The organism is Paraburkholderia rhizosphaerae, assembly GCF_004366595.1.
GTDB classification, from domain to species: Bacteria; Pseudomonadota; Gammaproteobacteria; order Burkholderiales; family Burkholderiaceae; genus Paraburkholderia; species Paraburkholderia rhizosphaerae.
In genome coordinates, this window is the sequence record NZ_SORE01000007.1 from 173,015 (window position 1) to 230,685 (window position 57,671).

The 57,671-nt window shown below is 61.7% G+C and carries 50 protein-coding genes (1 of these 50 cut by a window edge); 22 read left to right on the top strand and 28 right to left on the bottom strand.

What is annotated here, in order from left to right:
* Positions 1-338: 338 nt before the first annotated feature.
* Positions 339-1,784, top strand: a complete 1,446-nt coding sequence (locus BX592_RS11540; protein ID WP_134191904.1) for an NAD-dependent succinate-semialdehyde dehydrogenase — start codon at positions 339-341, stop codon at positions 1,782-1,784.
* 83 nt (positions 1,785-1,867) lie between these two features.
* Here the strand turns inward: BX592_RS11540 and BX592_RS11545 are convergent, their stop codons facing one another.
* From BX592_RS11545 to pdxR, 10 genes are all read right to left on the bottom strand, one after another.
* Positions 1,868-2,989: a porin gene (locus BX592_RS11545; protein WP_134191905.1), complete on the bottom strand. Its 1,122-nt coding sequence runs from the start codon at positions 2,987-2,989 to the stop codon at positions 1,868-1,870.
* A 177-nt stretch (positions 2,990-3,166) separates the two neighbouring features.
* A complete protein-coding gene (gene speB, locus BX592_RS11550) occupies positions 3,167-4,141 on the bottom strand; it encodes an agmatinase (RefSeq protein WP_134191906.1) in 975 nt (324 codons plus the stop codon).
* A gap of 48 nt (positions 4,142-4,189) precedes the next feature.
* Positions 4,190-5,782 carry a gamma-glutamyltransferase family protein gene (locus BX592_RS11555; protein WP_134191907.1) on the bottom strand — a complete coding sequence of 531 codons (1,593 nt, stop codon included), beginning with the start codon at positions 5,780-5,782 and terminating at the stop codon, positions 4,190-4,192.
* 14 nt (positions 5,783-5,796) lie between these two features.
* On the bottom strand, positions 5,797-7,167 hold the full coding sequence (locus BX592_RS11560; protein ID WP_134191908.1) for an aspartate aminotransferase family protein: 1,371 nt from the start codon (positions 7,165-7,167) through the stop codon (positions 5,797-5,799).
* Positions 7,168-7,245: 78 nt separating this feature from the next.
* Positions 7,246-8,010 (bottom strand): ABC transporter ATP-binding protein, encoded by a 765-nt coding sequence (locus BX592_RS11565; RefSeq protein ID WP_134191909.1) that lies wholly within the window; start codon positions 8,008-8,010, stop codon positions 7,246-7,248.
* Between the two features lie 11 nt (positions 8,011-8,021).
* Positions 8,022-8,747 carry an ABC transporter permease gene (locus tag BX592_RS11570; RefSeq protein WP_134191910.1) on the bottom strand — a complete coding sequence of 242 codons (726 nt, stop codon included), beginning with the start codon at positions 8,745-8,747 and terminating at the stop codon, positions 8,022-8,024.
* Positions 8,744-9,442, bottom strand: coding sequence for an ABC transporter permease (locus tag BX592_RS11575; RefSeq protein WP_134191911.1), 699 nt, complete (start codon positions 9,440-9,442; stop codon positions 8,744-8,746). The genes BX592_RS11570 and BX592_RS11575 overlap by 4 nt, the downstream gene beginning before the upstream one ends.
* Positions 9,443-9,522: 80 nt before the next feature.
* Positions 9,523-10,320, bottom strand: coding sequence for an ABC transporter substrate-binding protein (locus BX592_RS11580; RefSeq protein WP_134191912.1), 798 nt, complete (start codon positions 10,318-10,320; stop codon positions 9,523-9,525).
* Positions 10,321-10,453: 133 nt separating this feature from the next.
* Positions 10,454-11,122 (bottom strand): GntR family transcriptional regulator, encoded by a 669-nt coding sequence (locus BX592_RS11585; protein WP_134191913.1) that lies wholly within the window; start codon positions 11,120-11,122, stop codon positions 10,454-10,456.
* Between the two features lie 306 nt (positions 11,123-11,428).
* Positions 11,429-13,147 carry a MocR-like pyridoxine biosynthesis transcription factor PdxR gene (pdxR, locus tag BX592_RS11590; protein ID WP_134191914.1) on the bottom strand — a complete coding sequence of 573 codons (1,719 nt, stop codon included), beginning with the start codon at positions 13,145-13,147 and terminating at the stop codon, positions 11,429-11,431.
* Between the two features lie 132 nt (positions 13,148-13,279).
* Here pdxR and BX592_RS11595 point away from each other — a divergent pair, with 132 nt between their 5' ends.
* Positions 13,280-14,572 (top strand): 4-aminobutyrate--2-oxoglutarate transaminase, encoded by a 1,293-nt coding sequence (locus BX592_RS11595; protein WP_134191915.1) that lies wholly within the window; start codon positions 13,280-13,282, stop codon positions 14,570-14,572.
* 48 nt (positions 14,573-14,620) lie between these two features.
* The gene (locus BX592_RS11600) at positions 14,621-16,081 is read left to right on the top strand and encodes an NAD-dependent succinate-semialdehyde dehydrogenase (RefSeq protein ID WP_134191916.1); all 1,461 of its coding nucleotides are present in this window, start codon (positions 14,621-14,623) and stop codon (positions 16,079-16,081) included.
* Positions 16,082-16,311: 230 nt separating this feature from the next.
* Here BX592_RS11600 and BX592_RS11605 read toward each other — a convergent pair whose 3' ends face one another.
* The 3 genes from BX592_RS11605 to BX592_RS11610 form a co-directional block, all read right to left on the bottom strand.
* Entirely contained in the window at positions 16,312-17,772 is a 1,461-nt protein-coding gene (locus BX592_RS11605; protein WP_166676338.1) for a Bd3614 family nucleic acid deaminase, read from the bottom strand.
* A 138-nt stretch (positions 17,773-17,910) separates the two neighbouring features.
* The gene (locus BX592_RS33760) at positions 17,911-18,066 is read right to left on the bottom strand and encodes an HD domain-containing protein (RefSeq protein ID WP_166676339.1); all 156 of its coding nucleotides are present in this window, start codon (positions 18,064-18,066) and stop codon (positions 17,911-17,913) included.
* Positions 18,067-18,072: 6 nt separating this feature from the next.
* Positions 18,073-19,086, bottom strand: a complete 1,014-nt coding sequence (locus tag BX592_RS11610) for an SGNH/GDSL hydrolase family protein (protein WP_134191918.1) — start codon at positions 19,084-19,086, stop codon at positions 18,073-18,075.
* A 296-nt stretch (positions 19,087-19,382) separates the two neighbouring features.
* On the opposite strand from BX592_RS11610, the gene BX592_RS11615 reads away from it, so the two are divergent.
* Complete coding sequence (locus BX592_RS11615) at positions 19,383-19,799, top strand: Rossmann-fold NAD(P)-binding domain-containing protein (protein ID WP_377681630.1); 417 nt, start codon at positions 19,383-19,385, stop codon at positions 19,797-19,799.
* A gap of 49 nt (positions 19,800-19,848) precedes the next feature.
* On the opposite strand, the gene BX592_RS11620 is transcribed toward BX592_RS11615, so the two are convergent.
* Both BX592_RS11620 and BX592_RS11625 read right to left on the bottom strand, forming a co-directional pair.
* A complete protein-coding gene (locus BX592_RS11620) occupies positions 19,849-20,292 on the bottom strand; it encodes a DMT family transporter (protein WP_134191919.1) in 444 nt (147 codons plus the stop codon).
* A complete protein-coding gene (locus BX592_RS11625; RefSeq protein ID WP_134192010.1) occupies positions 20,289-20,816 on the bottom strand; it encodes a GNAT family N-acetyltransferase in 528 nt (175 codons plus the stop codon). The genes BX592_RS11620 and BX592_RS11625 overlap by 4 nt, the downstream gene beginning before the upstream one ends.
* Positions 20,817-20,852: 36 nt before the next feature.
* Between BX592_RS11625 and BX592_RS11630 the strand changes: the two genes are divergently transcribed.
* Positions 20,853-21,419 (top strand): helix-turn-helix domain-containing protein, encoded by a 567-nt coding sequence (locus BX592_RS11630; protein WP_134191920.1) that lies wholly within the window; start codon positions 20,853-20,855, stop codon positions 21,417-21,419.
* Positions 21,420-21,465: 46 nt separating this feature from the next.
* Here the strand turns inward: BX592_RS11630 and argE are convergent, their stop codons facing one another.
* The 4 genes from argE to BX592_RS11650 are packed head-to-tail and all read right to left on the bottom strand — an operon-like array spanning position 21,466 to position 25,103.
* Positions 21,466-22,629, bottom strand: a complete 1,164-nt coding sequence (gene argE, locus BX592_RS11635) for an acetylornithine deacetylase (RefSeq protein WP_134191921.1) — start codon at positions 22,627-22,629, stop codon at positions 21,466-21,468.
* On the bottom strand, positions 22,622-23,299 hold the full coding sequence (locus tag BX592_RS11640; protein ID WP_134191922.1) for a DUF1028 domain-containing protein: 678 nt from the start codon (positions 23,297-23,299) through the stop codon (positions 22,622-22,624). Before BX592_RS11640 ends, argE begins: the two co-directional genes overlap by 8 nt.
* Positions 23,300-23,316: 17 nt before the next feature.
* Complete coding sequence (locus tag BX592_RS11645) at positions 23,317-23,748, bottom strand: RidA family protein (RefSeq protein WP_134191923.1); 432 nt, start codon at positions 23,746-23,748, stop codon at positions 23,317-23,319.
* Between the two features lie 14 nt (positions 23,749-23,762).
* The gene (locus tag BX592_RS11650; RefSeq protein ID WP_134191924.1) at positions 23,763-25,103 is read right to left on the bottom strand and encodes a flavin-containing monooxygenase; all 1,341 of its coding nucleotides are present in this window, start codon (positions 25,101-25,103) and stop codon (positions 23,763-23,765) included.
* Between the two features lie 152 nt (positions 25,104-25,255).
* On the opposite strand from BX592_RS11650, the gene BX592_RS11655 reads away from it, so the two are divergent.
* The 6 genes from BX592_RS11655 (at position 25,256) to BX592_RS11680 (ending at position 31,892) form a co-directional block, all read left to right on the top strand.
* Positions 25,256-26,188, top strand: coding sequence for a LysR family transcriptional regulator (locus BX592_RS11655; RefSeq protein WP_134192011.1), 933 nt, complete (start codon positions 25,256-25,258; stop codon positions 26,186-26,188).
* 147 nt (positions 26,189-26,335) lie between these two features.
* Positions 26,336-27,487, top strand: a complete 1,152-nt coding sequence (locus BX592_RS11660; protein WP_134191925.1) for an aromatic ring-hydroxylating oxygenase subunit alpha — start codon at positions 26,336-26,338, stop codon at positions 27,485-27,487.
* A gap of 34 nt (positions 27,488-27,521) precedes the next feature.
* Positions 27,522-28,721 carry an ABC transporter ATP-binding protein gene (locus BX592_RS11665; RefSeq protein ID WP_134191926.1) on the top strand — a complete coding sequence of 400 codons (1,200 nt, stop codon included), beginning with the start codon at positions 27,522-27,524 and terminating at the stop codon, positions 28,719-28,721.
* 1 nt (position 28,722) lies between these two features.
* A complete protein-coding gene (locus tag BX592_RS11670; RefSeq protein WP_134191927.1) occupies positions 28,723-29,784 on the top strand; it encodes an ABC transporter substrate-binding protein in 1,062 nt (353 codons plus the stop codon).
* Between the two features lie 29 nt (positions 29,785-29,813).
* Positions 29,814-31,058 carry an ABC transporter permease gene (locus BX592_RS11675; RefSeq protein ID WP_134192012.1) on the top strand — a complete coding sequence of 415 codons (1,245 nt, stop codon included), beginning with the start codon at positions 29,814-29,816 and terminating at the stop codon, positions 31,056-31,058.
* Between the two features lie 12 nt (positions 31,059-31,070).
* On the top strand, positions 31,071-31,892 hold the full coding sequence (locus BX592_RS11680) for an ABC transporter permease (protein WP_134191928.1): 822 nt from the start codon (positions 31,071-31,073) through the stop codon (positions 31,890-31,892).
* Here BX592_RS11680 and BX592_RS11685 read toward each other — a convergent pair.
* A complete protein-coding gene (locus BX592_RS11685) occupies positions 31,889-32,230 on the bottom strand; it encodes an ArsR/SmtB family transcription factor (RefSeq protein WP_134191929.1) in 342 nt (113 codons plus the stop codon). The genes BX592_RS11680 and BX592_RS11685 overlap by 4 nt on opposite strands.
* 14 nt (positions 32,231-32,244) lie before the next feature.
* A complete protein-coding gene (gene ilvB, locus BX592_RS11690) occupies positions 32,245-34,053 on the bottom strand; it encodes a biosynthetic-type acetolactate synthase large subunit (protein WP_134191930.1) in 1,809 nt (602 codons plus the stop codon).
* Between the two features lie 465 nt (positions 34,054-34,518).
* Here ilvB and BX592_RS11695 point away from each other — a divergent pair, with 465 nt between their 5' ends.
* Positions 34,519-35,553 (top strand): GlxA family transcriptional regulator, encoded by a 1,035-nt coding sequence (locus BX592_RS11695; RefSeq protein ID WP_134192013.1) that lies wholly within the window; start codon positions 34,519-34,521, stop codon positions 35,551-35,553.
* A gap of 59 nt (positions 35,554-35,612) precedes the next feature.
* The gene (mug, locus tag BX592_RS11700; RefSeq protein WP_134191931.1) at positions 35,613-36,176 is read left to right on the top strand and encodes a G/U mismatch-specific DNA glycosylase; all 564 of its coding nucleotides are present in this window, start codon (positions 35,613-35,615) and stop codon (positions 36,174-36,176) included.
* Here the strand turns inward: mug and BX592_RS11705 are convergent.
* Positions 36,163-37,167 (bottom strand): LysR family transcriptional regulator, encoded by a 1,005-nt coding sequence (locus BX592_RS11705; RefSeq protein ID WP_134191932.1) that lies wholly within the window; start codon positions 37,165-37,167, stop codon positions 36,163-36,165. The two genes, mug and BX592_RS11705, sit on opposite strands and share 14 nt — an antisense overlap.
* Positions 37,168-37,530: 363 nt before the next feature.
* On the opposite strand from BX592_RS11705, the gene BX592_RS11710 reads away from it, so the two are divergent.
* From BX592_RS11710 to BX592_RS11730, 5 genes are all read left to right on the top strand, one after another.
* Positions 37,531-38,205: an antibiotic biosynthesis monooxygenase family protein gene (locus tag BX592_RS11710; RefSeq protein WP_134191933.1), complete on the top strand. Its 675-nt coding sequence runs from the start codon at positions 37,531-37,533 to the stop codon at positions 38,203-38,205.
* A 50-nt stretch (positions 38,206-38,255) separates the two neighbouring features.
* Entirely contained in the window at positions 38,256-39,878 is a 1,623-nt protein-coding gene (locus BX592_RS11715; RefSeq protein ID WP_134191934.1) for an MFS transporter, read from the top strand.
* 61 nt (positions 39,879-39,939) lie between these two features.
* Positions 39,940-40,965: an HlyD family secretion protein gene (locus BX592_RS11720; protein WP_377681635.1), complete on the top strand. Its 1,026-nt coding sequence runs from the start codon at positions 39,940-39,942 to the stop codon at positions 40,963-40,965.
* Entirely contained in the window at positions 40,962-42,512 is a 1,551-nt protein-coding gene (locus BX592_RS11725) for an efflux transporter outer membrane subunit (RefSeq protein WP_134191936.1), read from the top strand. Before BX592_RS11720 ends, BX592_RS11725 begins: the two co-directional genes overlap by 4 nt.
* Before the next feature lie 196 nt (positions 42,513-42,708).
* Positions 42,709-44,520, top strand: coding sequence for an alkaline phosphatase D family protein (locus BX592_RS11730; RefSeq protein ID WP_134191937.1), 1,812 nt, complete (start codon positions 42,709-42,711; stop codon positions 44,518-44,520).
* Between the two features lie 57 nt (positions 44,521-44,577).
* Here the strand turns inward: BX592_RS11730 and BX592_RS11735 are convergent, their stop codons facing one another.
* Together BX592_RS11735 and BX592_RS11740 are read right to left on the bottom strand one after the other, a co-directional pair.
* Positions 44,578-45,780: a fumarylacetoacetate hydrolase family protein gene (locus tag BX592_RS11735; RefSeq protein ID WP_134191938.1), complete on the bottom strand. Its 1,203-nt coding sequence runs from the start codon at positions 45,778-45,780 to the stop codon at positions 44,578-44,580.
* A 92-nt stretch (positions 45,781-45,872) separates the two neighbouring features.
* The gene (locus BX592_RS11740; protein WP_134191939.1) at positions 45,873-47,105 is read right to left on the bottom strand and encodes a phytanoyl-CoA dioxygenase family protein; all 1,233 of its coding nucleotides are present in this window, start codon (positions 47,103-47,105) and stop codon (positions 45,873-45,875) included.
* Positions 47,106-47,803: 698 nt separating this feature from the next.
* Here BX592_RS11740 and BX592_RS11745 point away from each other — a divergent pair.
* The 3 genes from BX592_RS11745 to BX592_RS11755 all read left to right on the top strand — a co-directional run bounded on the left by BX592_RS11745 (position 47,804) and on the right by BX592_RS11755 (position 50,961).
* Entirely contained in the window at positions 47,804-49,198 is a 1,395-nt protein-coding gene (locus BX592_RS11745; protein ID WP_134191940.1) for an FAD-binding oxidoreductase, read from the top strand.
* Positions 49,199-49,271: 73 nt separating this feature from the next.
* Entirely contained in the window at positions 49,272-50,120 is an 849-nt protein-coding gene (locus BX592_RS11750) for a DMT family transporter (protein ID WP_134192014.1), read from the top strand.
* Between the two features lie 112 nt (positions 50,121-50,232).
* Positions 50,233-50,961, top strand: a complete 729-nt coding sequence (locus BX592_RS11755) for a YceH family protein (protein ID WP_134191941.1) — start codon at positions 50,233-50,235, stop codon at positions 50,959-50,961.
* A gap of 118 nt (positions 50,962-51,079) precedes the next feature.
* On the opposite strand, the gene yjfF is transcribed toward BX592_RS11755, so the two are convergent.
* The 4 genes from yjfF to BX592_RS11775 all read right to left on the bottom strand — a co-directional run bounded on the left by yjfF (position 51,080) and on the right by BX592_RS11775 (position 55,811).
* On the bottom strand, positions 51,080-52,201 hold the full coding sequence (gene yjfF / locus BX592_RS11760) for a galactofuranose ABC transporter, permease protein YjfF (RefSeq protein WP_134192015.1): 1,122 nt from the start codon (positions 52,199-52,201) through the stop codon (positions 51,080-51,082).
* A gap of 5 nt (positions 52,202-52,206) precedes the next feature.
* Complete coding sequence (locus BX592_RS11765) at positions 52,207-53,244, bottom strand: ABC transporter permease (RefSeq protein ID WP_134191942.1); 1,038 nt, start codon at positions 53,242-53,244, stop codon at positions 52,207-52,209.
* Positions 53,241-54,755, bottom strand: a complete 1,515-nt coding sequence (locus BX592_RS11770; protein ID WP_134191943.1) for a sugar ABC transporter ATP-binding protein — start codon at positions 54,753-54,755, stop codon at positions 53,241-53,243. The genes BX592_RS11765 and BX592_RS11770 overlap by 4 nt, the downstream gene beginning before the upstream one ends.
* Positions 54,756-54,842: 87 nt before the next feature.
* A complete protein-coding gene (locus BX592_RS11775) occupies positions 54,843-55,811 on the bottom strand; it encodes an ABC transporter substrate-binding protein (RefSeq protein WP_134191944.1) in 969 nt (322 codons plus the stop codon).
* 735 nt (positions 55,812-56,546) lie between these two features.
* On the opposite strand from BX592_RS11775, the gene BX592_RS11780 reads away from it, so the two are divergent.
* On the top strand, positions 56,547-57,671 hold the 5' portion of the coding sequence (locus tag BX592_RS11780) for an acid phosphatase (protein ID WP_134191945.1). 576 nt of this gene lie beyond the right edge of the window; the window shows 1,125 of its 1,701 coding nt (coding positions 1-1,125); it begins with the start codon at positions 56,547-56,549; the stop codon falls past the right edge of the window.

Genomic DNA, 57,671 nt, shown 5'->3' on the forward strand with positions numbered 1-57,671 from the left:
TGGCCGTGATGCGCGGCGTATCTCGACGCCAGGCGATACCCGCAGCAGTGCTTGCGGACTATGCGCATTTGCCGGACTCACTGCCTGGGCAAAAACCGCCTGATTGCCGCTCATCAACGCGGTACGCTCCGCGGCGCCGACGCCCTTGCCGCGCACGCATGCGTCGTCTGACGCGGAGTTCCCCAAATATCCGGCTCCGGGCAAAAAGCCCGATTCTCTTTATACTGTCGGGGTACGCAGATCGTGGTGCGCCCGTACGCGTAGCACCTCTCATCAAGCCCCGACCGTTCATGCAGCGGCCGCGTCCACATATTGAACACGCATAGATCCGGAGAAACATGGATACCGCAACCTATTTCGACACCCTATTGCTTATCGATGGCGAATGGTGTGCTAGCGCAAGCGGCAAAACCATCGACGTCGTCAATCCCGCGACCGGCAGCGTTATTGGCAAGGTCGCACACGCCGGTATCGCAGACCTGGAGCGCGCAGTCGCCGCCGCCCGGCGCGGTTTCGAGGTCTGGCGCAAGGTGCCCGCGTACGACCGCGCGGCCATGATGCGCAAAGCCGCGTCGCTGCTGCGCGAGCGCGCGGACTCGATCGCCCGGCTGATGACGCAGGAACAGGGCAAGCCGTTTGCCGAAGCGCGCATTGAAGTGATGTCGGGCGCCGACATCATCGACTGGTTCGCCGATGAAGGCCGCCGCGCATACGGACGCATCGTGCCGGCGCGCAATCCCGCCGCGCAACAGAGCGTGATCAAGGAGCCGGTCGGCCCGGTTGCCGCATTTACGCCGTGGAACTTCCCGGTCAATCAGGTCGTACGCAAGCTGTCCGCGGCGTTGACCACCGGTTGCTCGTTCCTCGTGAAAGCGCCAGAAGAAACGCCCGCGTCGCCCGCGGCGCTGCTTCGCGCATTCGTCGACGCAGGTGTGCCGGCGGGCGTGGTCGGCCTCGTTTACGGCAACCCCGCGGAAATCTCGAACTTCCTGATTTCGCATCCAGTCATCCGCAAGGTCACCTTCACCGGCTCCACCGTGGTCGGCAAGCAACTGGCCGCGCTCGCCGGTCAGCATATGAAACGCGCGACGATGGAGTTGGGCGGCCACGCGCCGGTGATCGTCGCCGAAGACGCCGATCTCGCACTTGCGGTGCGTGCGTCCGGTGGCGCCAAGTTCCGCAACGCGGGTCAGGTCTGCATCTCGCCGACGCGTTTCCTCGTTCATAACAGCGTGCGTGAAGAATTCGCGCGCGAGCTTGTCAAGCATGCAGAAGCACTGAAGCTCGGCGACGGTCTCGCCGAAGGCACGACGCTCGGGCCGCTCGCCAATCCGCGTCGCTTGACGGCCATGTCAAGCATTGTCGCGAATGCGCGCGAAAAGGGTGCAACGGTGGCAACGGGCGGCGAGCGCCTGTCCGGCGACGGCAACTTCTTTACGCCGACGGTGCTGACCAACGTGCCGCTCGACGCGGACGTGTTCAATGAAGAACCGTTTGGCCCGATCGCGGCGATTCGCGGTTTCGATACGCTCGAGGACGCGATTGCGGAAGCCAACCGCCTGCCCTACGGCCTGGCCAGTTACGCGTTTACGCGCTCGTTCCGCAACGTGCACCTGCTGTCGAATTCGCTCGAAGTCGGCATGCTGTGGATCAACCAGCCGGCCACGCCTTGGCCAGAAATGCCGTTCGGCGGCGTCAAGGATTCGGGCTACGGTTCCGAAGGCGGACCGGAAGCGCTCGAGCCGTACCTCGTGACGAAGTCCGTCACGGTGATGTCGGCGTAAAGCGTTTCGAAAGCCGATTCACGTCAAGCAACGCAATGAAGGCCGGGACATCGCGTCCCGGCTTTTTTTTCGCCACACAAAGGTCAGAACCGGTGCCTGATGCCGGCAATGACCAGTTCCTGCGTGGTCTTCCCGCCATCGACGAACGCGTCCGAGATCACCGCCTGCGCCGGGCCTAGACCGTTACTCCCCGATGCATGCCCGTAACTTGCGGTACCGTACAGGTCCGTGCGCCGGCTGAGCGTGTAATCCACCGCAAGCGTGACCTGCTGATACGTGGCGGACGAGTCGCCATGTGACTTCAGAATGTTGTAGCCCGTCTCAAACAGCCACACAGGCGTAGCCTGCCACGCCGCAAATACCGAGCCATTGTTGAACCGCTCGGCGTCCTGGAACGTCGAGTGACCATCCGGCAGATATTCGGAGTAGCTGTAATATCCGCCCAACGTTACCGGTCCCAGTGCATAAGTCGCACCGGCGCGCGCGATATTAATCGCGCTTGCCGTCGCATAGGCGTCGTTGACAGGCGAGAGAAAGATCGAGTCAACGCTACTCGTGCCGCGCATCGACACCGTCGGATTGCCGTTGTCGATATGCGCGTAGCCAGCGGCAAGGGTCAACGGGCCGTGGCTGTAGTTGACCGCTGCGTTGTACGACTGCCCCGAAGCAACCGAACCGGCTACACCGCCGAACCCGTACATCGCAGCCGCCTGCAGACCCCGCCACGACGGACTCGTCCATTTGACCGCGTTACTGGTGCGCACCGAGCCGTCTGCATTATCGATGTCGCCGGGCGCTGTGAAGTATTCGAGGAACGCGTCGCCCTGAACCGCCAGAACGAAATCCTGCAGCGTATCCTGCTGGCGGCCGATCGTCACCGTGCCGAAATGCCCTGCCAACCCCACATAGGCCTTGCGCCCGAACAGCAGCCCGGAGTTCATATTGCCATTGTTGACGTTAAAGCCGTTTTGCAAATTGAACAGCGCGCTCAAACCGTCGCCCAGATCTTCGGTGCCGCGCACGCCCCATTGGCTGATCGACATCTGACCGGACTGCAATTTGATCTGATTACTCGCGCCGCCCGTGTTGTGCGTGTACTGGATTGAATCATCGATGATGCCGTAAAGCGTCACCGAACTTTGCGCATACGATGTACCAGATATTCCGGCGGCACATAGCGCCGCTGTCATTGCTAACCACTTCATTGCTTCACTCTCCCACGAGGCATGGTCAAAAAAATCTGTCTAGTGTCTCGCTCCAGTTTACGTTTTATATTCGGATCACTAACTTTTATTTTCAATATGATTTCAGCGGGAAATTCCCGCTGAAAGTCGAACCCCTTCATTCGAGACGAAACGCCCACGTAGGTGGGCACCGGCCTCCTACCCCTCGCGTCGCTCGCGCGCGCGATGCCTGAACAGGCAGATCAGTTCACTTGCAACGTGTGCAGCGGCAAGCGCCGTAATGTCCGCGTGATCGTATGCCGGCGCCACTTCCACGACGTCCGCGCCAACCATATCGATCGACGTCAATCCGCGAATGATCGACAGCGCCTGAGCCGTCGACAGCCCACCGGGGACTGGCGTACCCGTACCCGGCGCAAAAGCCGGGTCCAGTCCATCGACGTCGAACGTGAAATAGGCCGGCCGCTCGCCGACAATGTCGATAATCTTCTCGACGGTTGCGTTCACACCGTTTTCATGCACCCACGGTGCGTCAAGAATACGGATACCCATGAAATCGTCGTTCCAGGTGCGTATGCCGATTTGCACCGAGTGCTGCGGATCGATCAGCCCTTCTTTGACTGCCTTGTAGAACATCGAGCCGTGATTCAGGCTGTCAGGCTGATCGTCCGGCCAGGTATCGCAATGCGCGTCGAAATGGATTAGCGACAACGGCTTGCCGAACTTTTCCGCATGTGCGACCAGCAATGGGTAGCTGATGTAATGGTCACCGCCCAGCGTCAGCATCCTTGTGCCGGCATCGAGTATCGTGCGCGCATGTGCAACGATCGTTTCCTTGATGGTCGACGGGTTGTGTACGTCGAGCCAGCAGTCGCCGTAATCGATCACCGCATAGTCGTTGAACGGATTGATACCCCACGGGTACGGCAGCAACACGCCGAGCTGGCTGCTAGCGGACCTTATCGCACGTGGGCCCAGACGCGCGCCCGGCCGGTTCGTCGTCGCGATATCGAGCGGCACGCCGGTTACGGCGAGATCGACACCGGTCAGATCTTTCGTGTAAAGGCGCCGCATGAACGACACGACGCCTGCGTAAGTGTTCTCCTTCGATGAGCCATACGGCGATTCACGCCGTATCGCGCCGTCGCCACGCAAGACTGGTTGATTTTCCATAGTACGAGTCAACTCCCGGTTGAGCGCCGCGGTAGACGCAGTTGCGCGTCAGATACCGAGCGCGCATCCATCCTTGCGATGGTCCGAAGCGCCAACCAGCGAGCCGGCTTCCCAATCGATCAGAATGGCTTGTGCGCCGCCGATCGCCCAGTTCGGCGCAACGAGTTCAAAGCCGCGGCGCGTCAGTTCTTCGCGTACCGCCGCGGGCAATGTGCCCTCGGCCTCCACGAGATGCGTACCCGGCCGCGGAAACACGCGCGGCAAATCCATCGCGGTTTGCATATCGAGGCCGTAGTCCAGCACTTTGGACAGAAAGTGCGCATGCCCCATCGCCTGATAACGGCCGCCCATTACGCCGAATGTCATTTTTACCTTGCCGTTTTGCGTCACCATGCCGGGAATGATCGTGTGCATTGGTCTCGCGTGAGGTGCGATTGCGTTCGGATGACCTTCTTCGAGCGCGAAGCTTTGTCCGCGGTTATGCAGCATCACACCAGTTTGCGGCGACATAATGCCGGTGCCGAACGGATGAAATAGCGAGTTGATAAAGCTTGCGCAATTGCGATCCTTGTCGACGACGCAGATATACACCGTGTCTTTGTGTTCCGCGGTTTTCGTCAGCGGTGCGCCAGCCGACGTGCTTTGCGCGCCGATGCGCGAGCGCATTGCGCGTATCGACTCATCGGCCAACAACTGCTCGACGTCCATCGGCTGTCCGCGCGGGTCGCCAAGCGCCGCGTCGCGAATCGCATACGCGATGCGAGTCGCGTCGATTTCACGCTGCAAGCGGTCCGCGCCTAGTGGATCGTCATTTGCGTCAAAGCCTTCGAGCATTTTAAGGATCATCAGCGCGATAATGCCCTGCCCGTTCGGCGGACACTCGTGCACGTCGTAACCTCTGAAACTCGCCTTGATCGGCTTCACATACTCGCCGTGGAATTGCGCGAAGTCGTCCATCGTATGCAGCCCCCCCATGCCGCGTAGGCAGGCAACGATATCTTCGGCGATAAACCCCTCGTAAAACACACGGGCTCCGGCTTGCGCGATCGCTTCGAGCGTACGCGCAAGCAACGGCTGCCGATGCACGCTTCCCGCACGAGGCGGCTTGCCATCGACCAGCATCTGCTGCCGCGCGGCCTTGTCGAGTGACAGCAGTTGAACCTGATTGGCCCAGTCCGCCGCGGCGCGCGGCGCGACTGCATAACCATCGCGTGCGAACCCGATTGCGGGCGCAAGCAGTTGCTTGAGCGGCAGCGAGCCGTGATCGCGCGCCAGCGTTGCCCACGCATCGACCGCACCGGGCACCGTGACCGCATGCGGCGAATGACGGTCGATGGCGGTTACACCACGCGAGCGAAGCGCGGCGACGCTCGCCGCGGCCGGCGCCCAGCCTGAGCCGTTGAAGGCGATGATATCGTCCGAGCCGCGCCGCGAGTACAGCGCAAAGCAGTCGCCGCCGACCCCGGTCGAGCCGGGCTCGACAACACACTGCACCGCACATGCGGCAATCGCGGCATCCATTGCGTTGCCGCCCGCTTCAAGCACCCTGACCGCGGCGAGCGTCGACGCCGGATGGGACGTCGCTGCCATGCCGGTGGTCGACATAACCAGCGACCGCCCCGGCTGTTCGAAATCTCTCATTTGCATGATCCGGATCAGCGGTTAGCCAGCGACTTACGCCACGCGAGCGTATCGTCCAGCGCCTTCTTCGATCCATCGAACAACGCGTCGATCTGATCGTGCGTAATGATCAGCGGCGGGCAGAAGTTAAACGTATCGCCGAGCGCACGCGTGATTACGCCATGGGCCAACGCAAACGTGCCGGCGCGCGTGGCCACGCCTTCGGCGGCCGGAAATGGCTCCTTCGTCTCCTTGTTCGCGACCAGTTCGACCGCCGCAAGCAAACCCGCACCGCGCGCCTCGCCGACCAGCGGATGTTTGCCGAGGTCGGCCAGGCGCTCCTGGAAATGAGGGATTACGCTTCTGACGTGCTCGAGAATGCCGTCCTCTTCATAGATGCGCAGCGTCTCGAGCGCGACGGCCGCGCACACCGGATGACCGCTGTAAGTGAAGCCGTGCCCGAACGTGCCGATCTTCTCGCTCTCGGACACAAGCCCGCGATAAATCGCGTCGTTGACCATCAACGCCGAAATCGGCAGATAACCGGCCGAAAGCTGCTTCGCCATCACGATCATGTCCGGACGCATGCCGTACGTTTCCGATCCAAACAGATCGCCGGTGCGGCCAAAGCCGCAAATCACCTCATCGGCAACGAGCAGAATGTCGTAGCGTTTCAGCACCGCCTGAATCTTTTCCATGTATGTGGCAGGCGGCACGATCACGCCGCCGGACGCCATGATCGGCTCCGCAAAGAACGCAGCAATCGTATCGGCGCCTTCTTTCAGGATCAGTTTTTCAAGCGATTCGGCACAGCGCGTCGCGAACTGTTCCTCCGTTTCGCCCGGATTCGCGTAGCGATAGTGATGCGGGCAATCCGTGTGCAGAATGCGGTCGATCGGCAAATCGAAGTCACGGTGATTGTTGGGCAAGCCTGTCAAGCTTGCCGACGCGATGGTCACGCCGTGATACGCACGCATCCGCGAAATGATCTTCTTCTTGTTCGGCCGCCCAAGCGCGTTGTTGTAATACCAGATCAGCTTTACCGCGGTGTCGTTGGCTTCGGAACCGGAATTGGCGAAGAACACTTTCGACATCGGCACCGGTGCCAGCGAGATCAGCTTCTCCGCGAGCAGGATCGATGGCTCGGACGACTTGTGCCCGAACGAGTGGTAGAACGGCAATTTGCGCATTTGCCGGTCCGCCGCGTCGGCGAGGCGTCGCTCGCTAAAACCCAGCGACGCGCAGAAAAGCCCGCCTAACCCTTCGATATAACGTTTTCCTTCCGTGTCGTACACGTAAACGCCTTCGCCGCGATCGATCACCATCGGCCCGACTTCGCGGTGCAGGCTCAGGTTCGTATACGGGTGAAGATAGTGATTGATGTCGTTCTGTTTCAGATTTTGCATTTGGAGCCGTCCTTGATTCGTCTCGTCCATGAATTCTTGTCCGATTGCTTCAGTCTGTTCTGATCTCGTACGGCCGGATTACTTCATCGCGCCGCACAGAAATTTTTGCAGGCGCTCGCTTCTCGGCGTTTTCAGCACCTCGCGCGGATGCCCTTCTTCTTCGACGATGCCCTGATGAAGAAAGACCACGTGATTCGACACCTCCCGCGCAAAACCCATTTCATGCGTGACGACGATCATCGTGCGCCCCTCTTCCGCGAGGTCGCGCATCACTCTCAACACGTCGCCGACGAGCTCGGGGTCAAGCGCCGAAGTCGGCTCATCGAACAGCAAGGCGTCTGGTTCCATCGCCAGCGCGCGCGCAATCGCGACGCGCTGCTGCTGTCCGCCCGACAAGTGCGCCGGATACGCATTCGCAAAGCGCGACATGCCGACCTGCTCGAGGTAGCGTTGCGCACGTTCCGTGGCTTCCGCTTTCGTGAGTTTCAGCACATAGCGGGGCGCTTCCAGCACGTTTTCCAGCGCTGTCATATGCGCCCACAGGTTGAAGTGCTGAAAAACCATCGCGAGCCGGGTGCGAATTTTTTGCAGTTGCGCCGGGTCCGAAATCCGTATCTGTCCGCTTTTGTCGATCGACGTTTTCACCTCATCGCCGTTCAGTGACACGCGCCCTGCCGAAGGCGATTCGAGAAAGTTGATACAACGCAGCAGCGTGCTCTTACCCGAACCGGACGAGCCGATCATGCTGATCACGTCCCCGCGTTTCGCAACCAGCGAGACGCCTTTGAGCACCTCGTTTTCTCCGTACCGCTTATGCAGGTTTTCTACAGTGAGTGCATTCATGTGACGTCGCTCTAACCTCGGGCAAGTTTCGCAAAGTGTTGTGGCCGCAGGTGAACGAGATATTTCCGTTCGGTCATCCGGATCAGGAACGTGATGATCGACGTCAGACCGAAATAGACCGTGCCTACCGAAATGAACGCCTCAAACGGCGCGTAGTAGTTCGCATAGAAATCGCGCGCAGCGCCGGTCAGATCGACCAGCGTGATCGCGCTAACAAGCGACGTGCCATGCAGCATAAAAATGACTTCGTTGCTATACGCCGGAATGAACCTGCGCAACGCGGACGGCAGCAGAATGCGGCGCCATGCGGTAAAGCGGCTCATGCCGTACGCTTGCGCGGCCTCGATTTCGCCGTATGGAGTCGTTCGCAATGCGCCGGCAAGGATTTCCGTCGTGTATGCGCAGGTGTTGGCGGTCAGCGCGATCATTGCGCAGCTGAACGGATCGCGCAGCAGCGAAATCACCGGGTTGCCACGCTGCCATGCGTCTTGCACCCATTGGAACTGGCCGAAGCCGTAGTAGACAATCATCAGTTGCGCCAGCAACGGAGTGCCGCGCATGAACCAGGTATAAGCCGCGACCGGGCCGCTCACCAGCCGGTTCGGCGAAACGCGTAACACCGAGAGTGGAATAGCAATCAGCAGGCCGAGCCCAAGCGAATACACGGTAAGTTGCACGGTGATCCACAGGCCGCTTGCGTAGGCCGGAAACAGCTGGGCAATTTCGTCGAAGCTCATGAGTGAGGTCTCCCTTCACGCACGCCCCGGTTCAACTTCACACGCGTGCGTGCCAGACAGGCCGTCGAGCCCGAGGTCACGATCAGATAAACGACGCATGCGGCAAGATAGAAGGTCATCGGCGCCTGCGTCGTGCGGCCGGCCTGGTCCGCGATAAACATCACGTCATGCAGCCCGATCAGCGAAGCGATCGCCGTGGTCTTTAGCAGTACGAGCCAGTTATTGACGGCCGCCGGCAACGCAAGGCGCACCATCTGCGGAAACAGGATGCGGCGAAACGCGAGCCACCCGGAGAAGCCATATGCGCGGGCCGCTTCCATCTGGCCGCGCGGCACGCCCAGCATCGCGCCGCGAAATGTCTCGGTGTAGTACGCACCGAAGATAAGGCCAATCGTGAAGATGGCGGTCACGAACGCGTCGACGTCGGGCGCGTGAAAACCGAGTGCAGCGCAGACCCGGTTGAGGATGATCTGGCCGCCGTAAAACACCAGCAACATCATCACGAACTCAGGCACGCCGCGAATCAGCGTCGTATACGCGGTAGCGATCGACACCAGCGAACGCGAATTCGACAGCTTCGCCATCGCACCCGCCATCCCCACGCATACCGCGACGATGACGGACGAAACCGCAAGCACGAGCGTGAGCCCGGCGCCTCTTGCCAGCGCCGGCAAATATTCCTGCAGATCGGACATGACAATCCCTTAGATCGTTCGTCAGGCTGCCGGTACCGGAACGCGACCGGCAGCCATTGCGCTGCGCGTTATCTACCCGATCAATAGATGTCGAAGTTGAAATACTTCTTTTCGATGGATTGGTAGACGCCGTTAGCACGAATGGCGTCGATCGCCTGATTGAGCTGCAACCGCAGATCGTCGTCGGACTTGCGAACCGGAATGCCGTAACCCTCGCCAAGCAGCGTTTTCTGCTCGGGCGTCGTGCCGACGATCGGGCCACCGACGAATTGGTAGTTCGCGCCCTCAGGCTTGGTCAGAAACCCGGAGTACGCGGCTGTCGCATCCTGCAGCGCGGCGTCGATGCGCCCGGAGCGCAGGTCGAGGAACACTTCGTCCTGCGTCGCGTAGCGGACCAGTTGAACGCCGTTCGGCACCCAGTACGCAGTCGCGTATTTGTCCCCTAGCGTGCCGCGCTGCACGCCGACGCGCTTACCCTTGAGTTCCGCCGGGGTCGCATCCTTGATCGGACTGTTCTTCGCGACCACCAGCCGGCGCGGCGTGTTGTAGTACTTCTCGGTAAACGCGACCTTCTGCTTGCGTTCGGCCGTAATCGCCACCGATGCGACGATCGCATCGATCTTTTCTGCCTGCAATGCCGGAATCAGACCGTCCCAACTGAGCTGAACCAGCGTGCAGTTCGCATGCATTTGCGCGCACAGCGCGTGAATCATGTCGATATCGAAGCCGACCGGCTGACCGTCGGGTTGCATCGACGAGAACGGCGGGTAGGCGCCCTCGTAGCCGATGCGAATGTCTTTCCACTCTTTTGCGTGAGCGTTGATCGCGCCTAGCGCCATGGCTAGCAGCAATAGGGTTTTCTTGATGCCTGGTTTCATATTGACGCTCTAGATTGGATCTCGTTGAAAATGACAGCTTGGAATCGGATTGAAATGGTCGTACCGAATCGCACGTTTCTGACTAGTACACCTTACTAATGTAAGAAGCAGCCCGCGGGCCGCTTCACTCTCTCTAGCTGGTCGTCATCCAGTCGCGCAACGCAGGCACCGTCGCCTCGATATGCTCGCGCACGGCCGCTTCAAGCAGCAGCGGGTCGCCTGCCTTGATTGCGCTGATGATCGTCATGTGATCGTCGCGCGACGTCATCGGCTTGTCGGCCAGTTCCAGCCAAAGCCGCATATGCGGCTCCATCACGGTGTGCAGTCCGCCGATCTGTGCAATAAGGCGCCGTCGTCCGCATAGCTGGCACAGGTACTCGTGAAAATTGCGGTGCGCGGTGACCCACTGCTGCACATCCTGTTCGACACGTTCCATCACGTCGATCAGGCGCGTGAGCTCCGAGATATGTTCCGGCGTGATCTTCGGCATCGCCATGCGCGCGGCGAGTCCTTCGAGCGCGCCGCGCATGCAGAACACCTCTTCCATTTCGTCCGCATCGAGGCCGCGCACCAGCGCTCCGCGATTAGGCCGGATCACGAGCAGCCCTTCGCTCGCCAACCGGCGGAATGCTTCGCGCACCGGCATGCGGCTCGTGTTGATTTCAGCGGCGATTTCTTCGGGAATCAGCCGGTGGCCGGCTTTGTACGTGCCCATCCGGATGCGGTAGAGCACGTACGCGTACGCCTCCTCCTCCGCGGTCGCGGGAAAATGGGCATGCGAGGAATGCAAGTGAGATTCCATGATCAGACGGCAGGCTTACGAGACCGTTGCGCGCTCAACGACGTGTTTGTCGCAACGCCGGCGCTTCTACGGTGGTCCGCCAGGCGGGTGCGCGTTGCACGCGAAGTGGCGCATCTGGCGTATCGACTATCGTGCGGAATCATGAAACGATTTTGTAAGAGTGGATATTTGTATCTACGGAGCCAAATATACCGCGTCAAAAATGATGTCGAATAGTTGTTAACCCCAGGAGAGGTGACCGAAGCAGGTCATGTTGCCGATGAAATTGGCAGTGCCACGCGATAGCGCGCGACCCCCGAGCGCCGCTCACGCGAATTGCGGGAGCGTCGCTTGAATAGCTTGCGCCAGTGTGTCGAACGCGGGCGCGATCTCGTCGTCCGGCACGCAAGCGTAGCCGAGCAGCAGCCCCGCCGACGCATGCGACCGATCGGCGTAGTACCCGGACAGCGGCCGCACGACGATGTTGCGCTCGAGCGCCGCGTGGGCGACCACGCGATCGTCGACGCCTTCGGGCAATGGCATCACAAGATGCAATCCCGCATCGCCGCCGACCGCCGCGAACGTATCGCCGAAACGCTGCGCGGCGGCATCGAGCAATATTTGACGGCGCTGACCATAAAGCGTGCGCATCTTGCGGATATGCGACGCGAAATGCCCTTCCGCGATGAACTCGGCGAGCACGGCTTGCTGCAGCAGTTGCCCCTCGCGGTACAACTCCGCGCTCGCGGTCGCAAAGCTTTCCGCGAGCTCTTCCGGCACCACGATATAGCCGACCCGCAGGCCCGGAAACAGCGTCTTGCCGAAGCTGCCGACGTAGATCACCTGTCCCGCGGTATCGAGCCCTTGCAGCGACGCGAGCGGCCGGCTGCCGTAGCGGAATTCGCTGTCGTAATCGTCTTCGATAATCCAGCATTGCGTCTGCCGCGCGTACTCGAGCAGCATGCGGCGGCGCGCAAGACTCATCACCATGCCGAGCGGGTACTGATGCGACGGCGTGACGAGCATCAGCTTCGGCGGCTGGGCGAGATCGGCGGGCGTCGGGTTGATGCCTTCATGGTCGACGGCGATCGGCCTCGGCTGCAACCCGGACACCTGCAGCACGCTGCGCACACCCCAGTAGCACGGGTCCTCGGTCCAGATCACATCGCCCGCGTCGGACAGCAGCCGCACCGCGAGATCGATCGACTGATGAATGCCGGTCGTGATCACCACTTGCTGCGGTGTGCAGCGCACCGAGCGCGACGCGCGCAGATAGTCGGCCAATGCACGGCGCAACAGCGTAGACCCGCCGCCCGGCGCGTAAGTCAGCAGGTCGTGACGTGCGCGCCGCCAATACCGGTTCTGCAAGCGGCTCCATACGCGCGCCGGGAACCGCGTCACATCCGGCACGCCAGGCATGAATGCGCCCCACTGGCGCTTCGAGACGCCAGCGCCCGCAAGCAGGCGCTGGCCGCGCGCGGACAACGGTCGCAGTAAAGGTGAAGCCTGCGCGACAGTCGCTTCCGGTTGCGAGACCTGGTGCCGCGATGACCGCGCAGACGAAGACGACGAAGACAACGCCAACGCTGCGGCAGGCTGCGCAGTCGATGTGCTGCCGCTCGCGGACCGCGGCAAATCACGCTGCGCGCTTGCGCTTGACGCCGTTGCACGGGCCGCAAGCACGTCGATGCGTGCATCGGCACGCCAATCCACCGCATCGCGCATTGCGTCGCGACGCCAATCGACCGCGTGTTCAGTGACGCCGACAATTTCATCGGGTGATGTATCCATCACGAACGTGCCACGCCCGGTCGCCGCCGAAACGTACCCTTCCAGCACAAGCTGTTCGTATACCTGCGTGACGGTATTGCGCCCGATGTCCAACTCCCGCGCGAGCAGCCGCGAAGACGGCAACCGCGTGCCCGACGGCAGTTCACGCGACAGGATGGCCCGCTGCAGCAACCCGTGTAGTTGACGGTACAGCGGCTGATCGCCGCGGCGATCGAGCCGTTGCGCCAGCCAGTCGGACAACATCGTGGCCCGCAAAATTGGCTCCTTTATTTTTACAAAGATGGCTCTCAAACCAGGAGCCAAAGCTGATTATAGTCGGCGACATAGATCGCTCGCGGCGCGCAAACGGCCGCAGCCCCAAAAATCCGGATGCCCCCAGGAGGAGTGATGACTACCACCAACGCTGAACTGCAAAAACGCAAGAACGCCGCAACGCCGCGCGGTGTTGGCGTGATGTGCGACTTCTACGCGGAACGCGCGCTGAATGCGGAGTTGTGGGACATCGAAGGGCGCCGCTTTATCGACTTCGCGGCCGGCATTGCGGTGACGAACACCGGACACCGTCATCCGAAGATCGTCGCGGCGCTTCGCGAGCAGCTCGACCACTTCACGCATACCGCGTATCAGATCGTGCCGTATGCGTCGTATGTCGAACTCGCCGAAAAGATCAACGCGCGCGCGCCGGGCAAGCACGCGAAGAAGACTGCCTTCTTTACGACCGGTGCCGAAGCCGTTGAAAACGCGATCAAGATCGCACGTGTCGCTACGGGCCGTCCGGGCGTGATTGCGTTTACCGGCGGCTTTCACGGCCGCACGATGATGGGCATGGCGCTAACCGGTAAAGTCGCGCCATACAAGGTTGGCTTTGGCCCGTTTCCGTCCGACGTGTTTCACGCGCCGTTTCCGAACCCATTGCACGGCGTAAGCGCCGCCGACTCGCTGAAGGCGCTCGAGCACCTGTTCAAGGCCGACATCGATCCGCAGCGCGTGGCCGCGATCATTTTCGAACCCGTGCAAGGCGAAGGCGGCTTCTATGAGGCCCCGGCGGAGTTCGTGCGCGGCTTGCGCGCGTTGTGCGACGCGCACGGCATCCTGCTGATCGCGGACGAAGTGCAAACCGGCTTCGCGCGCACCGGCAAGCTGTTTGCGATGGAGCACTACGACGTGGTCCCCGACCTGATGACGATCGCGAAGAGCCTTGCGGGCGGCATGCCACTGTCGGGCGTCGTCGGCCGTGCGGACGTGATGGATGCTCCTGCGCCGGGCGGTCTCGGTGGAACGTACGCGGGCAATCCGCTCGCGATCGCCGCCGCGCACGCGGTGCTGGACATCATCGACAGCGAGGCGCTGTGCGATCGCGCGGCCGCGTTCGGCGAGCGCCTGAAAAGCAGGCTGAACGCACTGCGTTCGAGCGTGCCGCAAATCGCCGACGTGCGAGGCCCCGGTGCGATGATCGCCGTTGAATTCAGCAAGCCGGGCGATGCGCACCAACCGGATGCGGCGTTCGCGAAGCTCGTGCAGACGCGCGCGCTCGAGCGCGGGCTGCTGCTGCTCGTGTGTGGCGTCTACTCGAACGTGATCCGCTTCCTGTTCCCGCTGACGATCGAACAGAGCGTGTTCGACGAAGCGCTCGCGATTCTCGAAGACGTGCTGAAGGAAAGCGCCAAAGCCGCCGCGTAATGCGGTGCAAGCCGCAGTGGCAAGCTCGACCCACGACACATCGACACCATGACGACTATCCTGCTTAAAGACCCTTCACTGCTGCAAACGAAGTGCTTTATCGCCGGCGAATGGCAAGACGCCGACACACAACAGACGTTCGACGTGACCGATCCCGCAACCGGAGCGATCATCGCGAGCGTGCCGAAGATGACCGGCGCGGAGACGCACCGCGCGATCGATGCGGCCAATCGCGCCTGGCCCGCATGGCGCAAGAAGACCGGCAAGGAACGCGGCGCGATTCTGCGCAAGTGGTACGACCTGATGATCGCGAACGTCGACGATCTCGCGCTGATCCTGACGACCGAGCAAGGCAAGCCGCTTGCGGAAGCGAAAGGCGAAATCCAGTACGCCGCGTCGTTTCTCGAGTGGTTCGGCGAAGAAGCGAAGCGCACCTACGGCGACGTCATTCCGACTGTCGCAAACGACCGCCGCATCGTCGTCACGAAGGAACCGATCGGTGTATGCGCAGCGATCACGCCATGGAATTTTCCGGCCGCGATGATCACGCGCAAGGTCGGCCCGGCGCTCGCGGCCGGCTGCCCGATGATCGTGCGCCCCGCTGACGCGACCCCGCTGTCGGCGCTTGCCCTGGCCGTGCTGGCCGAGCGCGCCGGTGTGCCGAAAGGCGTGTTCAGTGTCGTGACAGGCAGTTCGCGCGCGATTGGCGCGGAAATGACCGGTAACCCGCTGGTGCGCAAACTGTCGTTCACCGGGTCGACGCCGGTCGGCAGCACGCTGATGGCGCAGTGCGCACCGACCATCAAGAAGTTGTCGCTCGAACTAGGCGGCAACGCACCGTTCATCGTGTTTGACGATGCGGACATCGACGAAGCGGTTGCGGGCGCAATCGCTTCGAAGTACCGCAACTCCGGGCAGACATGCGTGTGCACGAACCGGTTCTATGTTCACAATCGCGTCTATGACACATTCGCGGCCAGGCTCACCGATGCGGTCAAACAGCTGAAGGTCGGTCGTGGCACCGCCGAAGGCGTGACGCAAGGTCCGCTGATCAACGAAGACGCGGTGCTGAAAGTCGAAAGTCATATTCAGGACGCGCTCGACAAAGGCGCTCGCGTGCTGACCGGCGGCAAGCGCCATGCGCTCGGTCACGGCTTCTTCGAGCCGACCGTGCTCGCCGATGCGAAGCCCTCAATGCTGCTTGCCCGCGATGAGACCTTCGGACCGCTCGCACCGATTTTCCGCTTCAGCTCCGATGAAGAAGTGATCGCACTCGCTAACGACACCGAGTTCGGCCTCGCCGCCTACTTCTATAGCCGCGACATCGGCCGCATCTGGCGCGTCGCGGAAGCGCTTGAGTACGGCATGGTCGGCATCAACACCGGACTGATTTCAAATGAAGTCGCGCCTTTTGGCGGCGTCAAGCAATCGGGTGTGGGCCGCGAAGGGTCGCACTACGGGATCGACGAGTACATGGTGATCAAGTACATGTGCATCGGCGGGATCTGATCCTTTGCCGACGGGCCTCCGTTTGTGAGGCTACGCCAGAACCTACTATTTCGTCGAGCCGACCGCGGTCTATGCTGATCAGTATGGCGAGATGGCGCGCCGGCGTGGCGGACATGAATGACCCATCAAAAAGAAAACCGTGTTCACGGTGTTTGTCATCCTTGTCCATGGTCCACGGACTGAAACTGTCGCAGAAAACATCGACGAACGACATTCAGCCTCGCAACTCGTCATTGCCGCTCTTTCGCAAAATGCTTTTGCGTCGACGTATCTGGAGCAAACGAGGTGTCGGCGACGTTGTCGGGAGCGCCGCGCTTTAAACCACCACCATTACCAAGGTCATCATCGTTAAATAGCGCCTCGTACAATTCATCCAGGTTTGCCTGCCTCTCCGCAAGCCGATCAGCGAGCCGTCGCACTTGATCCAACCGTACACCATTGTAGTGAGCGATATTCACACTTTGCAAAAATTCCACCACGTGTATCAATGCGGAGACCACGGCCAGGTGAGGAACCTTATTGCCAGATGTGTCCATTAAAGGATCCGCTATCGGCAATCTGGTAGGATCTGAATACTTGTTCGCCTTTCGGACCAGTGAATCCGCAGCACCGACGAAATCGGTCTTGCTCGGTGGGTTATTTCCACTGGAGAGATTTATAGTTACTGGCGTGGGCACATTTCTGTCTAATTGTGCTTTTAAGTCTACGTACTTCAAATTTTGCCCCTTGGCATACTGTGCATCCTGATAGGTCTTCAGAGGTTTAGCAGCGCGCGGGACTTGGGGGTGCCCTGCGTCAAGGGGAATCTGAAACAGCGTGTTGTCCAGCGCGGTATTATCCGCATGGGAACCGGAGTCCTGGTGACCATAGTAGATCGTCATTCCACCTTGTGGCATTCTACTTACGATCGTTCCAGCACAGAGCGCACACGGCTTCATCGTGCTATAAAGCACGCACTGCGCCGGCAATTGAGCTTCTCCAGTGGAGGTAAGATAATCCTCTATCGCGTTCCTTTCGGCGTGATACAGATAGTGTTCGAAAACACGATTAGCAGCGTATCCGATTATTTGACCCGATTTTTTAACCAGCACCGCAGCGATATCATGTCCCGGCTTTCCCGCGCTCCAGGGCACTATATCTGATCGATATTTCAACGCTCGATCTGCAGCGATCGCAAATGCAGCAGCCATATATATACGATGCACCGCATGGGAACCCTGTTCTTTAATCGCGTGAGAGATGTCAATCTCATACGGTACCGTTACGCGGACTGGAAGATTGGAAGAAGTGTCGCGAGCCGCAAACTGTTTAAGCGTCATGCGACCGTATTTAGTGAAATCGGCTTTTAAAGGTCTATAATCTCCTCTTTTAAAGAAAAGCACATTTATGTTCGCCGTTTTAAATCCCCCAGAAGCCTTCATATATTTTAACGCACCAATAACTGGCTCGCAATTGTACTGTTTTTCGGCATCGCCGAATTGTCCAATAAAATAATCACTCGACAACTGCCATTTTTTTTCGATAGAAAATTCAAGTAGTCTAAGCATTGTTTGCGGGCTATCAGGATGCAGGTCTTCCGCCCAGTACATGGTACCGCCCAAATAAAAGAATAATATCGGGTTCGAATTTCTTGTTACGCTCTTCAAAAGGAGAAACGTGTCTGCTATTTGAATGAATGCTTCCTGATTCATGAGCCGCCCTGTGTGAAGCATGTAAACCCGGGAGGCTAGACTGCAGGTCGTTTCGCAACAATCCCCAGAACCTGGTAGCGAGCGGTGACAATCCGGTCAGCGTCAGCCGCGCGTGACATGAGCAATTCGCGAAACTGTTCACGGACGGGTCGCCCGTTCGAGAGCAACTCGCGGTGCCGGGCGCTGCACGATCGTCTCAAGCTTGTCGAGCGCCCTGACGGCTTTTGCAGGCGTTTCAGCAGCTTCGTATTCCTCCCGCACCGCGAGCGCGTTGACGTCATCCAGCACACACATTGTCGCTCAGTGACCGAGCCCGCTGCTCGCAACCTGCCGCTCGACAAACTGCGCGAACAGCGCATGCATACGTGTGGCCGGATGCAGGTCATCCGCGAACATATAGGTCTGATCCGCATTCGGCGTGCTGTAAGTCGCGCGTGAGCATAGCAGTGACGTGTTATCAGGCGTTCTCGTTGGGTCGCACGCCTGCGCGGTGTTCGACACCGCAAAACCGTTTGCCTGAAAGTTCGCAAAAATCTGGTTAACCCAGCCAAACGCATCTATTTGAATCACCCTGCCCTGCAATCCGTTGCTTTGCAGCGCCGCGTTCAGCGTGTCGTTGAAGAGTTGCGACAGCTGCGTCAGGTTAGCCCCGCCATCGGCCGACGCGCGCCCTTTCGGCGACAGACCAATATTCGGAAGATTCACCACGACGACATGTGTCGCACCGCTCTGCACGATCTGTCCAACAATCTGCGCGAGTGTGGTCGCCGCGGTCTGTACGGTCGGTGCCGCGCCCGGCAGCGGGCCCGCGCGCAGCACATCGTTCGCGCCCGCCCACACGAGCACAAGCTGACCGGCGTTGAAACTGCCGTGCGCGGCCAGGTAACTCGAAACCTGCGCATTCACCGGCATTTCGACATTGCCGATCACGTCGATCAGAAAGTCGTTCAGGTTCGCGGGTGTCGCGACCGTAGCGCCGCCCTCGGCATAACCGAAGCCGCCTTGTGGACTCAAGCGATGATTGATGTCGATCGTAAATGCAGCATTGAGTGTATCGCCATAGTATTGCGCGACCAGCTGACTCCATACTTGCCCGGGATTGGTGGTGAACCGCCCGCCGCCTACCGCACCGGCGATCGGCGCGAAGGTTCCAACATCGGACAGGCTGTCTCCGAAAGACACCGTTTGCAGATGAATGCCGCCTGCGGGACCACTCGACGGACTTCCGCCGCCGCTACTCCCGCCGCATGCGCCAAGCAATGCAATCGCAACGGCGAAAATTGCAATGCGTAGATGTTCGGCGAACTTTAGCATCAGGCCTCTCCCTGCTGGACGCAGGAGTTGCGCCCGGATGGCTCACTTAGCGTCAACCGATGAGCGGTCTCAAGCAATGCAAGCAAGAAGGATGCAAACGTAGCTCGAATTCTTTGAACCATTGCGGGTCACTAGACGGCCCACTGGTATTCGCGCGGAATTTCGCCTATAGCAATAGCAGCAATCGGGGGGATCGTCGGTGACGTGGTTTGGCGATGGCCAACGGTCCAGCGCGCGACCACGTGTACCCCGATCGCACAGTCGGTTCGACCTGTGTACTTCTATCAGGAAGCCTCATGATCCCGCATGATTGGAAAGGCCGCGGCATCCTGTTCGTCCAGCGGCTCTGGCAACCGACCAGCGCGTGTCTCACTTGCATGCCGGGAAGCTGGGGAAACGTACTGAACGCCGAGCATTGGGCAATTGCGTTGCGCACCGGGCTGGCTACCGGAGTCCTCGCGGTCGCGCTGACGTTTACACCTGCCATCAGGCTTTACGCGAACCGGTTCACTAACGCGCTCGTCATCGGTTTTCTGACGATGCTAGGTGATGCCTATTCGCATCCGAACCACTACGTCATTCCGTTCGCCGAGCCGATCGTGACCGGTTTGATGTCGGGCTTGCTCGCTCTGGCAGGCTCCTATCTGTTCGAAAATCACGCGCGGCGCCTTCGGCTTGCCTGGGCGCGACTGTCGGTACGAAAATCCGCATAAGACAGCGGTTCCGTTCACCCGACATCCACCGTGAACGAAGACATCAGCGCTAAAGCCTGTTCGACGCAACCAGAAACGCGCCGGTTACCAGCATCGTCGCGCCGATCACCGAAGTGAATCCATGCTGCGTCGATCCGTGTCTCGCGGCATCCAGTAACAACCCAAAGACAAGCTGGCTAGCCACAATGACCGCGATGGTCGTCGCAGCGCCGAACCGTTGATAACCGGTAATGCTCGCAAACACGAAGAACGAACCGAGCAGCCCCGGCAGCACACTCCAGAGCCGGAACGAACCGACAATTTCGCCAAATCCGGCTGAGCCGGCGCGGAAGAAAAGCATTGTCGCCAAAGCCGCCAGACCGACCGCGGAGTTCATCACCAACGCGATCAGCACGGTCGACGACGACTCGGTAATACGCGCCATCAACAGGTTCTGCGCAACCACTGCGGCACCTGCACCCACCAGCAAGCCAAACGGGATGAACAGCATCATCGCGTCGGAACACCATCAGGAGATTGACGCGCATCGAGCTTGAGCTGCATGAACGCCAGATCGAGCCACGAGCCGAATTTCACGCCTACTTCTTTCAGATGTCCGACGTGTTCGAAACCAAGCTTTTCGTGCAGCTTGATCGAACCACCGTTGCTCGCGTCGATGCCCGCGACCATCACGTGCTTGCCAATTGCCTGAGCCCTGCTGATCAGCTTCTGCATCAGCGCCTCGCCAATGCCCTTGCCCCGCCTGTCGCTGCGCACGTAGACGGAATGCTCAACCGTATGACGGTAACCGTCAAAGGCCCGCCAGTCGCTGAACGACGCGTAGCCCAACACCGCGCCGCGATCATCGACGGCGACCAGCACCGGGTAACCCGCCTGCTGTCTACCCGCTAGCCAGGCGGCACGGTTCATATAGTCGACCGTCGTATCGTTCCAGATTGCCGTCGTGTGCTTCACCGCGTCGTTGTAGATTGCGGTGATACCTTCGATATGATTCGGACCTGCATCGCGGATTTCCATTTGCAGCTGCCCTAACAGTCCACTATAGTGATACAAGTGTACACCATATTAGACAACGTCGACGAACGCATAGGCGCCCGTATACGGGCCGAGCGAGAGACCCGTGGCTGGTCGCTAACCAGTCTTGCGGAGAAGTCCGGCGTGTCGCGCGCGATGATTCACAAGGTCGAGCGCGGCGATAGCAGCCCGACGGCCACGTTACTGGCGAAGCTCGCGGGCGCGTTCGGCATGAGCATGTCCGCGCTGATGGCGCTCGCGGAACTGGAAGAGGGACGCCTGCTGCGTTTTGCGGACCAGCCTCTTTGGGTTGATCCGCAGAGTGGTTATTTGCGGCGTCACGTGTCGCCGAAATCGGCGTCCGGGTTGAACCTGGTCGAGATCGACCTGCCGCCTTCATCGGAAATTCCCATGCCGGCGGCCGCGTATCGAAACGCTCAACAGTTGATCTGGGTGCTCGACGGCGAACTGGTGTTCGTCGAAGGCGCGGAACGCCATGAGCTGAGCACAGGCGATTGCCTTGAAATCGGACCGCCGAGCGACTGCGTATTCAAGAACGAAAGCTCACGGCCCTGCAAGTACGCGGTGGTTGTGGTGCGCAAATAAAGCGCCGCACGAATGCGCCGCAACCCCGACGCGCGGCATCAACGCATCAGTCGGAGTTCGACAGGTAATCGGCCACGCGAACCATCATCGCGTCGCATTCCATCAGCTGCTCGACGGTAATGAATTCATCCGGCTTATGACCCTGGTCCATGCTGCCAGGCCCGCACACGACGGTCGGAATGCCGGCCCGCTCGAATAATCCGCCTTCGGTACCGAACGCGACAGTACCGAATTCCGACGAATTGCTTAGCAACGCCAACAGACGCGCCGCTTCGCTGTCGGGTGCGGTAGCCAGGCCCGGATACGCACTCAACGGTTGCAGGCGAATATCGGTGTCGCGCTGCACCGCGCGCATTTTCGGCAGCAATTCGGCTTGCGCGTACGTGTGCAACTGGTCCGACACTTCCTCGGCATTGAAGTCCGGAAGCGCCCGCACCTCGAAATCGAACTCGCATTCGGCAGGCACGATGTTCAGCGCGCGACCGCCTTTAATGACGCCCGTCTGCACGGTTGAAAATGGTGGATCGAAGCGCGCGTCATGGCGCTCCGGCTGCGCCAGTTCCTCACCGATTTCCTCGAGCCTGCCGATCAGCCGCGCCGCGTATTGAATTGCGTTGACGCCATACGGTGCGTAAGCGGAATGGCACGGCGCCCCTTTCACGTGACAGCGCATCGCCAGCTTGCCCTTATGGCCCAGCACCGGCTTCAACGCGGTCGGTTCGCCGATCAGACACACGCGCGGCCGGTGCGTACGCTTTTCGAGCTCCGCCAGCATCGACCGCACCCCGAGGCACCCCACCTCTTCGTCATAGGAAAACGCGAGATGGACCGGCTGCTTCAGCGACCGTTTGAGAAACATAGGGACTGCCGCCAGCACTGAAGCGATAAAGCCCTTCATATCGGCCGCGCCCCGGCCGTATAGGCGCCCGTCACGCTCGGTCATGCGAAACGGTTCCATCGTCCATGCCTGCCCGTCGACCGGCACGACGTCGGTATGACCTGAAAGCACGACGCCACCCGCAACGTTGGGACCGATGGTGGCGAACAGGTTGGCCTTCGTGTGTTCCGGGTTATAGAAAAGCTCGCACTGCACGCCAAGCTCTTCAAGATAATTGCGGATGAACGCGATCATCTCGAGGTTGGAATCCCGGCTGACCGTCGCGAAGCCGATCAGCTTGTCGAGTAGTTGCTTGCTCGACGCTTCATTCATCGCCGGGTACTCCGTAGCTGGGGGCGGCGGACGGATTCAACGCGCGCGTCAAATAGTCCTGCATCTGCGGCCGATACGCTTTCCATAGCGTATCCAGCTGTCCGATCGGGTCTTCATCCGCCCAGTCGACGCGCAAATCGACGATCGGCCAGATCACGTCGCCGACCACTTTGAGCGCGGCCGAGTGCACCGGCCCCGCCTCGCCGCCGGCCGCAAGCCCGGCTCGCATCGTGAGCAGCAAGCGCTCGGCAAGCATGCCGGACGCTTGCTCGAACGCCTGGACCATTGCGTCGATCACATGCTTGCCCGTCAGCATGTTGCCCGCGGCCACGCACTGCTCGCCGGCGACCGCATGATGAATGCCCAACGCTTCCTTGCCGGAGAAAAACGCGGTCCGGCCTTGACTATCGACCACCGTCACCTGCCGATACTCACTCCACCTGTCGGCCCCGAGCGCATGGTCACGCGCGGCGGCGGGCGTGTGCCGCCCGTCCTGCAGCAGATCGAGAATCTGCGCGCCAAGCGCGGGCAGCGTGACATTCTGCGTCGCCACCACGCCGACGCCCGCGCGTGCCCATGCGCATCGCGCGCCGACCGCGATACTGGACGAACTGACCGCGATGCCGAGTTGGCCCGTTTTCGCGCAGCGTCCGACAATCGAAAACGTCATGTCGCGCTCCTCAAGCGTTAAGCCGGCTTCCAGTTATCGGGGATCACCGCAATCACGTCGATTTCCATCAGCCATTGCGGCTGCCCCAAAGCGCTCACCACGAGGCCGGTCGAAATCGGGAATACACCCTTCAGCCATTTGCCGACCTCCTGATACACCGGCTCGCGATAACGCGGGTCGATGATGTACGTGGTGGTCTTGACGATATGCGACAGATCGCTGCCCGCTTCCTCGAGCAATTGCTTGATGTTTTTCATCGCCTGCTGCGCCTGCGCCTGCGGATCGCCGAGTCCGACCAGGTTGCCGTCGAAATCGGTGCCCACCTGCCCGCGGACATAGACCGTATTGCCGGCTCGCACCGCCTGACACAGGTCGTTATCGAGCGCCTGGTTCGGATACGTATCCTTCGTATTGAACATGCGGATGCGAGTGTGGGTCGGTTGGTTCATCGTGCACCTTGTTGTCAGTCGAGAAGATCGGCGAGATGGCGCGAATCGGGACGCGCACCATCGGAGCCCTGTTTTCCGCAGTCGTTAGCGTGACGCTGCGACGCATCGCGATACGACTGATAGTTGCGCTGGATGGCTATGTGGTCGGCGATGTGTCTCGCGTCGTGCCAGACACCCCAGATGAAACTGGAGCCCCGGCGCGACAGCCACGGCAGCCCCAGAAAATAGATACCCGGCTCGCTCGATACGCCGCGCTGATGTTGCGGCTTGCCGTTTGCGGAAAACGCATTGACCTTCAGCCAGCTGTAATCTGCTGAATAGCCTGTCGCCCAGATGATTGCCGTTACACCGGCATGGGCCAGGTCGAGTTCGAGAATCGGATGAGTCACACAATCCGGATCGGGCAGCATGTTGCGTGCGTCCGGTTCTTCCGGAAGATCCAGCCCATTGCGAGCGATATAGTCGTCCGCCGCGTCGAGCACGGCCAGATAGTTCTCGTCGCCGCGCGCGAGGTTATCCGCGAGATCCGGCGCGAAAGTCATCACGCCACTATCGAACGACTTCGTCAGACCAACCAGTGTGATGCCCTGATTCGCGAGCGCCCGAAAGTCGACCGTATGACCGCCGCGCGCGCCGCTGACGGCGATCGTCACATGCTCTCTGCCGGGCGTCGCGACCTCCTTGTCCCATTCGCCGAGCACGCCTAGCCACCAGCAGTAATCGCGGTGACGGTACGCACGCGGTGGGCGATCGTGCGGACCCACCGACAAATAGACCGTTTTCCCTGAGCGTTGCAGTTCGTCCGCAATCTGAACCCCCGAGGACCCGGCGCCCACCACCAGCACCGCGCCATCCGGCAGTTGCCGCGGATTGCGATAGTCGGCCGAATGGATCTGCGTCAGCGTCGCATCCGCCGGAATGATCGGCGGAATCAAAGGACGCTGGAACGCACCGGTCGCGACCACCACGCGATTGACTTCGAACACGCCATCCGACGTGTCGACCATAAAGCCGGGCCGCCCGACCGCACGCTCGACGCGCCGCACTTCGACACCGGTGCGAATCGGCGCATCGAACTTTCTTGCATACGCTTCGAAATACGCAGCGACCCGCTCTTTCGCGGGAAATGCATCGGGATCGAGATCGTCGAACTCCAATCCGGGGAACCGGTCATGCCACGCAGGACCGTTGGCCACCAGCGAATCCCATCGCCCTGTGCGCCAGCGTTCGGCAATGCGGGCACGCTCCAGCACGACGTGCGGCACCCCTTGCCTGCGCAGATGTTCGCTCATCGCGACGCCGGCCTGGCCGGCGCCGACGACGAGCGTATCGATTGACGTTACGTCAGCGGTCATCGCTGTCTCCTTCTAAAGGCGCTCGTGCAATCTACGCCCGCGCACGGCATCCGAAAAACACATTTCAAAAATGCAATTCATCGTTTTTCCCTATGCAAACGGATTTCTGGCGACACACAATTGCGACGGATAAAAGCCTCGAAGGACAGACGATGGAAGTGGGCCAGTTGCACTATTCGCTGCGGCAGTTGCGGTACTTCGTCGTCACCGCGGAAGTGCTGTCATTTACAGCGGCGGCAAGGAAGCTGCATATCTCGCAGCCGTCCATTTCGACCGCGCTGGCCGACCTCGAAGCGTCGTTTGGCGTGCAGCTGTTTATCCGTCATCACGCGAGCGGCCTGTCGCTGACGCAAGCGGGTCGCGACATGCTCGGACAGGCGCGCAATCTGCTGAAGAACGCGGAAGAACTGCAGTCGGCCGCGCGCGAGATGGACAGCGGCATGTCCGGCGCGATCGCGCTCGGCTGCATGGTTTCGCTTGCGCCGCCCGTGATGCCGGCATTGATCAGCCGCTTTATCGCGAGCCATGCCGGCGTCAGCTTTCGCACGCAGGAAGCGCATCAGGACGACCTGCTGCGCGGCTTGCGCGACGGCACGCTCGATCTCGCCCTCACCTACAGCCTCGATCTCACCGACGAAATCGCGTTCACGCCACTGGTCGCGTTGCCGCCGTACGTGATCCTGCCGAAGCTGCATCGGCTCGCCCGCGCGCGCTCACGCGCAGTGTCGCTAACCGAACTGCTCGATGAACCTTACGTGATGCTTGATCTGCCGCACAGCCGCGAATACTTCGCAGCCCTGTTCGATGCAGTCGGCGCTCGGCCGGTGCCGGCGTTCCGTTCATCGCAACCGGAAGTGGTGCGCGGCATGGTCGCCAATGGTCTCGGCTATAGCATCCTGAACTACCCGCTGAAATCGTTCCGTACGGTAGACGGCGCGGACTTCGTGATCAAACAGTTCAAGGAAGATGTGCTGGCAACGACACTCGGTATCGCGCAATCGCGTGAGCTAAAGCCGCGTCAGGTCGTGAAGCGCTTCGCGGAGTTCTGCGAGACGCAGATCCGCGAGTTGCATCGCAATGGCTGATCGACCCGCTGATGCAAGCCGCCTGAGCGCGTCCCTTGACGTGCTACATAGGAAAAAACTGTCCTTTACATCCAAAAACAATATTTTGGCTGGTAATTTGACTTGATAGATTGGTGTCCATCGCACCGCACGCTAGATGGAGACCGTATGGCTGCTCTTGCAGACTCGCCGGACACTGCATCCGGGATCGCACGTGAATTGCAGGCGAATTGCGAGCGGCCATTCGAGGACGCGCACGCGATGCCGCCACGAGTCTATACGTCCGATGCGTTTCTCGCGCTCGAGCAGCGCGAGATTTTTAGCAAGGAATGGCTGTGCGTGGGGCGCGCCAGTTCGCTTGCCAACGCTGGCGACTATCTGACCGCGCAGATCGACGCGCAACCGGTTGTCGTGCTGCGCGACGAACATGGCGCGCTACGCGCAATGTCGAACGTATGCTTGCACCGGATGTCAGTGTTGCTCGAAGGACGCGGCAACGTCAGACGTATCGTGTGTCCTTATCACGCGTGGAACTACGCGCTGGATGGCACGCTTGCCGGCGCGCCGATGATGGACCGGCAGCCGGGCTTTTGCAAGGAAAGCTATCGCCTTCCGCAGGTTCGCTGCGAAGTCTGGCAGGGCTGGATTTACGTGACGCTCAACGCGGACCTGCCACCCGTCGCTACACAGCTCGAAGAACTCACACGGCTGATCGAGCCATACGGTATGACGGACTACGTCGAGACCTTCCATGAAGCGCACGTGTGGAATACCAACTGGAAGATCCTCGCGGAAAACTTCATGGAGAGCTACCACCTGCCGATGCTGCATCGCGCGACGGTAGGCCCGCATTCACGCCTCGAAGAAATGGAGTGCCCGCCGGGACGGCCGGCGTTCAACTATCACTGGATCACGAAGGAAGCGTCGCTGCCGATCGGCAACGCGCACCCGGACAACACGCGTTTGCAGGGTCACTGGCGGCGCACGACCGCGTTGCTCGCGATCTACCCGACGCATCTGGTGACGCTCACGCCCGGCTACTTCTGGTACCTGCTGCTGCAGCCGCGCGGTGTGGGTCAGGTGGAAATCCAGTTCGGCGGCGGCCTGTCGCCTGAATTCATCACCGATCCGAAAGCGGCCGACTATATGGCGACGCTGAAAACGCTGCTCGACGAGGTCAATGCGGAAGACCGGCACGGCGTCGAGTCGGTGTTTCGCGGCGTGCACGCACCGCTCGCGAAACCCGGCAACCTGAGCCATCTCGAGCGGCCGAACTACGACTTCGCGCGCTATGTGGCGCAGCGAACTGCCACGTCATGACGCGCGACACCGCGCACCGGATAATCACTTCACCATGCCTAGCCAATCGTTCATTTCCTTCGACGGGGTCAGCAAGTCATACGATGGCGTGCACAGCGTCGTCGAAGGGCTCGACCTCGACGTCGCGCGCGGCGAATTCGTGTCGCTGCTGGGACCGTCCGGTTCAGGCAAGACAACGACACTGATGATGCTCGCGGGGTTCGAATCGCCGACGCGCGGCGAGATCCGGCTGAACGGCAAGCGCCTCGACGACAAGCCGCCGCATCAGCGCGATATCGGCATGGTGTTCCAGAACTACGCGCTGTTCCCGCATATGACCATCGCGGAAAACGTCGCGTTTCCGCTGTCGGTGCGCAAGATCAGCCGCAGCGAACAGAAGGCGCGCGTCGCACGGGCGCTCGACATGGTGGAAATGCCGCATCTCGCGGCACGCAGACCCGCGCAATTGTCCGGTGGCCAGCAGCAGCGCGTCGCGCTTGCGCGCGCGCTGGTGTTCGAGCCAAGCGTGGTGCTGATGGACGAGCCGCTCGGCGCGCTCGACAAACGTCTGCGCGAAAGCATGCAATACGAAATCATGCGGCTGCATCGCGAGCTATCGCTGACGATCGTCTACGTCACGCATGACCAGAACGAGGCGCTGACGATGTCGGATCGCGTCGCGGTGTTTTCCGACGGACGCATCCAGCAGGCCGCGACGCCGACCGAACTCTATGAAAACGCGGCGAACGCATTTGTGGCGAATTTCGTCGGCGAAAACAATGGTTTGACAGGCCGCGTGGCCGCGAGCGCCGGCGAGTGGGCCACGCTGCGCCTCGCCGACGGCACGCTGATCGGCGGCCGCGCGGGCACCGGCCTTCACGAAGGCGGCGAAGCGATGCTCGCGCTGCGGCCCGAGCGCGCGCACATCGCGACGGCCGCGAACGCGGCCGCGGATGCCGCGCGCGGCGCAGGCGAACTGAATGTCGTGCATGCGCTGGTGCAGGAACTCGTCTATTGCGGCGACCATCATCGCGTGCATCTGAAACTGGCCCACGGCGAGAGCGTCGTCGTGAAGGTGCCGAATACGCAGCATCACGATCTGCCCGCACTCGGCCATACGGCGGCCGTCACGTGGCGGCGCGACGACTGCAAGGTACTGCCCGCCCTCTCGTCGCGCGTCGCGGTCACAAGCGGCGACGACACCGCGTTTTCGCCTTCATCGTCCGCATCGCCACTTATCGCAGGAGCCAACTAAAATGCACGCAACATGTTCCCGCTTCCGGCACGGCGCCGTTCTTGCCGCCGCCACTGTCCTCTGCGCGTTGTCGTCCGCCGCGCAGGCCGCCACTACGCTATCGGTCGTCACATTCGGCGGCGCCTACGAGACCGCGGCCAAAAAAGCCTGGTTCGAACCGTTTACCGCGAAGACCGGCATCGGCTTCTCGACGGAATCGTACGACGGCGGCCTCGCGAAGCTATCCGCGATGGAGCAGGCGAAGAACCCGACGTGGGATCTGATCGACCTCGAAACCAACGATGCAATCACTGCGTGTGACGAAGGTCTACTGCAGAAATTCGACCGCAAGCAGTTGGGTAATACCAGCGATTTCCTGCCGGGCTCGATCAGCGATTGCGCGGTATCCGCGATGGTGTGGTCGACCGTGTACGCGTACGACACGACGAAGTTGAGCACGCCGCCCACCACCATCAACGATTTCTTCGATCTGAAGAAATATCCGGGCAAACGCGGCATGCGCAAGTCGCCGAAGGTCGCGATGGAATGGGCGCTGATCGCCGATGGCGTCGCGCCGAAGGACGTCTATAAAGTGCTGGCTACACCGGCGGGCGTCGATCGCGCGTTCAAAAAGCTCGATACGATCAAGTCGAGCATCGTCTGGTGGGATGCCGGCGCGCAGGCGCCGCAGCTGCTCGCGGACGGCGCGGTCGTGATGACGCAGGCGTATAACGGCCGCATCGACGACGCGATGCATAAGGATCACAAGCCGTTCAAGATCGTCTGGGATGCGCAGGTGTACGACTACGAATGGTGGGGCATTCCGGCGGGCGCCAAAAATGCCGCCGACGCCGCGAAGTTCATCGTGTCCGCATCGACGCCGCAGGCGTACGCAGACCTGTCGAAGTACATCGCGTATGCGCCGCCGCGCAAGGACGCGATTGCTTTGATCGACAAGAGCCGCCTCGCCGATTTGCCGACCGCGCCCGCGAACTTCAAGCGGCCGCTGCAAATCGATGCGACGTTCTGGGCCGATAACGCAGATGCGATCAACAAGCGCTTCCAGGTCTGGCTCACACAATGACACGAGCCGGCGCGCCGATGAACACGTCCATGCAACCCGCGACAACGATCGATGCCGGTCTGCGCAGCGGCAACCTTCACGCGTGGCGTCAGGCACGCCGCAAAGCCGCGTTGCAAGCGCTGCTGCTGGCGTTGCCGCTGCTCGTGTTTCTGCTGGCGACCTTCGTCGCGCCAATCGCGAGTCTGCTCGCGCGCAGCGTGCAGAATCCGGAAGTGCGCGGCAGCATGCCCCAACTGACTGCCGCGCTGCGCGCGTGGGACGGCAACGGTGTGCCCAATGAGGCCGCGTTTGCCGCGCTCGCGCAGGGTCTGAAGCAATCGGCCGAATCTGGCGAGCTTGGCAACGTCGCGCGCCGGATGAACTTCTATCTGCCGGAATTCCGCAGCCTGCTGATGAAGACCGCGCGCGAGACGCGTTCGCAGACACCCGATGCATGGAAGCCGACGTTGATCGGTATCGATCCCCGCTGGGGCCAACATGAAACGTGGCGGCTGCTGCAGCGTGCCGCCGCATCGCCGACGCCCGACTATCTGCTCAACGCGGTCGATGCGCAGGTTTCGCCGGATGGATCAATCACGTCCGTTTCCGCGGACAGCGCCGTCTATCGTGCCGCGTTCGTGCGCACGATCCAGATCAGCGCGACAGTGACGCTGCTGTGCCTGCTGCTCGGCTACCCGGTCGCGTATCTGCTTGCGACGCTGCCGGCAAAACAGAGCAACCGGCTGATGCTATTCGTGATCGTGCCGTTCTGGACCTCGCTGCTGGTGCGCACGACCGCGTGGTATGTGCTGCTGCAGCCCGGCGGCGTGATCAACGCCGCGTTGATGCGCTTTGGCATCATCACGCATCCGCTGCCGCTGATCTTCAATCGCACCGGCGTGTTGATCGGCATGACGCATATCCTGCTGCCGTACATGATCCTCGCAATCTATTCGGTGATGAAGAGCGTATCGCCGGTGTACGTGCGCGCCGCGCAATCACTCGGCGCACATCCGGTGACCGCGTTCGTGCGCGTCTATATTCCACAGACGCTGCCCGGCGTCGGTGCAGGCTGCTTTCTGGTCTTCGTGCTCGCGCTCGGCTACTACATCACGCCCGCGTTGCTCGGCGGTGCAGGCGACGAAATGATCAGCCAGTTGATCGCGATGCAGACCAACGAGCAACTGAACTGGGGACTCGCGGGCGCGCTGTCGTGCTACCTCGTGATCTTCACCGCTGTTTTCTATTTCGTGTTCAACCGGCTGGTCGGGATCGACCGGCTGCGATTCGGCTAGCGGGGAACCGGCATGCAAGCGCAACGTCACCGCACGCTGTCCGAACGCATCGCAAGCGCAGGCTTGCGCGTGCATTGCGCGGTAATCTTTCTGTTTCTGGTCGCGCCGATCCTCGCAATCGTGCCGCTGTCGTTCAATTCGGGCTCGTTCTTTTCGTATCCGATGGACGGCTTTTCGCTGCGCTGGTATGCGAAGGCATTCGGCTCGCCCGACTGGCAGCTCGCGTTCGTGAACAGCATCGGCATCGGCGCGCTCGCGACGCTGATCGCAACCTGTCTCGGCACGCTGGCGGCTCTCGGTCTGAGCCGCCAGGTGTTTCCATTTCGAGCGATCGTCATGCCGCTGCTGATCTCGCCGATGATTATTCCGATCGTGGTGGTCGCGGCAGGCTTTTACCTGATCTTCGCGCCGCTCGGGCTCGTCAATTCCTATGCGGGCGTGGTGCTCGCGCATGCGGCGCTAGGCACGCCATTCGTGGTGATCACGGTGACCGCCTCGCTGCTGTCGTTCGACCAGAGCCTGCTACGCGCCGCGTCCGGTCTCGGCGCGCGGCCGTGGACCGCATTCCGCCGCGTAACGCTGCCGCTGATTACGCCTGCCGTTGCGACGGGCGCGGTGTTCGCTTTCGCCACGTCATTCGACGAGGTGATCGTCATTCTGTTTATCGGCGGCCCCGAGCAGCGCACGGTGCCACGTCAGATGTGGAGCGGCATTCGCGATCAGATCGATCCGTCGATTCTCGCGGTGGCAACCGTGTTGATCGTGTTCGCGACGCTGCTGTTCACCGCGATGAACTGGTTGCGCGGCCGGGCGGCCGCTGCGTCAGCGCACTAGCGCGCGGGCGCGACGTTCGCGCTGAGTTCTTCTGTCAATTCTTCCGTCAGCGCGGCAACGAAACGGCGGATGGTCTCTTCGTCACGGGTGACAAGCACCCATTGTCCAACGCGATGCATTTTCAGCAGCCCGGCTTGCGTCAAGGCGGCGATGTGCGCCGACACCGTCGATTGCGACAAGTCGATGCGCGCGTGGATCGTGCCGATCGGCACACCATCCGTGTGAAGATGAAGAAACGGGCTGCCGGGAAAGTGCGCGGCCGGGTCCTTCAACCACCTCAAGATATCCCGCCGCACCGGATTGGCCAGCACCCGATGGATCTTGTCGACATCGATCATATCCACCCCGCCGGTTAAAACATATCCGTCGCCTGGCGGCGTTCGGAGTCGAGCGTTTCTGTCTCCAGCCGCACGCGCGAGCGCGACGGGATGAACGGTCCGGTAATCATCTGCGCGTAACTTTGGCCGGGCCCTACCATCGGAAACACATCCGCGTTCTGGTCGATCATCACTTCGAGAAACGCGGGACCTTCGAATTCCACAAACGCGCGAAGGCTGTCCTCGAGTTCATCGCGTTTGTCCACGCGGCGGGCAAAATCGAATCCATCGGCCTGTGCGGCCATCACGAAGTTCTTGCTATGCAGCGCCTTGTCGCTGACGCAAAAGCGCCCTTCGTAAAAGAGGCGCTGCCACTGCCGGATCATCCCGTCGCCGAGATTGTTGAGCAGCAGCACCTTCACAGGCACGCCGTAGGTGCTCGCCGTTTCGAGGTCGCCGGCATTCATCCGGATGCTGCCGTCGCCATCGATATCGATCACCAGCGCGTCAGGCCGCGCCAATTGCGCACCGATCGCGGCGGGCAAGCCAAAACCCATCGTGCCCATGCTGCCGGAAGTGAGAAAGCCGCGTGGCTCGGCAAAATCGAAAAACTGCGCGGCCCACATCTGATGCTGGCCGACGCCGGTACTGATAATCGCGCGTCCACCGGTCAGTTCGCCAAGTTTCTCGACGACGAACTGCGGTTGAATCAGCGGGTTGTTGCGGTCGTAGTTCAGACCGTACACGCGCTTCAGTTCGGCGACCTGGTCGAGCCAGTCCGATCGCGGTTGCACCGCGGCATCCTGCTCCATCAGCGATAGCAACGCGTCCTTCGCATCGCCAACGTGAACCCAGTGTGCGCGCTTGACCTTGTTGATCTCCGCGGCGTCGATATCGATGTGCGCGACATATCGCGCACCGGGTGCAAAGGCTTCCGGGCGTCCGCCGGCTACGCGGTCGTCGAAGCGCGCGCCGATCGCAATCAGAAAATCGCAATCTTCGACCGCGTAATTCGCACAAGCGGCGCCATGCATGCCGAGCATGCCCAGCCATAACGCGTGTTTCGCCGGCATTGCGCCAAGCGCCATCAATGTCGTAACGACGGGGATGCGGTAGCGTTCGGAAAACCGCCGCAGTTCGGCCGCCGCGCCGGCAGCAATGACGCCACCACCGGCATACAGAAGCGGTCGTTTGCTTTGCGCGAGAAGCTCAAAAAATTCGGCGCGCTTCGCTGCGTTCAGACGAGCGCCTTTCGCCACCGTTCGAAGACGGTCCGAGTAACCGCGGAAGTGCAATGTGCCGTGCCCTTGATACGTTCCTCGCCAGTTCTGGATGTCCTTCGGCACATCGACGACAACAGGACCGGGCCGGCCGGTGCGGGCGATCTCGAACGCGCTTCGCAATGTTTGTTCGAGCTTTGCCGGGTCCGTCACGAGGAAAACCTGCTTTGCGCACGCCGACATGATGTTGAAGACGGGCGCCTCCTGAAAAGCGTCGGAGCCGATCGCGGCGCGCGGCACCTGCCCGCATATCAGCACGACCGGCACCGAATCGCCATTGCAGTCGGCGATCGGCGTAACCGCATTGGTAGCGCCAGGACCGGACGTCACCATAAATACGCCTACCTTGCCGCTCGCGCGCGCATAACCGGCGGCCATAAAGCCGGCCGCCTGCTCGTTGGCCGGCACCACCAGCCTGATCTGCCGCTCGGGGTTTGCTTCATGCATGGCGTTAAAGCGAAACACCGCGTCGTAGGTCGGCAGAATCGCGCCGCCGCTGTATCCGAATACGGTGTCCACGCCCTGCTCGCTGAGTACGCGCAGGATGATGTCGGCGCCCGACATGGGTTCGCGTGTGTCCGGTGAATTCTGCAAAGCTTGTGAATGAATGGTCGGGTTCTGGGTCACGACGGGCTCACGGAAAATAAAGGCCGCCGATCATCCGGCGGCCAGAATCAAACGGCATCGGTTGCACGGCACGTGCAAGTTCGATCGTGTTGAGAGCAAGTCTAGTCAGCGGACGTCAGCGGGAAACACGCATATGGCGCGATGCGTGGCCATTCAATGCGTGATTTGGGCCACGCGGCATTCGCGTCGCAAACTTGTGCACCGTTGAACGCGAAGTGCTGCCAGTTCGTGCACCGGGCGAATGCCCATTCATTACACGGCCGCAAGAGTCAAATTACGGAAAGCCTGTCCCTGTTTTGCGGCTGTTCGGGTAATCTGGGCCATCGCTCGTTACCGCGGCTGTCGTGATCATGCATCGGGTCACGGCGCCACGGGAGCACCGCACTGGATGAAGGTCAGATGATGAAAGTCGCCATTGTCGTGTTCGATGGTGTGCAGGCGCTGGATCTTGCAGGCCCCATGGACGTGTTCGCCGAAGCGAACACCTTTCTTCCCGAGCACCAGCACTATCAGGTCGTTCTCGTCGCGGCGCGCGCCGGTACTGTCACCTGCTCGAACGGCATGCAACTGTCGGTGCCGTTTGGCTATGAGGACTTCGACATTCAGGCCGACCTGCTGCTCGTCGCGGGCGGGCCACGCTTGCCTGATTTCCGGCCGCGCAGCGAGTTTCTGTCGTGGCTGCAAACTCAGGCGCGCGGCGCCGCGCGCTATGGTTCCGTGTGCAATGGCGCATTCGTGCTCGCGCACGCAGGGCTGCTCGACGGCAAACAGGTGACCACACACTGGTCCGACGCAGCGCGCCTCGCGAACGAATTCCCGCAAGCGAGCGTTCAGCCCGACCGGATCTTTACGCGTGACGGACGCCTGTTTACGTCGGCCGGTGTAACCGCGGGCATTGACCTCTGTCTGTCGCTGGTCGCCGAAGACTGGGGGCACGAAATAGCCGTGCGTGTTGCGAAACGGCTGGTCGTCTATATCCAGAGAGAGGGCGGGCAGTCTCAGTACAGCCCGTACGTCGGCATACAAAAGGGCGACGACCCGATCATCAGCAAGGTGCACCGGTACGTCACCGAGCACATTGCCGATGCGCTGTCGATCGAGCAACTCGCGAGGGCGGTTTCGGTCAGCCGGCGCACGTTTTCCAGGCTGTTCGAGAAATATGCAAAGGTCACGCCGTCCGCGTTTGTCGAACAGGTGCGCGTTGACGCGGCGAGAAGGCTGCTCGAAGAGACCGATGCGCCGCTTAAAACCGTCGCGTTCAATTGCGGCTTTCATAGTGCGACGCATATGCGGACAACGTTCGTCCGGCGCCTGAACGTGACGCCGAAACAGTATCGCCAGCGATTCCACGGCGCTCCGGCGGAGCAGCCGCAATGGAGTCACAGCGGTAGCCGTGAGCAGGTCCACACGGATGACCTGACGGAAGAAATGGCCTAGTGTGTCCGGGAATACCCGGGCTTGATCGTGATATCACTCGCGCGGAATTTGCTCCATCGATGAAAGGCTCCACTGGTCCCAACGGCTCCAATACGCTGCAACGTCTTCCGGATATTCTCGCGCCCGGTTTATCCGTCGTGTTTTGCGGCATCAATCCCGGCATGCTCGCGGCGGCGACCGGACGCCACTTTGCGGGCCGCGGCAATCGCTTCTGGCGGGTCCTCTACCTCGCGGGCTTCACGCCCGAGCAGCTCCGCCCCGAAGACGACGACGCACTGCTGCAATATGGTTGCGGGCTCACCACGGCAGCGCCACGTCCGACCTCACGTGCCGACGAACTGACGCGATTCGAAATTCGAGCCGCCGCTTTGGAACTGGAGTGGAAAATCGAACAGGTCGCACCGGCGTACATTGCCTTCCTCGGAAAAGCGGCGATTGCCGCGCTATCCGGTACGCGCGACATCCGATGGGGACTGCAAGCCGCGTCGTTCGGCGGTGCGCGTGCCTGGGTGTTGCCGAACCCCAGCGGCTTGAACCGCGGATTCAGTCTCGACGAACTGGTGAGCGCATACCGGGAACTCCACCTGGCCGTTGCGCCGGCCACCCCGGTTATCGCGTGCTGACAATCATCGGTTTCTTTGCGCGCCTGGACGGTTTGCGTTTGCCCGAAACGGGCATGCGGTCTGCGCCGTCAACCGCGGCAGCATTGTCCGCGAATTGAAGATGCACATTTTTGCGCAATGCGTCCGTCACGAATTCGACGAAGGTTCGAACCTTACCGCTCGCGCCGCGCCGTTCCACATGAAGCAGATTCACCGGCGTCGACTCGGGTTCGAATGCGGTTAGCACGGGCTGCAGCGTTCCCTCGATCACCTCCGGTGCCGCCTGATACGAGAACAGTTGCGTGATACCGACACGCTCGACCGCAGCCATCACCGCGGCTGGCGCCAGATTGACGATCATTCGTGGCTGCAGCCGCACAGGTAGCCTCAAACCGTTTTCATAGAACATCCACTCGAACGCATGCGTGACGCCCGTGAACGACACGCAGTGGTGACCGGCGAGGTCTCGCGGATGAGCCGGTTCGCCATGCGCCGCGAGATACGCGGGCGCCGCGTAAGTCCGACGCCGTACAAAGCCCAGCGGAACCGCGAAGATCGACGAGTCTCCAAGATGCCCGATACGGATTGCGATATCCACGCCCTCCTCCAGCAGCCGCGACGTGCGATCGTCGTACACCGCGTTGATATGCACGTCCGGATATCGGCGCGCATACGCATTGACGAGCGGCGCGATAAATCGTTGGCCGAACAGCACCGGGGCCGAGATCGTCAGCGTGCCGACCGGATTTTTCTGATCGACCGAGATATTCGCCTCTGCATCGGTGATCGTATCCAGTACGGTACGGCAGGTGTCCAGGTATGACATGCCCGCGTCGGTTGGACGGACCGAGCGCGTGGTCCGCGTAAGCAACTGCGCTCCAAGGCGCGCTTCAAGCGAAGTGAGCGCCCGTGAAACCGCGGGGGCCGACATGCCAAGCTTCTCCGATGCCGCAGTGAAACTGCCCCGATCGACGATGGCGACGAACACTTCCATCTCACGCAATCTGTCCATCACTGTTCCCACCTTTCCTGTGCGTTCACCGATCCACCCGATCGCGGCGGCTGGCACCTGCCGCGCTTCTTTCGCGATATTTTCGCGCTTCCTTCACGATTGTAGGCGCGTTGAATGCATGTCGACGCGGTGGATCTTCAATTGGCCAGAAGAACCCGGAAGATGGCCGATTAGCGATGCATTTAAAGCGTGTCCCCATCGATACATCGACTAGCAGCGTTGGCAAAATTCGCGCACTGATTGGCCCGATACGCGGCCTGCTTGCGCTTCATCAATTCCCTTCCATCTCCGACAATCAAAGCAATCCGATTTGCGATGCGACAAAGGCCTGTCAGCATCCCTAACCAGACGAAGGAATCCATCATGTTTGCCGCAATGCTTGAAGTGAATCCATTCCCCGAACAATTCGAAGCGTATCTCGGCATGGCGAAGATGCTGCGCCCAGAGCTCGAAGCAACCGACGGGTTTATCGACAATACACGCTACGCCAGTCTGACGCGCGATGGCTGGCTTCTGTCGCTATCCAGCTGGCGCGACGAGAAGTCGCTTGTGCGGTGGCGCGTGTCGACGAAGCACCACAAGGTTCAGCAAGCCGCGCGTGACCGTGTGTTCGACGACTATCGTCTGCGCATCGGTCAAGTGGTGAGCGATACGCAAGTGCCCGCCGGATACGCGCTACTCGAACAACGGCTGGACGTCACCGAAACCGGCGCCGGCACCGCGGTCGCGCTGTTCGACGCGAAGCGCGCGCCGGAGTGGATCAAACAGGCTGGCGCCGCGTCGGTCGCCCGCTCGCTCGGACTCGATCTGCAAGCGTCCGGCCTGATCGCGTGGGACGTATTCAATGCGCTATTGACGCCAGGCGACGTGATCGTGGTCGCCACCTGGCGCGATCAGAGCGCCGCCGACGCATTCGCACGCAACGCAGCGTTGGCGGACGGGGTGCGTTTGCGACATATCCGGGTGATCCGCGAGTACGGGATGTTCGATCGCCGGGAGGCGCCGCAGCATTTCGACGAGAAGCCGCGTCACGCATAAGCCCGGCCTCGTTTGACCGACCCGTTAAACATGACTAGCAGCGGACCCTGATGAACACCGCCACGCCCTGGACCACTGGAAGCCAAGAACAAACGGCCGTGCAGCCATCGCCGCACGCTGCGCATCGCGCAGAACCTTGCGCACAGCAAACGCCCGCTCAGCCGGCACTATCGTTGCGTCTTGCAATCGGCCTGATCGGCATGCTGCTTGCGTCGCTGTCCGCGATTCTCAACCAGCAGGTCACCGGGCTCGCGATGACGGACATTCGCGGCGCGCTGTCGATCGGCCATGACGACGGCACGTGGCTTACCGTTCTGTTCGAAGCAGCCAACGTCGCCGCGATGGTATTTGCGCCGTGGTTCGGCGTGACCTTCACGCTGAAGCGATTCTCGGTCGGCGCGATGCTGGCCACGATGCTGTTCGGTCTGCTCTGTCCGTTCGCACCGAATCTGCCCGCGCTGTACGGGTTGCGCGTATTGCAGGGTCTATCCGGTGGATGTCTTCCGCCGATGTTGATCATCGTCGCGCTGCGTTATCTTCCACCGAAGATCAAGCTATACGGGCTTGCCGGCTACGCGCTCACCGCAACCTTCGGGCCGGCGCTCGGCACGCCTCTGACCGCTTTATGGACGGAGTACGTCAGCTGGCGCATGGCGTTCTGGCAAATCGTGCCGCTTGGCATCGTGAGTTGCGCCGCCATTCATCTGGGCCTGCCTCGCGACCCGATCAAAATCGAACGATTCCGTTCATTCAACTGGACCGGGTTTGTGACCGGATTCCCCGCGGTCGCGATGCTTGTCGTCGGTCTGTTGCAGGGCGACCGCCTCGACTGGCTGAACTCCGGGTTGATCTGCGTGATGTTCTACGGTGGAGCGCTGTTGCTGGTCGCGTTTCTTATCAACGAGTGGTATCACCCGCTGCCTTTTTTCAGGCTTCAACTGCTATCCCGCAGGAATTTCACGCACGGGCTGCTGACCTTGGCGGGCGCAGTCGTCCTGCTGACCAGTATCGCCGTCATACCCGCGCAATATCTGACGAAGATTCACGGCTACCGGCCGTTGCAAACCACGCCGCTCGCGTTGCTGGTGGCGATTCCATTGCTGATTGCGCTTCCTTTGACAGCCGCCGTACTGAATTTCCGGCGCGTCGACTTCCGCTGGATCCTCGCCGCTGGACTCATGCTGATGGCGCTCACCTGCTTTATCGGCAGCTTCGTCACATCCGACTGGGTGCGCGACAACTTCTACTGGCTTCAGTCACTGCAGATCGTCGCGCAACCGATGGTGATCATGTGCATTCTGATGGGCGTCACAACGGGATTGCCGCCCACCGAAGGGCCGTTTGCGTCGGCGATGTTCAATTCCCTCAAGACATTTTCGGCAGCGGCGGCCACCGCGCTGATCGAAGGCCTGGGTACGGCCCGTGAGCATTTTCATTCGAGCATGCTCGTCGACCGGCTCGGCAACAACATGCTCGTCACCACTCAAAGCGTCGGCGCGTCGCACAGCCTCGGCGAACTCGCACATCGTGTGCACGCGCAGGCTGTGGTGCTGACGTCGGCCGATCTTTATCGCGTGATGGCGGGTGTCGCGCTCTTTCTTCTTGTGCTTGTTCCGTTAATACCCGTGCGTATCTATCCGCCCTGGACCACTACGCAACCTTCTTCCCGATGAGCGCCGATCCATGTCACCCCTGATAAAGATTCCCCACAAACTGATCGGCGTTGCTGTGTGCATGGCCGTCATCGGCGTCGCCGCATCGGGTCGCACCGCGCTGATCGGCGACTCGACGACGGAATCCACGAACGATGCGTATGTGGCCGCCGATTTCACGCTGGTCGCGCCGCGTGTCGCCGGTCAGGTTTCCGAAGTACGGGTCGAAGACAATCAGCGCGTCAAAGCCGGTCAATTGCTCGTGCGTATCGATGACCGCGACTTCCGAGCCGCGTTGATGAGCGCGGACGCGGACGTCACGGCGGCAAGGGCGTCCGTTGCGAACTACGACGCCGAGATCGCGCGCCAGCCGTCGCTCGTCGATCAGGCGCGCGCGACGCTGCGGGCCGACGATGCGTCGGTCGTATTCGCGCGTGCCAACGCCGCGCGCTACCAGAATCTGTCGGACGCAGGCGCTGGAACGACGCAGGAACAGCAGCACGCGTCGAGCACGCTAGCCGAGCAACTCGCGAAACAATCGCACGATCAGGCCGCGTTGCTTGCAGCCCAACAAAACCTCGACGTGCTGCGCACGCAGCGCGACAAGGCGGCCGGCGCATTGGCCCATGCGCAAGCCGCGCGCGAACAGGCCAAACTCAATCTTTCGTATACGGAGATCCGCGCGCCGATCGATGGCAAGGTCGGCAGACGCTCCGCGCGCGTCGGCGCGTTCGTCACGACCGGCACGCCGATGCTCGCGATCGTTCCGCTATCCGAAGCGTATATCGTCGCGAACTTCCAGGAGAATCAGCTGACGAGAATGCGACCGGGCGAACCCGTGCGTATCAAGGTCGACAGCATGCCTGGCGTGGTGATCCAGGGGCATGTCGACAGTCTCGCTCCGGCGACCGGTTTGAGCTTCGCACCGATCGCGCCGGACAACGCGACCGGCAATTTCACCAAGGTGGTCCAGCGTGTGCCGGTGAAGATCACGCTCGATGCGGGACAGGAAGCGACCTCCGACCTGAGCGTCGGCTTGTCCGTCGAAGCGGAGGTGTCAGTGGCCGGGCGTAACGACGCGCGCGTTGAACAGGCGGCCAGAAAATGAACGCGCGCGCATTCCCGATCCGCACGGCGTCGCTCGCGATCTTGCTGATAGTGCTGTGTTCAACGCTGACAGGCTGTCTCGTAGGCCCGAACTTCGAACATCCGCAAACCCATACGCCTGCCAACGTGTTCGATCGCACGCAAGCGTCACAGGCACCGAGCAAGGCCGTTGAAGCCGAATTCAATCCGGACTGGTGGACGCTCTTTAACGACCCGATGCTGAACGCGCTGGAAAACGAGCTGAGCGAGCAGAATCTCGACGTCGCCGCCGCATCGGCGCGTCTGCTGCAAAGCCGGGCCGGACAGCGCATTGCCGGCGCCGCGCAATACCCGACGGTGGACGCCGCGGCCTCGTACAACCGCGAGCGTGGCAGCCCGAACGGCATTCTCGGATTGCTTGGCGTGAGTCCCACCGGGAGTCAATCGCAGTCGGCGTCGGGCAGCGCGCCGCTCGGCGTCGCGCCTTTGCCAGGCTCGAAGGGTTCGCCCGCTTACAACCTGTACCAGTTCGGCTTCGATGCGTCCTGGGAGCTCGATATCTGGGGTGGCGTACGGCGCGGTGTCGAGGCCGCGACCGCGCTCACCGGCGCATCCTATGAAGACCGCAACGCAGTTCTATTGTCCGCGCGCGCCGAACTCGCGCGGGACTATATCGCGTTGCGCGATACGCAGGCGCTGCTACAGATAGCGAAGCAGAATCTCGAGATCGCGCGCAACGCGACGAAACTCACCGAGATGCGCAAGCACGAAGGCGTGACAACCGATCTCGATGTGGCCAATGCCGCCGCGCAGGCGGAGTCGATCGAAAGCCTGATTCCGACACTGGAGGCACGTTCAGCCACCTCGATCAATGCGATTGGCGTGCTGCTCGCAAAGGAACCCGGTGCGCTCAATGAGCGGCTTGCCGAACCACGCGATGTGCCGGGTCTGCCTGAGCAGGTGCCGATCGGTTTCCCGTCGGAACTCGTGCAGCGACGCCCTGATATCCGCAGGGCGGACGCGCAGTTGCATGCGGCCACGGCCGCGATCGGCATGGCCAAGGCGGACTTTTATCCGCGCATTTCGCTGAATGGCAGCGCAGGATTTCAGAGCCTTCAGCTTTCGAGTCTCGCGGATTGGGCATCGGGCCAGTTCGTCGTCGGCCCGTCGATTACGCTGCCGATATTCGAAGGCGGACGTCTGAAGGGGACCTTGCAACTACGTGACGCACAACAGCAGGAAGCCGCGATCGTGTACAAACGCACGGTCCTGCAGGCGTGGCGCGAAGTGGACGACGCGCTGATTGTGTACGACGCGGAGCAGCGGCGGCGCGATCGGCTCAAAGCGGTGGTGAACCTGAACCTGCGCGCGCTGTCTGTTGCGCAACAGAGGTATAAGGCGGGAGCGATCGATTATCTCGAAGTGCTCAACGTGCAGAAGCAGTTGCTCAACGCGCAGAGCGCACTGGAACAGAGCGACGCTGACAATGACGTCAATCTGATTACGCTGTGCAAAGTGCTCGGCGGTGGCTGGGAATCGATGTATGCGCAACAAAGTGTGGCGCGTTGACGCTGACTGTCCTCGTGGATGAACGGGATCGGCATCGCCGCAATGGCGATGTCGATTGTGACAATTGTGACGACGCGACGCGTGTCGACCGGCGTCGATTCATACTGGATACCGCGAAATACCTTTCTGTTTTTTGACACCTGCCTGTCAAAAACTCGCTTTACCTTGTCGATCCAATTACAACCAGAGCACCGCTATGGATCGTCGACACTTTCTAAAATCTTCCACATTCTTCACCATCGCGGCAGCCACGGGGACGCTGACTGCTTGCGGATCGGATAACAAGCCATCGTCTGGATCGGATAACCCGTCGTCCGACGCCGGAAAGCCGCCGGCAGGCACGTTCGCGTTCGCACAAGGCGTCGCGAGCGGCGACCCGCGCGCGGATAGCGTCGTGTTCTGGACGCGCGCGATTGCTAGCGCGGGTGGCACTGCACCGGTAGCGGTTCAGTTGCAGATCTCGCCGACTAGCGACTTTGCGGCGCTCGCCGCCAACGTCGCACTGCAGGCAGTGTCCGACCATGACTTCACGGTACGTGCGAAGGTGACCGGCCTGAAGTCCGGCAGCACGTACTTTTACCGCTTTATCGCGGGCTCCGATGTCAGTGCGACCGGCACTGCGAAAACGGCGCCGGCCGCCGACGCGGCGAACGACAAGGTACGCTTCGCGTGGTTCACGTGCCAGGACTGGACGGTCAATCACTGGCAGGCGATGTCGCTGATTGCGGCCGAGACCGATCTCGACTTCGTGGTTCATGTCGGCGACTACATTTATGAAACGGTCGACGCGTCGTTCCAGGCTGGCGCGGCGGAGCCTGCGCATGGCGCGCTGAAGCTGCCGAATGGTCAGCCGCTGCCGGGCGGCGTCGGCCAGTACGCGAGCACGGTTGACGACTATCGCACGCTGTACCGCACCTATCGCACCGATTCGCGTCTGCAGGCCATCCACCAGAAGTTCGCGATGATCCCGATCTGGGACGACCACGAGTTTTCGGACGACTGCTGGCAGGATCACCAGACCTACACGAACGAGAACACGCAGCAGACCGCGCGCCGCCGCAGCGCAACGCAGGCGTGGGCCGAGTACATGCCGATCGACTGGAGCGATGTGAAGTTCGACGCGACCAATCCGTCGTTCGCGAATATTTCGATTTATCGCGACTTTCACTACGGCAAGCTCGTGCATCTGGTGATGACCGATGAGCGGATGTTCCGGGATGATCATGTGGTGAGCGAGGCGGCGGTCGCGCAGGCACAGGGCCACGATCCGATCAACGGCAGCGACTCGGTCGGTGCGCGCTACTTCGTGCAAAAGCCGGTCCTCGCTCAGTTCGATGCAATCGACACGGCGGCGATGGGACGCGCACCGTCGATCCTCGGTACCGAACAGACGGCGTGGTTCAAGAACACAATGAGCAGTTCGACAGCAACGTGGCGCGTGTGGGGCAATGAAGTCACATTGAACCGTATGCAGGTCGACCTGACCTCGATGGCTCAGCCGCCGTACAACGCGGTATACATGGTCAACTGCGACGGCTGGGACGGTTACCCGACGCACAAACAAGAGATTCTCGGCTATCTGAAGAACAACAACGTGTCGAACGTCGTTGCGATCACCGGCGATCTGCATGCGTTCCAGTGCGGTGTAGTGACGGACCCTGCCACGAGCGTGCCGGTGCTGGTCGATTTCGTCACCGCGGGTATCAGCAGCACGTCGTTCTATAACTACCTGAAGGCAGGCGCGCAGGGCACGCCGCTCGCACCGCTCGTGTTGACGCCAACGGTGTTCGACGGCGTCCTGCAAGGCAACAACCCCGACTTCAAATACGTCGACCATGACGCGCAAGGGTACGCATCCGCAACCGTCACCGCCGGCGCATTCTCGGTCGTGTTCACGAAGGTCAAACCGCTCAACAGCGACGGCACGCCGCCCGCCGATCCGTTGCTCAAGCGCACGCGCCTGACGGTCGCGTCGGGCACGAAGACGGTTGTAGTCGAGCAGTTGTAATGCAGTACGGCGCGTCGGCGCATTCCTCAACGACGCGCCGACGCACCCGTCGTTCGCTCAGCGCGCGCGAGGCAACCCGCGCTCAGCCAGACTGCGATAAAGCGCGCGCACCCCGAACGTCCACGGCTCGATCTCGGTACATAGCCGCACCGTATTAACCAACGCCCCAAGCTTCGGCGTCGAGATCGTCACGACATCGCCCAGATGGTGCGTAAACCCGCCGCCGGGCGCATCGCGGTCCTTGATCGGCGAGAACATCGTGCCGAGAAACAGCATAAAGCCGTCCGGATACTGATGATGCTTGCCGCAAGTCTGCGCGACGAGATCCGCCGGATCGCGACTGATCTCGGTCATATGGCTGACGCCATCGAGTTCGAATGCATCGTCGGCGCCATCGACGCGCAGCGACACGCTCGCATCGCGAATCGTATCGAGCGTAAAGCGTTCATCGAACAATCGCACGAACGGCCCGATCGCGCACGAACCGTTGTTGTCCTTGCACTTGCCGAGCAGCAACGCAGAGCGCCCTTCGATATCGCGAAGATTGACATCGTTGCCAAGCGTCGCGCCGACGATACGCCCCGCACTGTTGACGGCCAGCACGATTTCCGGCTCCGGGTTGTTCCAGACCGACCCGGGCAACAGCCCGATGTCGGCGCCGAAGCCGACCGACGACATCGGCTGCGACTTCGAAAACACCTCGGCATCCGGCCCGATACCGACCTCCATATACTGGGACCACGCACCGCGGCGCTCCAGTTCGGCTTTCAGACGCATCGCCGCATCCGAGCCGGGTTCGATCTTCGACAGGTCGGTGCCGATCAACGCGGTGATCGTCGCGCGCACTTCCTGTGCTTTCGATGGATCGCCGCCCGCCTGCTCTTCGATGACGCGTTCGAGCAGGCTAACCGCGAACGTGACGCCGCATGCCTTGATTGCCTGCACGTCGCACGGCGCAAGCAGGCGTGGCGCGCCAGCATCGTTGCGCGCCGCCAACCCTGCTTTGATCAGCGCGCTCACCGGGCCAAGCGGCACACCCGGTGCGTGGCGCGCGACCTCGACCGCATCGTCGCGGTCGAACAGATCCGCGGTCGTCGGGGCGGACTGCGTGATGTCGAATACATCGCCGCCGCGCACGGCGACCACACACGGGCCTTCATGTTTACCTTCATGTGTGTCGTCACGCCGCCATACGCGGCCGACCAGCAATGCATGATCCAGATCGTCGGGCAGACAGGCTGATGCGGAGATCGTTTGCATGAGTGTGTTGAGTTGCGCTGGAAAGGAGCCTTATCGTAGAGCGCTGCCGCGCCAAAGTCCAACCAGATGTCGTCACATGCCCGGCGTACCGTCTAGCGTCTCGCGGCTTCGACTGCGCCGGTCTCGCGCCGCCACGCATGTTGACGCAGCGCAGCGATAAATTTCTGCGCGGGCCACGCTTCGGCCAACGCTTCCTTCAGCAACGTCTGCTGGCTTGGCGGCGCAAGACCGCCGAGCGGCGGATCACGATCGAGATTAGTCGGGAACGGATACCCTTCCGCGCAGCTTGCAATCACCGCGTCGAGCTGCGCCGCTTTGAGCCGCGCGTGTGCAACGCAATCGCACAACGCCGGGTAGAGCGCCTCGCACATCGCGGATCGATCGACCGACTCCATCGCGCGCCCGTAAGCGGACGAAATCTGCAGCAGGTTCGCCATGCGCGCGACATCCGCCGTGCGATTCTCGCCTGCCGCATGAAACAGCGCTGGATTGAAGAACAGCGCATCGCCCTTCGCAAGCGGCAACTGCACGCAGTGTGCTTCGAAGTAGCGGCGGAAATCGTCGCGCCGCCACGCGACATAGCCCGGCGCGTAGCGCTGCGAATACGGCAACAACTTCGTCGGCCCGCTTTCGACCGGCATGTCGACGTGCGCGATCGCCCCTTGCAGCGTGAGAAACGGCGACATCGTATGCACGTGCGCGGGATAGCGCTGGGCTTCAGCGACTGTCTGAAAGCCCAGGTGATAATCGCGGTGCGCCTGCTGCGCAGCGCCGCCGGGCCGCACGACGTTGATTTGCGACGTCATCTGGTAATGCGGGCCGAGCCATGCATCCGCGGCAGCCGCGACGAACCCGTTCGCGTAGTAGCGCGCGAACAGTTCCGGCGCACGCAGACACAGCTTTTCCAGTGCGTTCCAGATGCGATCGTTCGCGCCCGCCTTCGCGAAGTGGTCGCCACCCGCCCCGCCCTGCGCGCGCTCTTCGCGGATCACGTCTTCAAAAAGCGCGGTCGCTTCGTCGATCGGCACGGTATCGTCATACGCATGTCGCAGCACCATCACGCCCGCGCCTTCGCGCAATACATGCACCCATTCCGCCTGCAACTGCGCTCGCGCGGCGGAGTTTTCCAGTGCGTCGCGTAGTGCGTCGCAGTCATAGAGCGGAATGCCGTGTGGCGTCGAAGCGGCGAGTTGCGTCTGCTGCGCGTAAGTGCCGGCTGCAATCTGCCCGGCGAAGTCCGCGACCGAACAGTGGTCTTCGCGATAGCTATCGTGCCGCGTCGTGGGCGGCTGTGCCGCGGGCGCGTACCTGTCGTCTCCTCGCATTTTTTCTCCTCATGTGCGTAGCGAGCATATCGCCAATCCGCGCGTGCGCGCCAGTGCACGAGTGCAAGCAACCCCGTGCGACCGCATCGCGAACTCGACACGGCCCTTTAGGTACGCGCCTTGCAACTACGACTTCAAGCGCCTGCGTTCATGAAGCGATCTCGCGCTTCGGCAGTCGCACAGGGAGAAGAAAATGCCTTATCTGATCGGGTGGATGCTGGGCGTGCCGCTTATCGTGCTGGTGATTCTTTATCTGATCTTTCATTGAAGCGCATTGGCCATGAAGACGATCGCCGGCGCGGCGACTCAGCTCGCGCCGCGATCGAACGCGCGGTACGCCGCTTGAAAAGCGGGTCCGCCATCACGCATGCCACGGGCGCTTACCATCTGAACAAACAGGCTCCGTCAGCGCGCCACAGACGCGTCATCGCGCGTTTCGCTGCGCGTGCCGTGCGTCGTATTTCCGAAGCATTCCATCGGTCGCATGGCGGATGAAAGATTCGCAGCGCGCATCCATCGTGCCCGGAGGACCGTGCATCGTGCATTTGCGCGATTTCCGCGGTATCGACATCGGGTTTACGTTAGTTTGTGTTCGGTAACACCGACCGTTTACTGGGTTGAAAACGTTAAGGCTTCCAAAATGGGACCGCCCTGATTGAGGAAGACTTTCAATGGCCCATTGAGCGTGGAGGTGTGCAATGCCGAATTTGTCGAAAGATGCAATTGATGCGCTGCGAGCCGCGTCGCGCGGACAGGTGTTCGTGCCGGAGGATGCCGGCTATCACGACGCACGTGCGATCTGGAACGCGATGATCGACCGGCGCCCCGCCGTGATCGTCCGCTGCGCGGGTGTCGCCGATGTGCGCCGCGCGGTGAATTTCGCGCGCGAGCAGAAACTGACGCTCGCGATGCGCGGCGGCGGCCACAACATCGCCGGCACCGCGTTATGCGACGACGGGCTGGTCATCGATCTTTCGGCGATGAAATCCGCGCGCGTCGATTCATCCGCGCGCCGTGCGTATGTCGAGCCCGGCTGCACGCTGCGCGACCTCGATCATGAAACGCAGGCGTTCGGTCTCGCGGTGCCGCTCGGCATCAATTCGACGACCGGCGTCGCGGGCCTGACGGTCGGCGGCGGATTCGGCTGGCTAAGCCGTCGTTTCGGCATGACCGTGGACAATCTGCTATCCGCCGATATCGTCACCGGCGACGGCGAACTCCTGCACTGCAGCGACAGCGAACACGAAGACCTGTTCTGGGCGATACGCGGCGGTGGCGGCAATTTCGGCGTGGTCACGATGTTCGAGTACCAGTTGCATCCGGTCGGGCCGGAAGTGTATGGCGGACTTGTCGTGCTGCCGCTCGACCAGGCCAGGGAAGCACTAGGCAAATATCGCAATGCGGTCGACTCGATGCCCGATGAACTGACCGTCTGGAGTGTCGCGCGGCTTGCACCGCCGCTGCCGTTCCTGCCGGCCGACGTGCACGGCAAACCGATGATTGCGTTTGCGATCTGCTATACCGGCCCACTCGAAGACGGTCCGCGCGCAGTCGAAGCGATACGTCAGTTCGGCACGCCGTACGGCGAGCATCTCGGGCCGATGCCGTACACCGCATGGCAGCAGGCCTTCGATCCGCTGCTTACGCCGGGCGAGCGCAACTACTGGAAATCGCACAATCTGTCCGCGCTGCAGGATGGTCTGATCGATGCGCTGCTCGACGCGCTCGCTACGTTGCCGTCGCCGCAGTGCGAGATCTTTTTCGGGCAGGTCGGCGGCGCGACGTCGCGTGTCGCGGTCGACGCGACCGCGTACGCGGGCCGCGACGCGAAATACGTGATGAATGTGCATGGCCGCTGGAGCGACGCAGCCGACGACGCACGCTGCGTCGCGTGGGCCCGTCAGTTCTTCGAGACCACGAAGCCGTTCGCGCTCGACACCGCGTACGTGAACTTCCTGACGCAGGAAGAAGGCGAGCGGATCGGCGCCGCATACGGTCCGAACTATGAACGTCTGGTGGCCGTTAAAGACCGCTACGATCCGCACAACCTGTTCAGCACGAACCAGAACATCAAACCTTCTTCGCCGGCTTAAGCCGTTGACCGCGCCGCAAGGTCATCACGCACAGCGGCCGGCCGCAGCGGGCGCGCCGGCCGCCGGCGCGCCGCTGTCGCGTTCGCGGCTCGCCGCGCTCACCACGCTTGCGTTGATCGCGTTTGCCGGCAACTCGCTGCTGTGCCGGCTCGCGTTAAAGACCACCGCGATCGACCCTGCCACATTCACGTCGGTGCGCATCGTCGCGGCCGCGGCGATGCTCTGGCTGATCCAGCACGGCCGCGGCGGTGCGCTTCGCGGCGGCGCCGGTGACTGGTACGCTGCGTTCGCGCTAATCGTCTATGCAGCGGCTTTCTCGTTTGCGTACGTCGGGTTGCCCGCCGGCACGGGTGCGTTGCTGCTGTTCGGCGCGGTGCAGGCGTCGATGATCGGCTACGCACTGTGGAGCGGCGAGCGGCTGCATCCGCGCCAGTGGCTTGGCATGATGCTGGCGCTTGCGGGGCTCGTCGGTCTCGTGCTGCCGGGCGTCGCGGCGCCTGCGCCGCTGTCGTCGCTGCTGATGCTCGCAGCAGGCATCGCATGGGGCGCGTATTCGCTGCGCGGCAAGCGCGCCGCCGATCCCGCTGCGGCAACCGCCGGCAATTTTCTGCGGGCGGTGCCGTTCGCCGCTGCGCTTAGCGTGTCGATGCAAGCGCATCTGTCGGTCGATCGCGCAGGCGTGATCTACGCGCTGGTTTCCGGTGCGATCACGTCCGGGCTCGGCTATGTCATCTGGTATGCCGCGTTGAAAGAACTGAGGGCGTCGAGCGCGGCGACCGTGCAGCTCAGCGTGCCGCTGATCGCCGCGCTAGGCGGCATTGCGCTGCTGAACGAACCGTTGACGCCGCGGCTCGTGGCAAGCGCCACGGCCATTCTCGGCGGCATCGCGGTGGTGATCGTAGGCAAGGCGAAAGCCGCGTAGCGATTCGCGCGTCGCCAGCACGTAGAACCGACGGCGTGCGGTGGAATTTGAAGCGCAAGCGCATTTTGACGGACAATCGCGGTTGCCGATCCACCCCAAACTTTGAACACATATGAATTCCCCCGTCGACGATACGCCGCGTCCCGCGCTGCGCGAGCTGACTCCACTCGAGGCGCGCGTGCTCGGCGTCCTCTTCGAAAAACAGCACACGGTGCCGGACACGTATCCGCTGTCGCTGAACGCGCTGACACTCGGCTGCAATCAGAAGACGTCCCGCTCGCCCGTGATGAACGCCAGCGAATCCGACGTGCTGGGCGCGATCGAAGCGCTCAAACGGCTGAGTCTGGTATTCGAAGGCAGCAGCAGCCGTGTGCCGCGCTTCGAGCACAATCTCGAACGCGTGCTCGGTGTGCCGCGCCAGGCCGCCGCGCTGCTCACCGCGCTGTTGTTGCGCGGCGCTCAAACAGCGGCCGAGTTGCGCCTTGCGACGTCCCGACTGCATTCGTTTGCGGATACGTCGTCAGTCGAAGCGTTCCTCGACGAACTCGCCGCACGCGATACACCGCTCGCGGTAAAACTGCCTCGCACGCCGGGCGAGCGCGAGAGCCGCTGGATGCATCTGCTATGTGGCGAAGTACAGGTGGATGACGTCACGCCGCGCGGCGCAGGCGACGCGACCGCGCGCAACGCAACCGCCGGTGCAATGGACGACGAACTCGATGCGCTGAAGGCTGAATACCGCGCGCTCGCCGACAAGGTCGAGCGACTCGAGGCGCTGGTCGAAAAACTGGCTGCGGAACTAGGCATCGCCGTCGACAAACCGGCGCAGCAGCCGCAGTAATCCGCTGCTTTTATTCACTCGCTGCCCGCGCAATCATGCGGGCGCAGCGGCGGTCGCGAGCGGTAGCAGGCGTGAGAATCGCGAACGCGCAAGCGCGCGTTCGCTGGCCGGCCACCGTTCAGGTGCGCCGCGTGATCATCGCCGCGAGCCCGGGCTTGTCCTTCGCATCGGTCTGCGGCGTGCGCTCTTCATCGCGCGCTTTTTTCGTGTTCGCGTGCAGCCCGGTGCCGCTCGACTTGCGGCTTGCCGCATGCCGTTCGATCACGCGCTGCAGCAGGCAGAATGCGCACAGCAGCGCGCCGATCACAATGCGGGTCCACCACGAACTCAGCGTGCCGTCGAAGGTAATCAGCGTCTGGATCGTGCCGAGAATGCCGACGCCGAACAGCGATCCGAACACGTATCCGACCCCCCCCGTCAGCAGCGTGCCGCCGATCACCGTCGCAGCAATCGCATCGAGCTCCATCCCCTGCGCGGCGAGCCCGTAACCGGACAGCAGATACAGCGTGAACACGACACCGCCGAGCGCCGAGCAGAAACCGCTCAACGCATACACGCCGATTTTCGTGCGCGCGACCGGCAGGCCCATCAGCAACGCCGAACGCTCATTGCCGCCGATCGCATAGACATTGCGGCCAAACCGCGTGAAGTGCGCGATATAGATCGCGGCGATCAGCGCGACGATACCGATCAGCGCGCCCGAATTCAGCGAGCCGCCGCCGATCGGCACACTGAATTGCGCGACCGCATGAAAAGTCTTTTCGTTGATCGTGATCGACTGCGTGGTGATCAGGAAGCACGCACCGCGCGCGAGGAACATGCCGGCGAGCGTGATGATGAACGGCTGCAGCTTGAAGAAGTGAATCACCGCGCCCATTGCCGCGCCGAACAGCGTGCCCATGATCAGCACGAGCGGCACGATCGCCCAGATCGGCCAATGCCACCATTGCGCGGCAACCGAACACAGCACGGTGGTCAACGCGACCACCGAGCCGACCGACAGATCGATGCCGCCCGACACAATCACAAAGGTCATGCCAAGCGCGACGATCAACAGGAACGAATTGTCGACCAGCAGGCCGAGCAGCACCTGTAGCGAGAAGAAGCCCGTGTACATCACCGAGCCGAAGCCGAACAGCACGCAGAACAGCGCGATCGTCACGACGATCGGCAGCGTGCGCGGATCGAGCAGGCGCGTGATAAAGCTGGTCCGGGAGGCGCTTGTGCCTTCTGTCGTCATTTTTGTCATTTTGCCGCCTCGCTAGCGGGCTTTGCCTGCGTGAACGAAAACGCGCGCTTCAGTTGCCGGATGAGCAGCACGCGTGCGCGCTCCGATTGAATCATGCTCACCAGCAACACGACGATCGCCTTCACCACCAGAGTTGCCTCAGGCGGCACACCGATCGAATAGGTCGTATACGTCAGGGTCTGGATGATCAATGCGCCAAGCACCGTGCCGGCGAGGCTGAAGCGCCCGCCGTTTAACGACGTGCCGCCGAGCGTCACGGCCAGAATTGCGTCGAGTTCGAGCAGCAGACCCGCATTGTTGCCGTCGGCGCTACGCACGTTCGAACTCATCAGCACGCCGGCAATCGCCGCCGTCAGCCCCGAGAACACATAGACCGCGAACACGATCGCATTCGCGCGCAGGCCGACGAGGCGCGTCGCCACCGGGTTCACGCCGATCGCGCGAATAAAGAGCCCGAGTGCGGTGCGGCTCATCAGCAGCGCGGTCGCCACCGTTACCGCGACCGCGATCCATACGGCCGATGGCATGCGTGCGAAAAAGCCACCGCCCAGCGCCAGATAACCCGGCGCGCCGATCGGGATAATCTGCCCACCGGTCAGCAACTGCGCAACGCCGCGGCCGGCCACCATCAGAATCAACGTCGCGATAATCGGCTGCATCCCGATGAATGCGACCAGCAAACCATTCCACGCACCCGCGACGAGACCAACCGCGAGCGCGGCGCCAACCGCTAGCGTCACATTCGCCGGATTGTCGGCCAGAATGGTCGCCGCGGCGGCACCTGCAATCGCGACAACCGCGCCGACCGAAATATCGATGCCGCGTGTCGCGATTACGAGCGTCATGCCGAGCGACACGATCACCAGCGGCGCCGCACGGTTGAGGATGTCGATCGGCGCGCCGAACAGGTGGCCTTCGAACATCGAGATCGCCAGGAAATTCGCGCGGTGCGCGACGTCGAGCGCAATCAGCAACACCAGCGTGAGCAGCGGCCACGTCAACGTATGCTGGAACGCGGCTTTGATCGCCTTCATTGGTCACTCCCCGCAATCAGCTGATACACCTGATCTTCGGACACCGCGTTGCCCGCGATCTCCGCCACCTTGCGCCTGTCGCGCAATACCGCGATCCGGTGGCTCACGCGCACCACTTCGCTCACTTCGGATGAAATAAACAGCATGCCAAGACCTTTCGCGCACAACGCGAGCACGCGGTCCATGATCTCGAACTTCGCGGCGACGTCGATGCCGCGCGTCGGTTCGTCGAGAATCAGCATCTTCGGTTCGGTTGCGAGCCAGCGCGCGAGCAGCACTTTCTGCTGGTTGCCGCCGGACAGCAGGCCGATCGGCTGCTCCGCGTCGCGTGCCTTGATGCCCAGCATCTTGATGTATTCGTCGGCCATCTGACGCTGCTTCGCGCGGCCGATTGCGCGCCACCAGCCGCGTCGCGCCTGCAACGCGAACACGATGTTCTCGCGAATCGACAGGTCCGCAACGATGCCTTCCTTCTTACGGTCCTCCGGGCAATAGCCGATACCGTGGCGCACCGCGTCGTGTGGCGAGCGCATTTTCACGCGCTGGTTGCCGGCCATCATCGTGCCCGCGTCGGACTTTTCCGCGCCGAACAGCAGCTTCGCGGTTTCGGTGCGGCCCGAGCCGAGCAGGCCTGCGAGGCCGAGAATCTGTCCGGGCCGCACGTCGATATCGATCGGGTTCAACAGCCCGCGCCGGCCGACGCCGCGCATTTCGAACAGCGGCAGCGCTTCGGCGGCCGGCTTCGGCGGCTCGGTCGCGGCCTGCTTCAGGCGTTCGGACATGCGCGCGTGGCCGACCATCTTCGCGACCAGTTCGTCGACCGGCAGGTCCTTCGCAAGATATTCGCCTTCGCGCTCGCCGTTGCGCATCACCGTGATGCGGTCCGATACCGCGTACGTCTGCTCGAGAAAGTGTGTGACGAACAGAATCGCCATGCCTGCCTGCTTGAGCTTGCGCAACACGTCGAAGAGCTGCGCGACTTCGCCGTCATCGAGGCTCGAGGTCGGTTCGTCGAGAATCAGCACGCGCGCGTCCACCGACACCGCGCGCGCAATCGCGACCATCTGCTGGATCGCGATCGGATACGCGTCGAGCGAACGCGTGACATCGAGCGATACGTTCAGGTCGGCGAGCGCCGCTTCGGCCCGCGCGTGGATCGACTTCCAGTCGATCATGCCGCGTCGCTTCAGATGCCGCCCTGCAAAGATGTTTTCCGCAACCGACAGGTTCGGACACAGATTCACTTCCTGATACAGCGTGCGGATGCCGGCGGCCTCCGCTTCGAGCGGCGTGTCGAACTGCACATGTTCGCCCGCCAGACGGATCTCGCCCGCGTCGTGCGTGTGCACGCCGGTAAGCACATTGATCAGGGTCGACTTGCCCGCGCCGTTTTGTCCCATCAGCGTATGAATCTCACCCGGGAACAGACGGAAATCGACGCGCTGCAACGCGTTGACGCCCGGGAACGATTTGCTGATGCCGATAGTTTCGAGAATGGGGGAGTCGCTCATGAGCGTAGCGAAAAAGAAGCCGAAAAAAGTCAGGCGCCGCGCGCATCGATCGCGCCGGCGCCGGACCCACCTACTTCACACGCATGCTCAGTACTTGCGCTGCGGCAGCACCTGCGCGGCGACACTCATCGGGAACACCGTTTCCTCGGTGGTGATGCGCTTGGGCAATTGCTTGCCAGCCACGATGTCCTTCACCGCGGTCATCAGCTGCGGTCCGAGCAGCGGGCTGCATTCGACATCGACGTTGATCTTGCCCGCGATCATCGCTTCGAAGCCGCCCTTGGTCGCATCGAACGACACGACGCTGATGTCGGTGCCCGGCTTCAGGCCCGCTTCTTCCATCGCCTGAATCGCGCCGAGCGCCATATCGTCGTTATGCGCGTACACGACGTTGATCTGCTTGCCGTACGTCTTCGCGAACGCTTCCATCACCTGCTTGCCGCCGGCGAGCGTGAAGTCGCCGCTTTGCGACGCGATGATCTTGAACTTCGGATCGTTCTTGATCACTTCCATCAGGCCGGCGTGGCGGTCGTTAGCCGGCGCCGAGCCGACCGTGCCTTGCAGTTCGACGATATTGATCGGGCCTTTGTCGTTCTTGTAACGCTCTTCGAGCCAGCGGCCACCGCGGCGGCCTTCTTCGAGGAAGTCCGAACCGATCATCGTCACGTACAGCGACTTGTCCTTCACGTCGATATTACGGTCGGTCAGGATGACGGGAATTTTCGCGTTTTTCGCTTCGGTCAGCACCGGCTCCCAGCCGGATTCGACCACCGGCGAAAACGCGATCACGTCGACCTTCTGCGCGATATACGAGCGGATCGCCTTGATCTGGTTTTCCTGCTTCTGCTGCGCATCGGAAAACTTCAGGTTGATGCCGGCGTCTTTTGCGGCCGACTTGACCGACACCGTGTTGGCGGTACGCCATGCGCTTTCGGCGCCGACCTGCGCGAAACCAAGCGTGATTTTCTTGTCTTCAGCGTGGCCGTTGATAGCCGCGCCGAACAGCAACGCCGAGCCGATCAGCGCGCCGAGTGTCAGGCGTCTCGTGTGATTCATTTCCTGTCTCCGGATTTATATCGATTATTCTGGCGCCCTTACCGCAGGCGAGCGTCCTTACAGGCACGCGTCGGACGATGCCGGCGCCACCTTTCACAACACTGCACTACCGATCAAGCTGCCCAACTGGAAACGTACGACTCGCGCCGGCTCAGTGCGACTCCCCCGCTCGTGACGGAATATCGTGAACCCGGTCTATTAATAGCCAAACTATATCTATGCGCCGAGATGGCGGTGATTGGTGTTTTCCCCGAGCCTCACAGCACGGCCCGACCCTGCGATTCCCTCTGCATAGCCCACGCCAAGTCCGGTGTACAGTAGCCGTGGAAAACTGTCGGAGGATTTTTGTGCGAAGCGGTAAAGCGTCGATATTCAGCCGATATAGTCCTACTATTTAAGTATCTTATGCGGACGCTGAATGCAATTGCGATATGCGTCAACGCAATCGCAGGGGCGAAGCGCCCGGCGCACACCCCGTTGCGCGACATCAACGAACTGATCGCAGCCGGCATCCTGCGTCGCACCGAAGGCTGCGGACGCAGCACCGCGTACGAACTGGTCGACGCGTCGGGTGTGACGCCCGCGTGACAGCGCCGCGGCAGCGGCTTTATATACAAGCGGTTCGTTTTTCTTCTTCTTGCAACGAAGAAACGATGCGAGTATGCGGAGCGAGCCACGCGCATCGTCGCTCCCTCTCTCGCCTGTTTCGTCATCGCAGCGTCAAGGAGAACGCCAATGAACGACAACGACCCGCACTGCCCTGCCGATGCAAACCCCGCCACCGGCTCCGACCTGCCTGACGACCCCGAGCGCCGCCGCGTACTGACCGGCCTTGCGGCAGTCGGCGCGGGGCTGGTACTGGCCGGATGCCAGTCCGGCGGCCAGACGTCCACCAGCAACACGCCGAAAAGCGCCGCCGACTTGCACATCGACGCCGCGCTGCACGACCAGGTGAAGAACATCGTGGTGATCTACGCGGAGAACCGCAGCTTCGCGAACCTGTACGGCAATTTCCCCGGCTTGCAGCAACCGCTCGATTCGGTCCCACCCCAAGCGTACGTGCAGTTCGACCGCGACGGCACGACGCCACTGGCGCGACTGCCGGCAATTTGGGGCGGGCTCGTGCCGCAGGCGCAGGTGGTCGACGGCAAACGCTATGCGATCAGCGAGCGCGAGATTACGAACCTGCGCAACCAGCCTTTTCACCTGACCGACGCGCAAGGCGCGCCGCTGCCCAATGGCGTGATCACTCGCGATCTCGTGCATCGCTTCTATCAGAACCAGATGCAGATCAACGGCGGCCGCAACAACCAGTTCGCCGCATGGGGCGACTCGGGCGGCCTCGTGATGGGCCATTACCGCAGTTCGCCGGCGACGCTGAAAATCTGGGGCCTCGCGCAGCAATACACGCTGTGCGACAACTTCTTCATGGCGGCCTTCGGCGGCTCGTGGCTCAACCATATCTTTCTGATTTCCGCGCAGGCACCGTTCTATCCGGACGTCCACAACAGCCCCGCGAAGAACCAGGTGTCGGTGCTCGAAGGCGACGATCCGCTCGGCACGCGGCTCAAGACGGCGCCGAACTCGCCCGCATCCGCGCTCGACGGCCCGCCGAAGTATGTGCGCGACGGCCTGTTCACACCGGATGGCTACGCGGTCAACACGATGGCGCCGCCGTACCAGCCGAGCTTTATTCGTCCCGCGCCCGAAGGCAATCCGCTGTTCGCGAACCCGGCCGACCCGAAAGTGCTGCCGCCGCAGAACTACGCGACGATCGGCGACCGCCTGACCGATCGCGACGTCGAGTGGGCGTGGTACGCGGGCGCATGGCAATACGCGCTGGAGCATCAGGACACGGGC

Bases quoted from the DNA above. Each gene is read 5' to 3' on its own strand.
- BX592_RS11540 (WP_134191904.1), top strand. From the start codon at position 339: ATGGATACCGCAACCTATTTCGACACCCTATTGCTTATCGATGGCGAA.
- BX592_RS11545 (WP_134191905.1), bottom strand. From the start codon at position 2,989: ATGAAGTGGTTAGCAATGACAGCGGCGCTATGTGCCGCCGGAATATCT.
- speB (WP_134191906.1), bottom strand. From the start codon at position 4,141: ATGGAAAATCAACCAGTCTTGCGTGGCGACGGCGCGATACGGCGTGAA.
- BX592_RS11555 (WP_134191907.1), bottom strand. From the start codon at position 5,782: ATGAGAGATTTCGAACAGCCGGGGCGGTCGCTGGTTATGTCGACCACC.
- BX592_RS11560 (WP_134191908.1), bottom strand. From the start codon at position 7,167: ATGCAAAATCTGAAACAGAACGACATCAATCACTATCTTCACCCGTAT.
- BX592_RS11565 (WP_134191909.1), bottom strand. From the start codon at position 8,010: ATGAATGCACTCACTGTAGAAAACCTGCATAAGCGGTACGGAGAAAAC.
- BX592_RS11570 (WP_134191910.1), bottom strand. From the start codon at position 8,747: ATGAGCTTCGACGAAATTGCCCAGCTGTTTCCGGCCTACGCAAGCGGC.
- BX592_RS11575 (WP_134191911.1), bottom strand. From the start codon at position 9,442: ATGTCCGATCTGCAGGAATATTTGCCGGCGCTGGCAAGAGGCGCCGGG.
- BX592_RS11580 (WP_134191912.1), bottom strand. From the start codon at position 10,320: ATGAAACCAGGCATCAAGAAAACCCTATTGCTGCTAGCCATGGCGCTA.
- BX592_RS11585 (WP_134191913.1), bottom strand. From the start codon at position 11,122: ATGGAATCTCACTTGCATTCCTCGCATGCCCATTTTCCCGCGACCGCG.
- BX592_RS11595 (WP_134191915.1), top strand. From the start codon at position 13,280: ATGACTACCACCAACGCTGAACTGCAAAAACGCAAGAACGCCGCAACG.
- BX592_RS11600 (WP_134191916.1), top strand. From the start codon at position 14,621: ATGACGACTATCCTGCTTAAAGACCCTTCACTGCTGCAAACGAAGTGC.
- BX592_RS11605 (WP_166676338.1), bottom strand. From the start codon at position 17,772: ATGAATCAGGAAGCATTCATTCAAATAGCAGACACGTTTCTCCTTTTG.
- BX592_RS33760 (WP_166676339.1), bottom strand. From the start codon at position 18,066: ATGTGTGTGCTGGATGACGTCAACGCGCTCGCGGTGCGGGAGGAATAC.
- BX592_RS11610 (WP_134191918.1), bottom strand. From the start codon at position 19,086: ATGCTAAAGTTCGCCGAACATCTACGCATTGCAATTTTCGCCGTTGCG.
- BX592_RS11615 (WP_377681630.1), top strand. From the start codon at position 19,383: ATGATCCCGCATGATTGGAAAGGCCGCGGCATCCTGTTCGTCCAGCGG.
- BX592_RS11620 (WP_134191919.1), bottom strand. From the start codon at position 20,292: ATGATGCTGTTCATCCCGTTTGGCTTGCTGGTGGGTGCAGGTGCCGCA.
- BX592_RS11625 (WP_134192010.1), bottom strand. From the start codon at position 20,816: ATGGAAATCCGCGATGCAGGTCCGAATCATATCGAAGGTATCACCGCA.
- argE (WP_134191921.1), bottom strand. From the start codon at position 22,629: ATGAATGAAGCGTCGAGCAAGCAACTACTCGACAAGCTGATCGGCTTC.
- BX592_RS11640 (WP_134191922.1), bottom strand. From the start codon at position 23,299: ATGACGTTTTCGATTGTCGGACGCTGCGCGAAAACGGGCCAACTCGGC.
- BX592_RS11645 (WP_134191923.1), bottom strand. From the start codon at position 23,748: ATGAACCAACCGACCCACACTCGCATCCGCATGTTCAATACGAAGGAT.
- BX592_RS11650 (WP_134191924.1), bottom strand. From the start codon at position 25,103: ATGACCGCTGACGTAACGTCAATCGATACGCTCGTCGTCGGCGCCGGC.
- BX592_RS11655 (WP_134192011.1), top strand. From the start codon at position 25,256: ATGGAAGTGGGCCAGTTGCACTATTCGCTGCGGCAGTTGCGGTACTTC.
- BX592_RS11660 (WP_134191925.1), top strand. From the start codon at position 26,336: ATGGCTGCTCTTGCAGACTCGCCGGACACTGCATCCGGGATCGCACGT.
- BX592_RS11665 (WP_134191926.1), top strand. From the start codon at position 27,522: ATGCCTAGCCAATCGTTCATTTCCTTCGACGGGGTCAGCAAGTCATAC.
- BX592_RS11670 (WP_134191927.1), top strand. From the start codon at position 28,723: ATGCACGCAACATGTTCCCGCTTCCGGCACGGCGCCGTTCTTGCCGCC.
- BX592_RS11675 (WP_134192012.1), top strand. From the start codon at position 29,814: ATGCAACCCGCGACAACGATCGATGCCGGTCTGCGCAGCGGCAACCTT.
- BX592_RS11680 (WP_134191928.1), top strand. From the start codon at position 31,071: ATGCAAGCGCAACGTCACCGCACGCTGTCCGAACGCATCGCAAGCGCA.
- BX592_RS11685 (WP_134191929.1), bottom strand. From the start codon at position 32,230: ATGATCGATGTCGACAAGATCCATCGGGTGCTGGCCAATCCGGTGCGG.
- ilvB (WP_134191930.1), bottom strand. From the start codon at position 34,053: ATGTCGGGCGCCGACATCATCCTGCGCGTACTCAGCGAGCAGGGCGTG.
- BX592_RS11695 (WP_134192013.1), top strand. From the start codon at position 34,519: ATGAAAGTCGCCATTGTCGTGTTCGATGGTGTGCAGGCGCTGGATCTT.
- mug (WP_134191931.1), top strand. From the start codon at position 35,613: ATGAAAGGCTCCACTGGTCCCAACGGCTCCAATACGCTGCAACGTCTT.
- BX592_RS11705 (WP_134191932.1), bottom strand. From the start codon at position 37,167: ATGGACAGATTGCGTGAGATGGAAGTGTTCGTCGCCATCGTCGATCGG.
- BX592_RS11710 (WP_134191933.1), top strand. From the start codon at position 37,531: ATGTTTGCCGCAATGCTTGAAGTGAATCCATTCCCCGAACAATTCGAA.
- BX592_RS11715 (WP_134191934.1), top strand. From the start codon at position 38,256: ATGAACACCGCCACGCCCTGGACCACTGGAAGCCAAGAACAAACGGCC.
- BX592_RS11720 (WP_377681635.1), top strand. From the start codon at position 39,940: ATGGCCGTCATCGGCGTCGCCGCATCGGGTCGCACCGCGCTGATCGGC.
- BX592_RS11725 (WP_134191936.1), top strand. From the start codon at position 40,962: ATGAACGCGCGCGCATTCCCGATCCGCACGGCGTCGCTCGCGATCTTG.
- BX592_RS11730 (WP_134191937.1), top strand. From the start codon at position 42,709: ATGGATCGTCGACACTTTCTAAAATCTTCCACATTCTTCACCATCGCG.
- BX592_RS11735 (WP_134191938.1), bottom strand. From the start codon at position 45,780: ATGCAAACGATCTCCGCATCAGCCTGTCTGCCCGACGATCTGGATCAT.
- BX592_RS11740 (WP_134191939.1), bottom strand. From the start codon at position 47,105: ATGCGAGGAGACGACAGGTACGCGCCCGCGGCACAGCCGCCCACGACG.
- BX592_RS11745 (WP_134191940.1), top strand. From the start codon at position 47,804: ATGCCGAATTTGTCGAAAGATGCAATTGATGCGCTGCGAGCCGCGTCG.
- BX592_RS11755 (WP_134191941.1), top strand. From the start codon at position 50,233: ATGAATTCCCCCGTCGACGATACGCCGCGTCCCGCGCTGCGCGAGCTG.
- yjfF (WP_134192015.1), bottom strand. From the start codon at position 52,201: ATGACGACAGAAGGCACAAGCGCCTCCCGGACCAGCTTTATCACGCGC.
- BX592_RS11765 (WP_134191942.1), bottom strand. From the start codon at position 53,244: ATGAAGGCGATCAAAGCCGCGTTCCAGCATACGTTGACGTGGCCGCTG.
- BX592_RS11770 (WP_134191943.1), bottom strand. From the start codon at position 54,755: ATGAGCGACTCCCCCATTCTCGAAACTATCGGCATCAGCAAATCGTTC.
- BX592_RS11775 (WP_134191944.1), bottom strand. From the start codon at position 55,811: ATGAATCACACGAGACGCCTGACACTCGGCGCGCTGATCGGCTCGGCG.